This is a genomic window from Nocardiopsis ansamitocini, from assembly GCF_030268225.1.
In the GTDB taxonomy this organism is placed as follows: Bacteria; Actinomycetota; Actinomycetes; order Streptosporangiales; family Streptosporangiaceae; genus Nocardiopsis_D; species Nocardiopsis_D ansamitocini.
In genome coordinates this window covers 997541-1054960 of sequence record NZ_BSQG01000001.1, presented here as the reverse complement: position 1 = coordinate 1054960, position 57420 = coordinate 997541, and the positions used below count along the sequence as shown (strand labels likewise).

Below are 57420 nucleotides of genomic sequence, written 5' to 3'. Positions count from 1 at the left end.
CATTTCGCGCGATGATCGATGATTCTGGACGGCCTGACTCGCACCCCAGGTACGTTCACCGGAATCCGCAAGAGAGGAGCGATCCCCGTGCGCCGCGTCGTCTGCCCCGGATCCTTCGACCCCGTCACCCACGGCCACGTCGACATCATCGGGCGCGCAGCGCGCCAGAACGACGAGGTCGTGGTCGCGGTCCTGAACAACGTCAACAAGCGGGGCCTGTTCAGCGTGGACGAGAAACTCGCCATGCTCACGGACTCCACCAAGGAATTTCCCAACGTCAGCGTTGCCAAGTTCGACGGCCTGCTCGTGGACTTCTGCCGGCAGAACGATGTGGACACGATTGTGCGGAGCCTGCGCTCGGTCAGCGACTTCGACTACGAACTCCAGATCGCGCAGATGAACTACCAGCTCTCCGGTGTGGAGACGGTGTTCATGACAGCCAACCCGCAGTACTCGTTCCTCAGCTCCAGCCTGGTGCGCGAGGTCGCCCAGCACGGCGGTGACGTCAGCACCCTGGTCACTCCCTATGTGGAGCAGCGTTTGCGCGCCAAGTACGAGGAGGCGAAGGAGGGCTAGTCCGGTTCCTCGGTGCCCGGCGCATCGTTCCCGTGTTCGGCCGGAGCCTGGTCAGAGGGATCGCTTGCTCTCGTGGATTTGGGTCTGGCGGATGTTCGTGGCTAAAATCGCTTCTTGACTGTGCCCACGGGCCAGTACCGCGGCACCGGACACCGGTCGCCGCGATCTCATACCGTCGTTCCCGCTTCCGTGCGGGAGCGAGCCGTACCGAAAGTCGCGATCACTCTGTCTCGTCTAGATGTCCGTTCCCCGTTCGTGGTCGACACCCGGCCGCTTGGCCGTCAGGCCGGCTCGATGCGAACCGAGGTCCGCACCGCGTCCGCCCCCGCCTCCATGGCCGTGGGGATGGCCGGTGTGCCCGAGGGAACCGAAATCGAGCTGGACTTCCGGCTCGAAGCGGTCATGGAGGGCGTGCTGGTGACCGGTGAGGCGCGCACGGCCCTCGCCGCGGAGTGCTCCCGCTGCCTGGATCCGCTGACCGAAGAGGTCGAGGCGGACTTCCAGGAACTCTTCCAGTACCCCTCTGAGGACGAGCCCAGTGGCAGGCAGGGTGCCGATGAGGTGGATTCCGAGGGTGAGGATGAGGACTACTATCTTGAGGGCGACTTGATCGACCTTGAGCCGGTGGTCCGCGACGCGGTGGTGCTCGCACTGCCGTCCTCGCCGCTGTGCCAGGACGACTGCCCCGGTCTGTGTGTGGACTGCGGCGTCCGACTGGCTGACGCCGAACCCGGCCACGGTCACGGCGAGCGCGTCGACCCCCGGTGGGAGGCGCTGCGGAAGCTGGGCGAGGAGCCCGGCGACCGCTGAACCCACAACCAAGGGGCGTCGGGCGGACTCGCACCGGCGGACCCGGCAAGTCTGTGCTCCCGGACCGGGACGCGTCCGCACGCTCCGTCAAATGAGCGGGTGGGCCTCTGGACCGGGCACGGTGTTCCTCGCGGTGCGCGAGGATGACAGGAAAGTGAGCTCCCGCGCGCGCGGGGGGACCCAGGAGGATTGAAGTGGCCGTCCCGAAGCGGAAGATGTCGCGGAGCAACACCCGCACCCGCCGTTCCCAGTGGAAGGCGTCGCGCCCTGCGCTGGTCAACTGCCCGCGCTGCCGCGACCCCAAGCTCCAGCACATCGCTTGCCCGACGTGCGGTACCTACAACAACCGCCAGGTCATCAACCCGGCGTCGTAAGCACGTGTGATCGGCGGGTCCAGCTTTTGGGCCCGCCCTTCGCGCGTTCACCCGTGTGCCGCCAACGGGCGGTCCTGCGGGAACGTCCGAATTCGGCCTGGTGACCTCCCGAGGCCGTGGTGGCTGCCGGGGAGCTTATTGCGCTCCGCGACGATCACCACGCCTTCGAGCATCACCTCGGCAGGGTTCCGGTTCAGCCGTATCCGATCCGAGCGTGCTCGGCGTCCCGCGGGCCAGCCAACGCGAACCTGTCCGGGACACCGTGCGACGCCGACCAGGGATGTGAAAATCCGAATGGCAACGCAGATCTCCGCGTCCGAAGCGCGTGAGTTCCGGGAGTCGGTCGGGGTCGACCTCGACCTCAAGATTCTCACCCGGGCACTCACCCACCGCTCCTACGCCTACGAGAAGGGCGGCCTTCCCACCAACGAGCGCCTGGAGTTCCTGGGCGACTCGGTGCTTGGGCTGGTTGTCACCGACACCCTCTTTCGTACGCACCCGGACCTGCCCGAAGGGCAGTTGGCGAAGTTGCGTGCGGCCGTGGTCAACATGCGCGCGCTCGCCGACGTGGCGCGCGGGCTGGGGATCGGCCGCTATGTGCGACTCGGCAGGGGGGAGGAAGGGACAGGCGGACGCGACAAGTCCTCGATCCTGGCCGACACCCTGGAGGCGCTGATCGGTGCGGTCTACCTGGACCGCGGACTCGATTCCGCCTCGGAGTTCGTGCACCGGCTCTTCGATCCCATGATCGCCAAGGCGTCTGGGCTGGGGGCCGGACTGGACTGGAAGACGTCCCTCCAGGAGCTCACCGCCGCCGAACTCCTCGGGGTGCCCGAGTACCACGTCGAGGAGAGCGGCCCCGACCACCAGAAGAACTTCCGTGCGACCGTCCGCGTCGCCGGCCGTAGTTACGGCTCAGGGGCTGGGCGCAGCAAGAAGGAGGCCGAGCAGCAGGCGGCCGAGTCCGCTTGGAAGGCCATCCGCGCCGCGGCCGAGGTCGGCCGCACCGGCCAGGACTGACCAGCCGGCCCGGGGACCGGGCGTCCCCGGACGACACCGTAAAGGAACCCCGTGCCAGAGCTTCCCGAGGTCGAGGTGGTCCGCCGTGGACTGGATCGATGGGTCACCGGCCGGACATTCGGCGAGATCGAGGTCCTGCACGCGAGGGCGATCCGCCGTCACGTCGCGGGAAAGGACGACTTCACCGGGCGCCTGGGGGGTCAGGTCGTCACCGGCACGCGACGGCGTGGCAAATACCTCTGGCTCACCCTGGACTCCGGGGACGCCCTGCTCGCCCACTTGGGAATGAGCGGGCAGTTGCTGATCCAACCGGTCGGCGCCACCGACGAGCGCCATCTGCGGGTGCGCCTGCCATTGGTTCCCGACCAGAGCGACGCCGGTCCGCTGGAGCTGCGCTTCGTCGATCAGCGAACCTTCGGCCACCTGTTGGTGGACGGGTTGGCCTTCGACGACACAGGGGAGGGGCTGCCCCCGATCATCAGCCACATCGCCCGTGATCCGCTGGATCCCGCTTTCGACGACAACGCTTTCGTCGCCGCCGTGCGCCGCAGGCGCACCGAGGTGAAGCGGGCCCTGCTGGACCAGTCGCTCATCAGTGGGGTCGGCAATATCTACGCCGACGAGGCGTTGTGGATCGCCCGTCTGCACGGGACCGAGCCGACCGACACGCTGGCTCCGCCCCGAATCGCCGAGCTGCTGGCCGCAGCGCGTTCGGTCATGACCCAGGCGCTCGGACAGGGCGGCACGTCCTTCGACAGCCTCTACGTCAATGTCAACGGCCAGAGCGGCTACTTCGACCGAAGCCTCAACGCCTATGGTCAGGAGGACCGCCCGTGCGGTCGGTGCTCGACACCCATCAGGCGGGAGGAGTTCATGAACCGCTCCTCGTTCAGCTGTCCGACGTGCCAGATCCCGCCGAACGGACAGCACCAGACGTGATTTCGGACGGACCGCAGAGGGGTATCCGATGGGTGATATTCGTATGACCGCTTGGGTGCGCGGGCGGGTGCAGGGGGTCGGCTTCCGCTGGTGGGTGCGGGCCCGTGCCCTGGAACTAGGCCTGACCGGAGCCGCGACCAACCTGGTGGACGGCCGGGTGGAAGTCGTCGCCGAGGGGACACGCCAGGACTGTGAGCGGTTGTTGGCGATGCTTCAGGGGGGATCCGCCCCCGGCCGGGTGGATTTCGTCGCCCCGCGTTGGGGAGAACACAGGGGGTCTTTCACCGGATTCGTCGAGCGGTGAGTATGCTAAGAGCAGCGACGCGGTTCGCGGGCCGGGATACAGTCTCGTGTGCGATGGCGCTCGTGCCACAGTCGGGGTTAGACACGTACTCCGGCGTGGCGGGCTTCGGCACTCAAGCCGTTTCACTCGGGGGTACCCGAACGCGATTATCGCGGGCACACCCATGCCCGGAACGCCTGCTGGTCATTCTCAGGCTGGCTTCCGGCCTTTATCGTCCAATTCTTGACCGGCGGCTCCCATGGTGAGACTCTGGAAGGCACATCACGCGCCTATCCACGTCCGCGCTGAAGTGGCTGAATCTCAAGCTCTTCACGACGTGTCTCACCATGGCGTTCAATTTCCGTTCGGTCGCTCAATGTGGAGGACCCGTATCATGGCGAAGGCTCTGTTTGGCCACGTCGGAGGCCCTGACCCCCGTATGGTTCAGGAAATGCGACGGCTGCAGAAGCGAGTACGCGACCTTGAAAACGAGGTCGGCCGACTCCAGAACCAGAACGACCAGTTGACCGAGACGCTTACCGATGTCGCGGTCCTGTCGTCCGAGCGGGAACCTGCCCTGGCGTAGTAGCTCGGCGGTGTCACGCAGTCACCACCCGCAGTAAAGAATTCCAGGGACGCCCGTGTTCTTCTCGCGGCGTCCCTCAGGTCGATGCCGGGTGCATTTCCCCCCGACCACAATTCTTTTCTTCTATTTTATTGAGGGTTTACCCCGAGATTGTTTTTGGCAACCCTCCTGGGGCTTCGGATTTGCGTTCCATGCGAATTCGGCCCGGCTGATCACTCTCTATATTTTGACGAGCGCGTGGGGGAACGGCTTCGTATGAGGCCGTCCCGACCGCGCTCGTTGTCTTTGACCCCTCCGTGCCACGCCCTCTGATGCGTCCAGGCGTGCCCCGAGGGGGAACGTGCCACGTCAGGGCACAGACCGTGGGACCCTTTAAGGCGGCAGTTCCGGACCGCATCGCCAGCCGAGGGGAGACCGCGAAGCCGTGTATCTGAAAAATCTCACGCTGCGTGGGTTCAAGTCCTTCGCCTCGGCGACCACGCTTCGTTTCGAGCCGGGCATTACCTGCGTGGTCGGCCCCAACGGGTCGGGCAAGTCCAATGTCGTGGACGCCCTCGCCTGGGTCATGGGGGAACAGGGGGCAAAATCCCTGCGCGGGGGCAAGATGGAGGACGTCATCTTCGCCGGTACCTCCTCGCGTGCCGCGCTGGGACGGGCCGAGGTCAGTCTGACCATCGACAACACCGACGGCGCGCTCCCCATCGACTACTCCGAGGTCACCATCAAGCGGACCATGTTCCGCAACGGCGGTTCCGAGTACGCCATCAACGGTGACACCTGCCGGTTGCTGGATCTCCAGGACCTGCTCAGCGACTCCGGGATCGGTCGCGAGATGCACGTCATTGTCGGCCAGGGGCAGCTCGACACCGTTTTGCATGCCGGACCGGAAGAGCGCCGGGCGCTCATCGAGGAAGCCGCCGGTATCCTCAAACACCGCAAGCGCAAGGAGAAAGCGCTGCGCAAACTGTCGGCGATGCAGGGCAATCTCGACCGGGTCAACGACCTCGCCACTGAACTGCGCCGCCAGCTCAAGCCGCTGGGCCGTCAGGCCGAGCTTGCCAGGCGCGCAGCCGTCATCCAGGCCGACCTGCGCGACTCCCGGCTTCGGCTGCTGGCCGACGACATCGTCTCCCTGCGCGAGAACCTTGCAAAGGAGGAGGCGGACGAGTCGGCGGTGCGCGAGCGTCGGGCCCGGGCCGAGGACGCCCTCAACGAGGCCCAGGCCCGTGAAACCGTGTTGGACGAGGCCGCCGCAGAGGCCGCACCCCTGCTGGCCAGGGTTTCCGAGACCTACCACGGTCTCTCCGGGCTCAAGGAGCGGCTCAACTCCATTGCCAGTCTCGCCGCCGAGCGCCACCGCAATCTCGCCTCGGGAACGAACGACGAGCGCCGCGGCCGCGACCCCGAGGAACTGGAGGCGGAAGCCGAAGAAGTCCGCGCCCAGGAGGAGGAGCTGGAGGCCCGGTTGGACGCCGCCCGTTCCGAACTGGAAGGAACCGTCTTCGAGCGGGCCGAGGCCGAGGCCGCGCTGCGGGGCGAGGAACAGCGCATCACCGCTGCCGCTCGCGCAGCGGCAGACCGCCGGGAGGGCTTGGCCAAACTGCGGGGCAAGGTCGACTCCCTGCGCAGCCGGCTGGACGCCGGGCGGGCGGAGACCGAGCGTCTCGACCAGGCTGCCGAGGAGGCCCGCGAGCGTGCCGCTGCGGCGCAACTCGACTACGAGGAAGCCAGGGCGGAGGCCGAGGGGCTGGACCTGGGCGACACCGAACTCGACGCCGTGCACGGCGAAGCCAAGGACGAGCTCGCCGCTGCGGAGGCCGGCCTGAACGACCTGCGAGACGCCGAGCGCACGGCCGAACGGGAGCGTGCCGCGCTCGAAGCCCGCAAAGAGGCCCTCGAACTCGGCCTCGACCCCAAAGACGGTGCCGCTGCCCTGCTGGCCGATTCCGAACGGGTGCACGGGCTGATCGGTTCGCTGCCCACCCTCATCCAGGTCGAGTCGGGGGCCGAGACCGCCATCGCTGCCGCCTTGGGGGAGGCCTCCGACGCGGTGGCCGTGCACGCGCACGATGACGCCGCTGCGGCACTGGAGCTTCTCAAAGCGGGTGACGCCGGACGGGCAGGAATCGTTGTCGCGGGCTCGGGGGAAGGAGCCGCGGGTTCGCGTGCAGACTGGCCGTCCCTGCCACAGGGCGCCAGGTACGCTCTGGACGCACTCACACCGCCGGATTTCCTGCGCGCCGCGCTGACCCTCCTGCTGGCGCGCACGGCGTTGGTCCCGGATGCCGCCACCGCGCGCCACGTTGTCAAGACAGATCCCACGCTGCGCGCGATCACTCCCGAGGGCGACGTTTTCGGCGCGGCGTTCGTGTACGGCGGGTCCGGCGCCGCCCCCAGTCTGCTTGAGGTCCAGGCCGCCGTGGACGAAGCGGCCGAGCGTCTTTCGGTGGCGACCGAGACCTGCAAGCGTGCTGCCGCGGCGCTCGCCGACGCCAAGGCCGAGCGTGCTCAGGCAGCCGCTGCCGTCGAGGCGGTCGGTACCAGGCGCCGCGCCGCCGACAAGCGCCGCAACGAGGTCGCCCAGCAGGTTGGAAAACTCGGCGGTCAGGCCCGTGCCGCAGCCCTTGAGGTCGATCGTTACGTCGCTGCGGCAGGTAAGGCCGCTCAGGGCCGTGAGACCGATGCTTTTGCGCTGGCCGCGATGGAGGAGCGTCTTGAGCAGGCCGAGGCCGAGCCCGTCGATGACGACGACCCCGACACATCGCGTCGGGACGAGCTCGCCGTCAGCGCCGCGCACCTCCGCTCGGTGGAGATGGAGGCGCGTCTGACGGTGCGCACATCCGAGGAGCGTGTCCGCTCGATCACCGGTCGGGCAGAGGCCCTCCAGCGTGCGGCAGCCGCCGAACGCCAGGCCCGCGAACAGGCCGCGCGCCGTCGTGAGCAGCGCCGGGCGCAGGCACTGGTCGCGGAGGCCGTTGCCGAGGGCGCAGCCCAGGCACTGGCCCGCGTCGCATTGTCCTTGGCGGCCGCCGACGCCGAGCGCCGTGCGGCAGAGGACGAGCGCGCGGCTCGTGACGCCGAGTTCAAGACCGTCCGGGCCCGGGTGCGCGAGCTCTCGGTGGAACTGGAGAAGCTGCTCAACGTGGTGCACGGGAGCGAGGTCGCCAGGGCTGAGCGCAGGTTGCGTCTGGAGCAGTTGGAGACCCGTTCCCTGGAAGAGCACGGGACCGAGGTCGACGTGCTCATCGCCGAATACGGTCCGCGTGTGCCGGTTCCGCCACCGGCCGACGCCCCGGAGGCGGAGGCGGTCGCGGTTCCCTACGTGCGTGAGGTCCAGGAGAAGCGCGCGCGAGCCGCCGAGCGCCAGCTCAACCAGCTCGGCAAGATCAACCCACTGGCCCTTGAGGAGTTCGCCGCGCTCGAAGAGCGTCACACGTTCCTCACCACCCAGCTCGACGACCTCAAGAAGACCCGTCGCGACCTGCTCACCGTGGTCAAGGAGGTGGACGATCGGGTACAGGAGGTGTTCACCTCCGCCTACGGGGACGTCGAGCGCGAGTTCGCCGGGATCTTCGGCCGCCTGTTCCCAGGAGGCGACGGCAGGCTCATCCTCACCGACCCCGACGACATGCTCACCACCGGTATCGAGGTCGAGGCACGCCCGCCGGGCAAGAAGGTCAAACGACTCTCGCTGCTGTCGGGCGGTGAGCGCTCGTTGACCGCGGTCGCCTTCCTCGCTGCGATCTTCAAGGCCAGACCATCGCCCTTCTACGTGATGGACGAGGTGGAGGCCGCGTTGGACGACACCAACCTGCAGCGGCTGTTGGTCATCTTCGAGGAGCTTCGTGGTTCCTCCCAGCTCATCGTCATCACCCACCAGAAGCGCACGATGGAGGCGGCCGACGCGCTGTACGGCGTGACGATGCAGGGGGACGGGATCTCGCAGGTGATCAGCCAGAAGCTCACCCGCGTGGCGAGTTAGCGCGGTGCACGCCGACGAATCGGTCTTTGTCCTTTTTGTCGGATAAAGCGGTGATGGCCGGTGCGGCCGGTTAGAGTGGCCTGGTTGTCCTGCACCCCGACCACCTGGGTCGGGGCAGGACCAACGGCCGCGTGCGAGCGAAGTCCGGTCCAAACCGGCGCTGTCTACGCAACTGTGACGCCCTCTTCCGCAGGAGAACGGGGCAGAGCCAGGTCGCCTCGCGCGTATGCCGACGTCTGCTGTCCTCGTGGGAAGGGCGGTCCGTCACGGGCTCCGTTCTCCCTGCCTTCTGCTTTAAGGAGCCCAGTGCGCCTCGCACGCCGACTGGTGGCCCTGCCACTGCTCGCTACCCTTTCGCTCACCGCCTGCGGCGGCCTCGACCCGGACGACACCGTTCCCGACACCGGGGGCACCGCGCAGGGCAGTGAGGGCTTCCCGCTCACCGTCGCCGACTCGCGCGGAGAGGTCACCCTGGACGCCGCCCCCGAACGCATCGTTTCGCTGTCGCCCTCGGCGACCGAGATGCTCTTCGCCGTCGGGGCGGGGGACCAGGTCGTTGCAGCCGACGAGTATTCCAACTACCCCGAAGAGGCGCCCACCACCGACCTGTCCGGGTTCACCCCCAGCGTCGAGGCGATCACCGAGTACGACCCCGATCTCGTCGTCATGGCAAACGACGGCGAAGAGACCGTCTCGCAGTTGGAGGCCGTGCAGATCCCGGTCCTCCTTCTTCCCGCCGCTGTCGGCCTGGACGACACCTACTCCCAGCTGGAGCTGCTCGGAGAGGCAACCGGAAACGGCGACGAGGGCACCAAGGCCGCGGAGCAGCTGAAAACCCGAATCGACGGCATCGTCGCGGAGGTGGAGGAGAGCGGCGCCAGCGATCTCACCTACTACCACGAGATCGACGCCGCGATGTACTCGGTGACCTCCGAAACCTTCATCGGCCAGGTCTACTCGCTCTTCGGGCTGACCAACATCGCCGACGCCACAGAGGACACCGCCGGCGGCTACCCGCAGCTCTCCGCGGAGTACATCGTCGAGGAGAACCCCGACCTGGTCTTCCTGTCCTACCCCGACGGTGCGCAGGACTTCGCCGAGCGTCCGGCCTTCGACTCCGTCACCGCGGTCGAGGACGGCAACGTCATCGAACTGGACGCCGACGTCTCCTCGCGCTGGGGGCCGCGCGTCGCCGACTTCGCAGAGGACGTCGCCCAGGCCATCGACGCCACCAAGGGCCAGTAGCCCCAATGCGGACGGTGTTGCGGGGGTCGGTGCTGGTCGGACCGCTGTGGACCCTCGGTGGTCTGGCCGTACTGCTGGCCGCGATGACCATCGGAGTAGGGGCCGGCGCCGCAAGCATCGGCCCCCTCGACATCGTCCGCGAACTACTGAGCCACGTGCCCTGGCTGAACGTGCAGTCGCCACTCGGCGAGCGGCAGCAGGCGGTCCTGTTCCAACTGCGGTTGCCCCGTGTCGTCATGGGCGCGGTGGTCGGCGCGCTCCTGGCAGTCGCCGGAGCCGCCTACCAGGGAGTGTTTCGCAACCCGCTGGCCGACCCCTATCTGCTGGGCGCTGCCGGCGGCGCCGGCCTTGGGGCGACCGTGGTCATCATCTACGGTCAGGGTGTCGACCTCGGTCTGCCGCTGATCCCGATGGCGGCGTTCGTGGGTGCGCTCACCGGCGTCATGGGCGCCTACTTCCTCGGCAGTACCGCAGGGCGTGGCGGGTCGGCGTCGCTCGTCCTGGCCGGGGTGGCGGTCTCCTCCTTCCTGGCCGCTGTGCAGACGCTCATCCAGCAGTTGGAACTTCAAGACCTCCAGCGCGTCTACGCATGGATCATGGGGGGCCTCGGGCGCGGCGGGTGGAGCGACCTGTGGCTCATCGCGCCCTACGCCGCGGTCTCCCTGCTGGTGCTGTTGCCGTGCGGCTACTTCCTCGACCTGCTCGCTCTCGGCGACGACAAGGCCAACAGCCTGGGCCTCAACCCTTCCCACGTGCGATTGACCGTGATCGCCGCCGCCTCCCTGGCCACCGCAGCGGCCGTCTGCGTCAGCGGGCTCATCGGGTTCGTGGGGATCGTGGTCCCGCACATCGTGCGCCGTCTGGTCGGTCCCAACTACCGTCGGATCCTGCCGGTCTCCCTTGTCGTCGGGGGCGCGTTCATGGTGTCGGCCGACATCGTGGCCCGTACGGTAATTGCGCCCGCCGAGCTCCCCATCGGCGTTGTCACCGCCTTCGTCGGTGCGCCGTTCTTCGTCCTCATCCTGCGCAGCACGCGACACAGCGCTGTCTGAGCCCGGCGCGGGCCGGCCCTTTCGGTGCGATTCGTCGCAACCCCGGGGTTCCCCGCTGCGCCCATGGGGCAGTCTCTTCCCAGACATCGAGGCGCAACCATTTGGGTCGGGCACCGGCCCCGTGCCCGAGAGGCGTCGGCTGCAGTCTGGTCCGCACACCGCCGGCCGACGAGCCGAGGGGAAGGCTCGTGTGCGGTGCCGGCTCCCAGCACGGGTTCTGAGACACTGGAGGCGCTATGGAATACACCATCGTTGGCATTGTCATCTTCGTCATCGCCGTGTTGGTCGTCGGTGGCGCGTTTCTGATCCGCCCCCGGCACTCGGTGGAGACCGAGGAGCGGCCCAAGGTCGAGGAGCCCCAGACCCAGGAGGGCCGGCCGCCCGCAACCGTCGAAGAGGGTGCCGCCGAGGACGGGGGAGCGACCGCCGCAGTCGCCGAGCCCGCCGCGCCGACCGCGCCCGCCCAGCCGGTCGCACCGCAGATCGAGACGCCGCCGCCTTCGGCCGGCCGTCTGGTCCGACTGCGCGCCAGGCTGGCCCAGTCGCAGAATGCCTTCGGGCGGGGGCTGCTGACCCTGTTGTCCAGCGACAAGCTCGACGAGGACGTCTGGGAGGAGATCGAGGAGGTCCTTATCACCGCCGACGTCGGTGTCACCTCCGCTTCCCAGATCGTTGAGGGCCTGCGCACCAAGGTCAAGGTCCTGGGCACCCGCACCCCCGGGGACGTCCGGTCGCTGTTGCGCGAGGAACTCGTCGCCCATATCAACCCGGACCTCGACCGTGCCGTGCGCACGGAGCCCCACGGCGACCGCCCCGCCGTGATCATGGTGGTCGGCGTCAACGGGGTCGGCAAGACCACCACCACGGGCAAGCTCGCACGGGTGATCATCGGCGACGGCCACACCGCTGTGCTGGGTGCCGCTGACACTTTCCGCGCTGCCGCCGCCGAACAGCTGCAGACGTGGGGAGAGCGCGTGGGAGCCCCGGTCATCCGCAAGGAAGAGGGCGCGGACCCGGCCAGTGTCGCCTTCGACGCGGTGACCCGTGGGATCGCCGACGGCGTCGACACCGTCATCATCGACACCGCCGGGCGGCTGCACACCAAAACCGGCCTGATGGACGAGCTCGGCAAGGTCAAGCGCGTCGTCGAGAAGCGGTCCCAAGTCGACGAGGTCCTGTTGGTCCTGGACGCCACCACCGGCCAGAACGGACTGCGTCAGGCGCGGGTCTTCGCCGAGGTCGTCAACATCACCGGCATCGTCCTGACCAAGCTGGACGGCACCGCCAAGGGGGGCATCGTCATCCAGGTGCAGCGCGAGCTCGGAGTGCCGGTCAAGCTGGTCGGCCTGGGAGAGGGGCCCGACGACCTCGCCCCCTTCGACCCCGAGACGTTCGTCGACGCGATCCTCGAACTTTCCTGATCCCGGTCCCATCCGGACGGCCCCCACCCTTGCGCACCGCCGGGGTGGGGGCCGTCGCTGTTTTCCGCCCTTCGCGATGTCCACTCATCCGATGGACGGTTCATCATCGGATCTACAGAACCCAGGAGCCGAACATCGGTCAGGGTTTTGTGCCCGCCGCCGCCCTTCACCCCCGCGCGTGCTCTGTGTTCATCAGGTTTTAACCCCAAGCAGACTCCGGCCGAAGCAAACCAATAGATCGCATTGTGGTAACGAGGGCAGATGATCAAGCTCTGACCTGCGCGTTCATTCGCATGTAACGCCATGCCCGATGTCTTTACCTGGCGGCAACAGTGCAGGTCGCACCGATTAACACGCCTGGCTGACGCTTTCGGTCGTGGAAGCTGGTCGTCGAGCCCAACGGTGCGCCCGAGCGAACCACTCACTCCCGTACGTATCCCCCGCACGACCCTGGAGGCGATGTGGAAAACCTCGATACCGGAACGACTGCGTGGCTGCTGATAAGCGCCGCACTCGTGATGCTCATGACGCCTGGCCTCGCCTTCTTCTACGGCGGTATGTCCCGGGCCAAGAGCGTCCTGAACATGATGCTGATGAGCTTCGCCAGCATCGCGATCGTCAGTGTCCTGTGGGTGCTGGTCGGTTACTCCCTCACCTACGGCGAGGGCTACGGTCCGCTCACGCACTTCATCGGTGGCTTCGGTGACTTCGGCTCCGGTGGCTTCATCGGAGAGATCGACGCCGAGGGCGGTTACCCGCTCCTGGTCGACGTCGGCTTCCAGATGATGTTCGCGGTCATCACCGTTGCGCTGATCAGCGGGGCGATCGCTGACCGTGCCAAGTTCGGTGCATGGCTGGTCTTCGTTCCGATCTGGGCGCTCGTCGTGTACTTCCCCGTCGCCCGCTGGGTCTGGGGCGGTGGCTGGTTCGACCAGCTCGAAACCTGGTTCGGCGTCGGCATCGTCGACTTCGCGGGTGGTACCGCGGTGCACATCAACGCCGGCGCCGCGGCCCTGGCTCTGACCTTCGTGCTCGGCCGCCGCAAGGGCTTCGGCTCCGAGTCCATGCGTCCGCACAACCTGCCCTTCGTCCTGCTGGGCGCGGCCCTGCTGTGGTTCGGCTGGTTCGGCTTCAACGCGGGCTCCGCGTACGCCGCCGACGCCACCGCCGGCCTGGCCCTGGTCAACACCCAGGTCTGCACCGCCGCCGCTACCGGCGCGTGGATGCTGGTGGAGCGGATCCGCTACGGCAAGGTCACCGCGCTCGGCTTCGCCTCCGGTGCCATCGCCGGCCTCGTCGCGATCACGCCCGCCGCGGCCAACGTCACCCCGCTGTGGGCCGTTGTCCTCGGGCTGCTTTCCGGTGGTGTCTGCGCCTACGCCATCAGCTGGAAGTTCAAGTTCAAGTACGACGACGCGCTCGACGTGGTCGGCATCCACATGGTCGGCGGCATCATCGGCTCGCTCGCCCTGGGTCTGTTCGCCTCGGCGGTCACCGGTGGCCCCGACGGCATCTTCTTCGGCGGCAGCCCGATGTTCTTCGTCGTCCAGTTGATCGCGGTCGTGGCCACGATCGTCTATTCCTTCGGGGTCACCTGGCTGATCGCCAAGGTCATCGACCTCGCCGTCGGGTTCCGTATCCCCGAGCACGTCGAGACCAACGGTCTCGACAGCGAGCTCCACTCCGAGTCGGCCTACGCCTTCGAGGAGCTGGACGAGCAGGAGCTCTCCTCGCCGACGCCTCCGGGCGAGGAGAAGCCCTCAAAGCAGGTGCAGGTCTAGCGGCTTCAGCGTTGAAATCGCACCCCGCACCATAAGCGTTGGGGGCCAGTCGGGCCGGCGAGGATCATCCTCGCCGGCCCGTACTGCTGTCCGGAGTAATGGGAAAAAAGGGTAATTTCTCCCTCTCTGGTCTTTTGCACAACGAGCCGGGACAGAGGTGTTCGGTAGGCTGTTGCCTCAACACGGAGATCCGGGGCTTGCCGGCCCGATGGGACCTCTTCTTCCCGGGCCGGCCATCGGGCTGAGCGGTCGTTTCGCACCGTCTCAGAACCGGATCCGACTCCGCTGCGTCCAAGCTTTTCGACGACAGATCCCTTACTTCCCTTGGCGGGAGCCAGGAGGCACAATGGCGCCGGCATTTCGCAGGTCGCGGCGATCGACTAGAACCACGGCTACCGCGGCCGCAACTGCTGTACTCGTACTCGGCGCCGCCGGGTGCGCGATCGATCTCAGTGACTGGCGTCCGGGCGGACCGGAGCCGTCCCCTTCGCCGACCCCGGTCAGTGCGGGGCCGATCCTGGAGTCCGCGCTCGACGCGCTGGCCGAGCTCCCCGCGGTACAGCTCACCGGCCAGTTCGCCCCGGCGGGCGACGAAGAAGAGGCACCGGTGCAGACCGACCTCACCGTTACCGACACCGGAGCCGCGCTGGGCACCTTCCAGACGGCCGACGGAGACGCTCGCTACATGGAGGTCGACCGCAAGCTCTTCATTGATGCCGGCGACGGCTACTGGCTGGACCAGGGGGTGTTCAACCCCGACTCCGACTCCTACGCCGACCACTGGGTGCGGGTTGGTCACAGCGCACTCGGCCTCGACCCGGGAGGCGCGCTCACGCCGAGCGCACTCTCCGACATCCTGCGGGCCCGGGCCCCGGAAGGAGAATCCGAAGCGGTCGAGGAGAAACTCGCCGGAACCGTCGCCTACCGCGTCGACCTCAGCGGGGGAAAGGTCTGGGTCACCAAGGACGAACCCCACACGCTGATCCGAATGCAGGTCGAGGAGCTCGCCCCGGAGGACGGTGGACTCGCCACTCGCATCGAGGCCGACTTCGCAGCCCCCGACACAGCCGCCGTCGAGAAGGTCTACGACGACCTCGCGGCTATCGCTGAGGACGACCTCGGCTCGGCCCGTGACTCCCGTATCGAGGTCCAATGGGAGGACGAGGGGGAGATGAGCTGCCAGACCGGTGGTAAGTGCACGATCTCCGGGACCGTCAGGGACGTCGGCGGCGGTAGCGGGGAGGCGACCGTTCTCGTCCGGATGGACGGCACGTTCAGCAACTCGGAGCTCGGCGAGAAGAAGTGCAGCAAGACCGGCAGGCTCAAGGCCGGTGGCACCGTCGAGCTCGCATGCTCCACCGACTACGAGCTCGCTCCCAGCACCAACCCGCAGAGCTACGAGGTCAGCGGGAACCGCCTGTTGTCCACACGCGCGCTCTCCGGCGACGCGAAGGACGCCATCGTCGGGCTCGTCAAGGAACAGCGCGAGGCCACACTTGAAGGCGGTGCCCAGGCTTCACCCGAGGCCAGCCCCTCCGGCAACTGACGCCTCCGGACGCCCCGGGGCCGACCACGCACCCGTGGTCGGCCCCGGGGCAGGGCCCACCTGGGACTCCCGGCGGGTAACCTAGAAGACCGATCCAGCAGACACTACGGAACAGGGCCACCCGTGTTCGAGACGCTTTCCGACCGGCTCACAACGGTCTTCTCCTCGCTGCGCGGCAAAGGCCGTCTGTCCGAGGAGGACATCAACGCGACCGCGCGAGAGATCCGGCTCGCCCTGCTCGAAGCCGACGTCGCGCTGCCCGTCGTGCGTGAGTTCATCGCGCAGATCAAGGAGCGCGCGCGCGGTGAAGAGGTCGCCAAGGCGCTGAACCCGGCGCAGCAGGTCATCAAGATCGTCAACGAGGAGCTCGTCGAGATCCTCGGCGGTCAGACCCGCGAGATCAGGTTCGCGAAGAACCCACCGACCGTCATCATGCTCGCCGGTCTCCAAGGCGCCGGCAAGACCACCCTGGCCGGCAAGCTCGCCAAGTGGCTCGGTGCCCAGCGCAACACTCCTCTCCTCGTCGCGGCCGACCTCCAGCGCCCCAACGCCGTCACCCAGTTGCAGGTGATGGGCCAGCGTGCGAGCGTTCCGGTGTTCGCACCCCAGCCCGGCAACGGTGTGGGCGACCCGGTCGAGGTGGCGCGCGAGTCGATCGAACACGCCCGGCGCAACAACCACAACATCGTCATCATCGACACCGCGGGCCGCCTCGGCGTCGACTCCGAGCTGATGCGCCAGGCAGCCGATATCCGCGACGCGGTCACCCCCGACGAGATCCTCTTCGTCGTCGACGCCATGATCGGCCAGGACGCGGTCAACACCGCGCAGGCGTTCCTCGACGGGGTCGGCTACGACGCGGTCGCGCTCACCAAGCTCGACGGTGACGCCCGTGGTGGCGCCGCGCTGTCGATCCGTCACATCACCGGTCGGCCGATCATGTTCGCCTCGACCGGCGAGAAGCTTGAGGACTTCGACCTCTTCCACCCCGACCGGATGGCTTCGCGCATCCTCGACATGGGCGACGTGCTCACCCTGATCGAGCAGGCGCAGCGCACGTTCGAGCAGGAGGAAGTCGAGAAGATGGCCAGTACGCTGGCCTCCGACGACGACTTCACGCTGGACGACTTCCTCCAGCAGATGATGATGGTTCGCAGGCTCGGTCCGATCGGCAACCTCCTGGGCATGATGCCCGGTATGGGGCAGATGCGTGACCAGATCAACAACGTCGACGACAAGGATCTGGATCGCATCACCGCGGTCATCCGGTCGATGACCCCGGCGGAGCGTGCCAACCCCAAACTCATCAACGGTTCCCGTCGGCTGCGGATCGCCAACGGCTCCGGCACCCAGGTGGGCGATGTCAGCGGCCTGGTCACCCGGTTCTTCGAGGCGCAGAAGATGCTGCGTCAGATGAAGAGCGGTGGCGGCATCCCCGGGATGCCGGGAATGCCGGGCATGGGGGGCGGGCGCAACAAGAAGGCGCTCAAGGCCGCGGCCAAGAAGAACGGCAAGAAGAACAAACAGCGCAGCGGCAACCCCCTCAAGGCCAAGCAGCAGGAGGCCGAACGGGCTGCCGAGCGTGAGAAGCGGCGTACCGAGGGCCCGGCTCCCGACCAGTCGGGTCCGCAGCTGCCCCCCGGTTTCGGCGGTGGGGCACCCGGGCTTCCGCCGGGCCTCGGTGGCAAAAAGATGCCCGACCTCTCGGATTTCAAGCTGCCCAAGCAGTAGCCGGCGGGTGACCCGTGCCTCATGTCCGTGGCCGGGTGCCCGTTCGGGGCGGGGCGTGTGCGCTGCTCGCAGCCGCGCATTCCGCCACGCCAGGCTCGGACGCACACCGTGCGTCCGATCGTCTGGCACAATTGGGTGTTGACTAACGGCGCGCGGAGTCAGCCCTCTAACTAACTCCCGTGCCCACGTCCCCGCCCCAATGCTGTTCCGCAACCCCACGCGGTGCATGCGGTCCGGGCACATTCCGCCTTAACGGGAGAGACCACACCAGTGGCTGTCAAGATCAAGCTCAAGCGTATGGGAAAGATCCGTACGCCGCAGTACCGCATCGTCATCGCCGACTCGCGCACCAAGCGTGACGGAAAGGCGATCGAGGAGATCGGCAAGTACCACCCCAAGGAGGAGCCGAGCCTCATCGAGGTGAACTCCGAGCGGGCGCAGTACTGGCTGTCCGTGGGTGCTCAGCCCACCGGTCCGGTTCAGCACCTCCTCAAGCTCACCGGTGACTGGCAGAAGTTCAAGGGCCTGCCGGCTCCGGGGCCGCTGAAGGTCGCCGAGCCCAAGGACAAGGAGGCCCAGGAGGCCGCCTTCCAGGCAGCGCTCAAGGAGCTTGTCCTGCCGGGTACCGAGGGCAAGGGCAAGCCCAAGAAGGCCGCTGAGAAGCCGGCCGCCGAGGACAAGCCCGCCGAGGCTCCCGCGGAGAAGTCCGAGGGCGAGGCCTGACGTGTTGGAAGAGGCGCTTGAGCACCTCGTCAAGGGAATCGTCGAGAGCCCTGACGACGTCCAGGTGCGGGCCAAGCGGTTCCGCAAGGGCAAGGTGCTCGAAGTCCGGGTCCACCCCGATGATCTCGGGAAGGTGATCGGCCGCAACGGCCGTACCGCGAAGGCACTGCGCACCGTTGTCGGTTCGCTCGCCGGCGGTCGGTACGTTCGCGTCGATCTGCTGGATCTGCACGAAGTGCGCTGACGCGCGCGGCGTGGACCCAAGCCCGCTCGGGCTGTGTCCTCGTCGTGCGCGCGATCTGCGCGGGTAGGGATCCCCTGCCCGCGCGGTGTCGTTATCCGCCCCCGTTCGCCAGTTGGCTGCCCGTCCCAAGGAGAACCACTTGCGTCTCGTCGTCGGCCGGATCGGCCGCGCCCACGGTGTCCGTGGCGAGGTCTCGGTAGACGTGCGCACCGACAGTCCGGGGGAGCGATTCGGGGTTGGCGCCGTGCTGCTCACCGACCCCGAGAGCGCCGGGCCGCTCACGATCAGGGCCATGCGCGAGCACTCCGGTCGGCTGCTGGTCCGTTTTGAAGGCGTCAAAGGCCGCACCGAGGCCGAGTCCCTGCGCGGAATCGCGCTACTGGTCGACTCCGCCGATATCGCACCCGTCGACGACCCCGACGAGTTCCACGACCACGAGTTGCTCGGGTTGAAGGTTCAGACCGTCGACGGAGAATCCGTGGGCGTGGTCGCCGACATCCTGCACAACGCCCAGGACGTCCTGGTGGTCAAGGGGGGAGGCGGCACCGAGATCCTGATCCCGTTTGTCCGCGCACTGGTCCCCCAGATCGACACCGAGGCCGGACGCCTCGTGGTCGACCCACCGCCGGGCCTGCTGGACCTGGGCGAATAGTCCGCGAGAAAGCTTTCACGTCCCCATGCGCATTGACATCATCACGATCTTCCCCGACTACTTCACGCCGCTGGAACTCTCCCTGATCGGGAAGGCACGGCGTTCGGGTCTGCTCGATGTCCGGTTGCACGACCTGCGCTCCTGGACCTACGACCGGCACAACACCGTGGACGACAGTCCGTACGGCGGTGGTCCGGGCATGGTGATGAAGCCCGAGCCCTGGGGGGAGGCCCTGGACGCGGTGAGTGCCGCGGTTCCTGCCGCGTCGCCCCGGTTGATCCTGCCCACTCCCAGCGGGCTGCCTTTCACTCAGGCCGACGCGGGGCGCCTGGCCGGTGAACCCTGGCTGGTCTTCGCCTGCGGCCGCTACGAAGGCATCGACTCCCGTGTCGCCGCTGATGCCGCACTGCGTATGCCGGTCGAGGAGATCAGCATCGGCGACTACGTGCTCAACGGCGGGGAATCGGCCACCTTGGTCATGGTTGAGGCGATCTCCCGGCTGTTGCCCGGTGTCCTGGGCAACGCCGACTCCGTGGCCCAGGACTCTTTCGCGCCGGGGCTGATGGACAACCTGGTCGAGGGGCCGGTCTACACCAAGCCACCGGCCTGGCGGGGCCAGGAGGTCCCGCCGGTCCTGCTGTCGGGCAACCACGGTGCGGTGGACCGCTGGCGACGCGACGAGGCGCTGAGAAAGACCGCGCGCAACCGCCCTGAACTGCTGGACCGCCTCGATCCTGAGAGACTCGACCGTCGTGACCGTGAGGTCGTCGCCGAACGCCGGTTACAGGTCGGCCCCGAATCTATGGCAGACTAGACGAGTTGCCCCTGACCGTCGGCCTGTGCTGGCGGCTGTCGGCCCCCGGTGGCCGCACGCTTGACGAGGCAGCCTTTGTTTTGAACCCAGCAGATCCGCCCGCGCGAGCGCTATCCGTCGCCGCGGCGCGCTTTCGATGAGGAACCGCTGAGATGCACACCGCCATTCAGGAGCTTGAGAAGGCCCAGCTGCGCTCCGACGTGCCCGACTTCCGTCCGGGCGACACTCTGAACGTTCACGTTCGGGTCACCGAGGGCAACCGGTCCCGGGTCCAGCTCTTCAAGGGCGTTGTGATCCGGCGACAGGGCTCGGGCAGCCGCGAGACCTTCACCGTTCGCAAGATCAGCTACGCCGTCGGCGTGGAGCGCACCTTCCCGGTGCACACCCCCGTGATCGAGAAGATCGAGGTGGTCTCCCGCGGTCGCGTCCGTCGCGCCAAGCTGTACTACCTGCGCAACCTGCGCGGCAAGGCCGCTCGTATCCGCGAGCGCCGGGAGCCGGTCAAGCGCTAGTTTTTGTTTTCGCGTCTCGCGCGTTAGGCGTCTTACCGGTGTAAGGCATCGGGCTGGGCTAGGCTTCAGTGCCGATGAGCAACGACGATCTGCCTTCTCGCCCGACCGAGAACAGCGACACCGACCCCGAGACCACCCGAGAGCAATCAGGTGGTCCGGTCGAGGACTCTGGCTCTCCCATGTCCACGCATGGGGGAGCCAGCGCTGTTGTAGGAGACGAACAGGCCAGCACAGGGGAGACCCCGGACGCCACCATGAGTGCTAAGAAAACGGGCGAAGAGAAGCAGGGGTCGTTCTGGAAAGAACTCCCCATCCTGATCGTGATCGCCTTGGTACTGGCGTTCATCATCAAGACCTGGGTTGTCCAAGCGTTCTACATCCCGTCCAAGTCGATGGAGGACACCCTCCTCGTCGGTGACCGGGTCTTGGTCAACAAACTGGTCTACGAGTTCCGCGACATCAAGCGCGGCGACGTCATCGTCTTCAACGGCGGGGACTCCTGGGACGAACAGAACACCGTCGTTCTCGAGGAGCCGACCAACCCCGTCTCCAAGTTCTTCAACTGGGTCGGGCAGCAGGTCGGTGTGGCCCCCACGGGCAAGGACTACATCAAGCGCGTCATCGGTCTTCCCGGTGACACCGTCGAGTGCTGTGACGAGCAGGGCCGAGTGCTGGTCAACGGCACGCCCTTGGACGAGACCTACCTCTACCCGGGCAGCCTGGAGACCCACCAGGAGTTCGGCCCGGTCACGGTTCCCGACGGCCGGCTGTGGGTCATGGGCGACCATCGCGCGGTCTCCTACGACTCCCGCATGCACCAGGCCGACACCGGTGGCGGCAGCGTCCCCGAGGAGTCCGTCGTGGGCCGTGCCTTCGTCATCGTCTGGCCCCTGAACCGGATCGCGACACTTCCCATCCCCGATACGTTCACCGCACTCAACGAGAAGACCGCCGCCGCCGCGGCTGCGGCTGCCCCGTTGGCACTCGGGGCCCTCGCCGCGGTCCCCGTTCACCTGGTCGGTCGCGGCTACCTGTCCCGCCGTCGCGCCGACGGCACAGATCCGGATACTTGCCGAGAATAGCGGCGGGTAGTTGACACATACCGCATCATGGGTGCTGGGGGCGTTCCTGGCCCCGCACGGAAACACGCAGGGCCGGGCCGCAAACGGGGAGAGGCACGACGAAAGCGAGCTGTTCGATGAGTTCTGAGGACCTGGAGAAGTACGAAGCCGAGATGGAGCTCCAGCTCTATCGCGAATACCGTGACGTCGTCGGGTTGTTCAGTTACGTGGTGGAGACCGAACGCAGGTTCTATCTCACCAACCACGTGGACCTCCAGCCGCGATCCACCGAGAACGGCGAGATGTACTTCGAGGTCGCCATGCAGGACGCATGGGTCTGGGACATGTACCGCCCGGCCCGGTTCGTGAAGAACGTCCGTGTGGTGACCTTCAAGGACGTCAACGTCGAGGAGATCACCAAGGCCGACCTGGAGATCCCTCCCGACGGCAGCACCCCGGCCGAGGAGTGAGAGCGGCCCGGGCGGCGCGACCGATGGTGGAGACGGCCCCGACCGGGTAGTCCGGTACCCAAGGACCGATGACCTTGGAGGGAACATGGACGACCACCAGCCCGGAGCCGACGCCGCCCGGACCAACCAGGCCCGCACCGAGCCCCTGCCCGCCACCCCCGAATCAGACCCCGGCCAGCGAGCGGTACGCCGTAACGAAGAGCTCGGTGCGCACGGAGCCGCCGCGCAGTCCCCGGTACGCGGGGAAGTTCCCGGTGAGGGCGAACAGGTGCTGAACCGCATCCGCGCGGGAGTCCCCGCGGCAGACGCGCCTCTGGACGCCCCCGGGGTCCAAGCAGCCCGCAGCCATCCCGATGGTGACGACGGCTGGCAACTCAGCCAGGTGGCCAACTCTGTTCGGGGCCGCCCCGACGGCGAGGTCGACACGCGGGCTGATCAGCCCGCCAACGGTTCCGAAACCCCCTGACCGGTACCGATCGGATCAGTGACGGTCTCGACGCGTGGTCCCGCTTTCCCTGCGGTGGAATAGTTGTCCACAGATCGCCCGGTCGTCGTCCCGTGCCCCTGCCGCGCCACCGCATGGTGGAAGCCGGAGGTGGTGCACATGCTCACCCGAGCACAGGCGCAGGCCCGACACCGGCGCGAACTGGGGCGGCGTGGAGAGGAAGTCGCAGCGGCCTATCTGAGGCGTGCAGGGATGCGCGTCCTCGACCGCAACTGGCGTCGTGCCGACGGCGAGATCGATATCGTCGCCCGCTGGGGGACCACACTGGTGGTCGTCGAGGTCAAGACCCGGACCGGTACGCGGTTCGGCGGTCCTGTCGAAGCCGTGGACGATCGCAGACGGGCGCGATTGCGCAGCCTCGGCCATCGGTGGGCCCGAGGACACGACATGCGTGCCAGGATCCGTGTCGACGTCCTGGGGGTGCTGGCGCGCCCCGGCGGACGGTGGTTCGTCCGCCACCAGCGCGGGGTGGCCTAGATGGCTCTGGCGCGTACCCACGCCGTGGCCCTTCTCGGAGTGGAGGGCCACGGCGTCGAGGTCGAGGCACACCTGGGCAACGGTCCGGCGGGACTGACCATCGTCGGCCTGCCCGACGCGGCGTTGCGCGAGGCCCGTGACCGCATCCGCGCGGCCATACTCAACAGCGGCGAGCAATGGCCCGAAGAACACATCACCATCAGCCTGTCCCCGGCCAGCCTGCCCAAGCGCGGCAGCGGGTTCGACCTCAGCATCGCCGCCGCGGTCCTCGCCGCCAACGGGGCCATCCCGGTCGAGGGCATCCACGACGCCGTGTTACTGGCCGAACTCGCCCTCGACGGACGGACCCGCGCGATCAGGGGAGTGCTGCCCATGGTCCTTGCCGAGACCGGCCGCGGTCGACGTACGGTCGTCGTCGCACGCGGAAACGCGGAGGAGGCCGGACTGGTGGCCGACGCCGACGTGGTCGCAGTGGGCTCCCTGGCCGAACTCGTCGCCCGATTACGCGGCCGCCCCGATGTCTCGGAGTCCTTTCCCCACGAACAACCCCGGCCGGTGGAGCCCATGGCCCCCGGCCCCCGCCCCGACCTCGCCGACGTCCTGGGGCAGCCCGTCGCCCGCAAAGCGGTCGAGATCGCTGCCGCGGGAGGTCACAACACCTTCTTGTTGGGGCCGCCCGGCACGGGCAAGAGTCTGCTCGCAGAACGGTTGCCCACCATCCTTCCCCGGCTCAGTACGGCGGACTCCATCCAGGTCACCGCGATCCACTCCTGCGCGGGCACCCTGCCCCACGGCAGGCCGCTGATCACGGAGCCCCCCTTCTGCGATCCCCACCACACGGCCACCCGCGCGGCCATCGTCGGAGGCGGTGCCGGCCAACTGCGCCCCGGCGCAGTCAGCCTCTCCCACTGCGGGATCCTGTTCATCGACGAGGCGCCGGAGTTTCCCCGCGGTGTCCTCGATTCCCTGCGCCAGCCGTTGGAGAGCGGCGAGATCCTGATCGCCCGGGCCGCGGCCACCGCCCGCTTCCCCGCCCGTTTCCAGCTGGTGCTCGCGGCCAACCCCTGCCCCTGCGGCAAGCCGGGGGCCGCCTGTGTCTGCTCCTCGCTCACCCGCCGGCGCTACCTCGCCAGGCTCTCCGGACCGTTGCTGGACCGGGTCGACCTCACCGTCGAGCTGCCACCGGTGACACGGGCCGAGCTCCTGGCCGACCGTGTCCGCGCCGAATCCTCCGAGGTCGTGGCGGCCAGGGTCCTCCACGCTCGGCAACGCGCCGCCGCTCGGCTCTCCGGTACTCCCTGGTCCTGCAACGCCGGCATCCCGGGCGCCGAACTACGCCGAAGATTCCCGCTCCGGCCCGAAGCCCTGCGTGTCCTTGGGCGCGCAATGGATCGGGGCGAGGTCAGCGCCCGAGGAGCGGACCGAATCATTCGATTGGCCTGGACGATCGCGGATCTGGGCGACCGCCCTGCCCCAAACGCCGAGGACACCGGATACGCCTTCACGCTTTGGTCGGGGACGGCCCGGTGAGCGCCGGAACCTGCACCGACGACGCCGTGGCCAGGGCGGGGCTCACCGCCATCGCCATGCCGGGGGATCCCCTGATGCGCACACTCCTGGAGCATCATCCACCGGAACTGATCTGGTCGGCGCTGCGCGCCGGGAGCCCGCTCCTCTCGACAGCCGATGACCCCGCCAAGGCCGCGCGGTTGCGGCGGTGGCAGGCGAAGGCCAAGGAAGTGGACACCGATGTACTGCTGACCCTTGCGGCAGAGGCAGGTATCCGATTGGTGGTCCCGAGCGACCCTGAGTGGCCCAGCCAACTCGAATCACTCGGCCCGACCCGTCCCTGTGCGCTATGGGTTCGAGGCGCGCACGACTTGCGCAATGCCTGCCTGCGCTCCGTGGCGGTAGTCGGAGCAAGGGCCGCTACCGCATACGGCCTCCACGTTGCGGGAGAGCTCTCCCACACGCTCTCCGAGCGCGGGTGGAGCGTGGTGTCAGGAGGCGCCTACGGAATCGACGGCGCCGCCCACCGGGGGGCGTTGGCCGGTAGCTGCGCCACCGTCGTCGTACTGGCCTGTGGCCTGGATGTCGGATACCCGCGCGGGCACGATCGGCTTTTCACCGATATCGCCGAGCGAGGGGTCCTGGTCAGCGAGCATCCGCCAGGGGCGGTCCCCACCCGTAAAGCGTTCCTCGTACGCAATCGGATCATCGCCGCCCTCACCCCCGGCACCGTGGTTGTCGAGGCCGGTACACGCAGCGGCGCCATCAACACCGCCACACATGCCCGTGACCTCCTCCGTGTATTGATGGCAGTACCCGGGCCGGTCACCTCCGCTCTGTCGGCAGGCTGCCACCGGCTGCTGCGCGACTGGCAGGCAGTGTGCGTCACCGATGCCCACGACATCATCGAACAGGTCGGTCACATCGGTGCAGACCTGCGTCCGGACGACGCGCCGTTGTTGGAGCACGACGACCTCGACGCAACCGCTCGCACCCTCGTGGCCGCACTGTCCACAACCGAGGAGGCCGGCGCGGTCGCGGTTGCCTCCGCTACCGGTCTCGATCTCGACGCTGTGTTGCGCGGGCTCGGCCTCCTCGCGGCCGCCGGGCACGTCGAGAGAGTCGGTGCGGGCTGGCGTGTCAGATCCCGAAAACACCGGGGAAGCCAGGGCAGAGACGTTCGGTGATCTCCTCCCCGGCAGGGGGCCATCCGGGACTAGGACGGTGTCGGCCGGGTAGCCCATACTGCATCGGCTGGCTGCCGGCGCATGTGCTGCGCCGGCAGCCAGCCGCAAGGAGCTGAGAAAGGAGGCGCGGCGCTGTTTCCCTGCCCAGACCGGGGCGCGTGCGCCGCGATTGCCGATGAGCAAGAGCTACAGCCCGGCGGTGGTCGCCGATGGACCATTGATCTTCGTTTCCGGACAGGTTCCCGAGGCGGAGGATGGGAGCGTTCGCGAAGGCGATGCCATCGCCCAGGCCCGTCAGGTCCTGCGCAATCTCGAAGCTGCGCTCGAACCCCATGGTGCCGACCGTCGTCACATCGTCAAGCTCACGTACTACCTGCGTCACATCGCCGACCTCGCCGCCCTGCGCTCGGTACTCGCGGAGTTCTTGGTGCACCATCCCCGCCCGGCCGCCACACTCGTCGAGGTGAGCGGCCTTCTCGACTCTCGCTACCTGCTGGAGATCGACGCTGTCGCGGTTCTCCCGCCGCCTTCTCCCTGACCGTGGGCTCCACACCGGCCGGGGCGGTTGCCGTCGGCCGGTGGTTCTGGTGGGGAAAGTCGTGGTCGTCGACGAAGAGCAGCGTGTCCTGGTTCGGTGTCGGGCAAAACAGGGCAGTCTGGTTCTATGGTCGATTCCGAATCCGCGCCATCCGGGGAAGCCCTTGAGGTGCTCGCTGACTTCGAGCGACATCTCGCCATCGAACTCGGGCGATCAGAGCATACGGTCCGGGCCTACCTCGCCGATGTGCGCGGGCTTCTGGAACATCTGAGCACGGCCGGTGCTGTTCTCTCCGAACTCGATCTGCCGACGATACGCGGTTGGCTCGGGGACCAGCACAGCACCGGCGTAAGCCGGGCCACGCTTGCGCGCCGGATCGCCTCGACCCGTGTCTTCACGGCTTATCTCTGCCGTACCGGTCGGCTCGCCGATGATCCCGGACCGTTGCTGTCAAGACCTCGGCAGCAACGCGTTCTACCGGTCGTTCTTGACGAGAGACAAGCCGTTACCGCGATGACCATGGCGGACGGCGACGATTCGCCGGCTGCCCTACGTCGGGGTGCGGTGGTCGAGGTCCTGTACGGCACCGGCGTCCGGGTCGCTGAATTGTGCGGTTTGGACCTGGACGACCTGGACCGCGAGCGGCGTACTGTGCGGGTCCTGGGCAAAGGGGCCAAAGAGCGGGTGGTGCCGATCGGCCATCCCGCGGTTGTCGCACTGGAACGCTGGCTGGGCGCCGGACGTCCGCGGTGGGCCACGCCGGAGAGCGGTCCCGCGTTGTTCCTGGGGGCACGGGGAGCCCGGCTGGGCACACGTACCGCCCGCCGTGACGTGCACGACCAGATGGCGGTGGTCCGCGGTGCCGACATCGGTCCGCACGGACTGCGCCACAGCGCAGCCACCCACCTGCTCAACGGTGGCGCCGATCTGCGCAGCGTCCAGGAGATTCTCGGCCACTCCTCGTTGGCCAGCACCCAGATCTACACGCACGTCTCCATCGAGCGGCTGACCAGCACCTACAACCAGGCCCATCCGAGGGCCTGAAAACGTGTCCGACAGCGGCAGCAGCCGTATCCCGCCCCGGCCCAACAGCGCCAGCGGATCAAGATAGTCGCGCCCGTGCAGCAGACCCCAGTGCAGGCAGGGGCGCAACGGACAGTGGCGGGGCTCCGAAGAGAGCGTGCCGAGGGGAGCTCCAGCCCCCACCGGATCGCCGCGTCGCAGACCGGAGTCCACCGGAAGGTAAGTGGTACGCAGCCTCCCGTGCACGACCGTCACCACGGGAACTCCCGCTACCACTCCGGCGAACCCGACCAGCCCTTCGCCCGCGGCCAGTACCCGTGTCCCCGGAGCCGTCGCGAGGTCGACACCGCGATGGCCGGCGAGCCAGCGCTGTTCCGGCGGTTCGAAGCCGCGAAGGACGGTGATCTCGCCTGGGAGAGGCGAATGCCAGGGGCCCTCGTCGGCCAGGACGGGCGTGGGCGCCGCGAGTAGCAGCGCCCCCAGCAGGAGCAGCAGGCGAAGGGATCTCATAGCGACCATCCTGGGGGGCTTCGCCGGGCACGGTCCGGTCTGATCCGGTGGCTGTGGACAACCGTGAAGCCCCTGGTCGCCAGCGCGTTCCGAGGTCTGCGCAGCCCCTGGTCGCGGACAGGGGCGCCGCTGGCCCCGCGGGCGGTTAGAATCTTGTCGTGGTCCAGTACTGGACCACCTATCTCGCGCGTCCTCTTGCTTCCGCCAGTGGAGGACCGGGCTCACGGTCCGCGCCGAGTCCCCACCCGGGGGCAAAAGCGCGGCGGTCCGGTCGGGACGTCAGGAACAACCGAGGTGGGCGCCTCGCGTCCACCGCATCAAGGAAAGGCCGAGTCATGGCCACAGTCGTGACGATCCGTCAGCTGCTCGAAAGCGGCGTCCACTTCGGGCACCAGACCCGTCGTTGGAACCCCAAGATGAAGCGCTTCATCTTCACCGAGCGCAACGGCATCTACATCATCGACCTGCAGAAGTCGCTGGCCTACATCGACCGCGCCTTCGAGTTCGTCAAGGAGACGGTTGCCCACGGCGGCACCATCCTCTTCGTCGGAACGAAGAAGCAGGCTCAGGAAGCCATTGACGAGCAGGCCCGCCGCGTCGGTATGCCCTTCGTGAACCAGCGCTGGCTGGGCGGCATGCTCACCAACTTCTCCACCGTGCACAAGCGCCTCCAGCGCCTCAAGGAGCTGGAAGAGGTCGACTTCGACGACGTCGCCGCCTCCGGTCTCACCAAGAAGGAACTGCTGGGCCTGCGTCGCGAGAAGGAGAAGCTGGAGCGCACCCTCGGTGGTATCCGCGACATGGCCCGCGTGCCGAGCGCGGTCTGGATCGTGGACACCAAGAAGGAGCACATCGCGATCAGCGAGGCTCGCAAGCTCAACATCCCGGTCGTGGCGATCCTCGACACCAACTGCGACCCCGACGAGGTCGACTTCCCGATCCCGGGCAACGACGACGCGATCCGCAGCGTCAGCCTGCTGACCCGCGTGGTCGCCGACGCCGTCGCCGAGGGCCTGCTGGTTCGCTCCGGTGGCGCCAGTGGCGAGCAGAAGGCCGCCGAGGAGCCGCTCGCCGAGTGGGAGCGCGAGCTGCTGGAGGGCAAGAGCGAGGCTCCGGCCGAGGCCCCCGCTGCGGAGTCCGAGGAGACCCCCGCCGCGGAGCCCGTGGCTGAGGAGACCCCCGCCGAGGAGCCGGCCACTGAGGAGCCTGCGGCCGCGACCGAGGCCCCCGCCGAGGCCGAGTCCAAGGAAGCCTAGAGCTCTCCTCTTCCCCGCCGATCCACTCCTACGGATAGAGAACAGTTATGGCGAACTACACCGCCGCCGACGTCAAGAAGCTGCGCGACCTCACCGGCGCCGGCATGATGGCGTGCAAGAAGGCCCTCGAGGAAGCAGAAGGCGACTTCGACAAGGCCGTCGAGGCACTGCGCATCAAGGGTGCCAAGGACGTCGGCAAGCGTGCCGAGCGCACCGCCGGCAACGGCCTTGTCGTCCTCCAGGCCGACGGCGAGACCTCCGCCGTTCTGCTGGAGCTCAACTGCGAGACCGACTTCGTCGCCAAGAACGACAAGTTCCAGGCGCTCGCCGCCGACCTCGCTTCCTTCATCGCCCGGACCTCTCCTGTCGATGTCGACGCCCTGCTCGCCTCCGACTACGCCGACGGCAAGACCGTCGCCAAGGTCATCGAGGAGAACAGCGCGGTGATCGGGGAGAAGCTGGAGATCCGTCGCTTCGCCAAGATCGACGGCGAGTACGTGGCCAGCTACATGCACAAGTCCGACCCCGACCTGCCTCCCACCCTGGGTGTGCTGGTCGAGCTGGACAAGGCGGACGCCGACGTCGCCAAGGACCTCGCGCAGCAGATCGCCGCGCTCGCGCCGAAGTACGTGAGCAAGGACGACGTTCCTGCCGAGATCGTCGAGAACGAGCGCCGTATCGCCGAGGCCACCGCCCGTGAGGAGGGCAAGCCCGAGCAGGCACTGCCCAAGATCATCGACGGACGCGTCAACGGCTTCTTCAAGGACGTGACGCTGCTCGGCCAGCCGTTCGTCAAGGAGAACAAGAAGACCGTCCAGAAGATCGTGGACGAGGCGGGCGTCTCCGTGCGCAGCTTCGTCCGGTTCAAGGTCGGCCAGAGCTAGAACGTTTGACATGATGCTGGGGTGCCGGGGAACGATTCCCCGGCACCTCCGCTGAATCTGGACCGTGCGAGGTCCTTCCGAGATCCGGGCGGACCCGCGCAGGAGTACCACCCGGGGAACAGAAGGAGGCCGCGCGATGCCGGACAACGGCGAGCAGGGCGCAGCAGACGGACCTGCCATGTACGACACCGGCTGGGGGCGAGTCGTCCTCAAGCTGTCGGGCGAGGCGTTCGCCGGCGACGAGCAGCTCGGCATCTCTCCGGATGTGGTCCGCTACGTCGCGGACGCGATCGCGGAGGCGGTCGCCAAGGGCATCCAGGTGGCCGTGGTCATCGGCGGCGGCAACATGCTCCGCGGCGCGCAGATGTCCGAGGGCGGTATGGAGCGCGGCCGTGCCGACTACATGGGCATGCTCGGCACCGTCATCAACTGCCTCGCTCTCCAGGACTTCCTGGAGCGTCTCGGCGTCGACACCCGGGTTCAGACCGCGATCCACATGAGCCAGGTCGCCGAGGCATACATTCCGCGACGGGCCATCCGCCACCTGGAGAAGGGCCGCGTCGTGATTTTCGGTGGCGGCCTCGGAGCCCCGTTCTTCTCCACCGACACCGCGGCCGCTCAGCGCGCGCTGGAGATCGGTGCGCAGGCCGTGCTCAAGGGAACCCAGGTCGACGGGGTCTACGACGCCGACCCGCGCAAGGATGCGGGCGCCAAGAAGTTCGACCGTCTCGACTACAACGAAGTGCTCACCCGCGGACTCAAGGTCATGGACGCCACCGCGGTGAGCCTGTGCATGGACAACGGTCTGCCGATCGTGGTTTTCGACCTCATGGGGCAGGGCAATATTGTCCGCGCCGTGAAGGGGGAGAAGATCGGCACGATTGTGTGTCCCGCTGACGCCTGACACGCGTCGCCCAGTCTCCACCAACGCCGGTAAGCGACACACGGGAGCCCGAAATGATCGAAGAGACCCTCCTCGAAGCCGAGGAGAAGATGGAGAAGGCCGTCCTTGTCGCCAAGGAGGACTTCGCCTCGATCCGTACCGGGCGTCCCGGCCCGGCCACCTTCAACCGGATCGCCGCCGAGTACTACGGCACGATGACCCCGATCAACCAGCTGGCCTCCTTCCAGGTTCCGGAGCCGCGCATGGTGGTCATCTCGCCGTTCGACAAGGGTTCGGTGCAGGCCATCGAGAAGGCGATCCGCAACAGCGACCTCGGCGTCAACCCCGCCAACGACGGCAACATCATCCGGGTGGTGTTCCCCGACCTCTCGGAGGAGCGCCGCAAGGAGTACGTCAAGGTCGTGCGGACCAAGGCCGAGGACGGTAAGGTCTCCATCCGCAATGTGCGTCGGCATGCCAAAGACACCTTCGACAAGGCCGTCAAGGCCGGCGAGGTCGGCGAGGACGACGGCCGACGCGCCCAGGATGAGCTCGAAGAGCTCACCCAGAAGTACGTCGCGTCGATCGACGAGCTGCTGAAGCACAAGGAAGCAGAACTGCTCGAGGTCTGATTCTTGTCCAACTCTGAGGCGACCGAGGGCATCGTTCCCGGCGACACACCCCAACCGGGTGGCACCGGCGCCGCTCCCCCCGAGGACGGCGCCAAGCGGTTCGCTCTGCACAAGCCCGACGGCCAGCCCGTACGCACCGGGCGCAACCTTCCGCTGGCAATCGGCAGCGGGGTTGCGCTGGGCGCGATCGTGCTGTTGGCCATCCTGCCGTTCCCGCCGGCGTTCATCCTGATCACCTCGATCGCCGTGCTTCTGGGCGTCCGGGAACTGCGCCGGGCCTTCACCGCGCGGGGCATCGAGATGTCGCCGATCCCCGTCATCGCGGGCGGCCTGGTGATACAGGCGGCCGCGTTCTTCGGCGGTCCGGTCTGGCTGGTCGGATCGCTGGCGCTCACCGCCATCATCACCCTGTCCTGGCGGTTGCGCGGCGGAGCCAGCGGTTACGTCCGCGACTCGGCTGCCAATCTCTTCACCTTGCTCTACCTGCCGTTCCTGCTCAGCACCTGGCTGTTGCTGCTGGCTGCCCCGGAGGACGGCCAGCAGCGGCTCATGGCGTTCATCATCGTGACGATCAGCAGCGACATCGGTGGGTACTTCGCCGGAATCCTGTTCGGTCGGCACAAGATGGCACCGGTCATCAGCCCGAACAAGACGTGGGAGGGCTTCACCGGATCGGTGCTGGCCTGCATGACCGCGGGTGCCCTTACCGTCCACTTCATGCTGGACGGGCCGGTGTGGGTGGGAATCGTCCTGGGGGCGGCGGTGGTCCTCGCCGCGACCGTGGGCGACTTGATCGAGTCCCTGGTCAAGCGTGATTTCGGCATCAAGGACATGGGCCGGTTCATGCCGGGGCACGGAGGACTGCTGGACCGGGTGGACTCCCTGCTCATCGCAGGTCCGGTCGCCTGGGTCGTTCTCGCGCTGCTGCTCCCGGTCAGCGGTTGAGTAATCCTTGGAAGGGGCGGGTGGTGCATGCCCACCCGCCCCTTCTTGATTCTGGTATCCGAAGGGAGCACGGTAAAAACACCGGCACTGCGTCGAGTTGATACCGTCCGGACGTCCTGCTGCGTGATGTGCCGAGCCGTACCGAGCCTCCCGGCGAGGGACAGCGTCCGAGGAGTCAGCCGGAGGAATCGGGCCGTGCAGAGCTCTCGGTGACGGCTGCGGGTTCCTCCAGGCGTTGTCCGCAGATGCGGCAGCGCAGGGCGTGCTTGGGGTTGGGGGCCTGACAGGTCGAGCACGGCGCCGTTCCCACGCCCTCGTCGAGTGCGCGAACCAGCGATCCCAGATGTTCGTCGGTTGCGGCGGCGTGCGCTGCACACAAACCTTCGCAGAAGGCCACCACCTGCTCCGGGGGCAGCGTCACCGGGCGCCCCTCTCGGGTGGTGACCCGGTAGGTCTCCCGGCCGTGGCCCTCGTGAAAGGTCAGCAGCCCTTCCTGTTGGGCCAGGCGCAGCAGGGTGCTCAGATAGGCGTGGGTGCCGCGTTCGAGCAAGGGGAACACGCCGGTCACCTTTCGGTTCGTTTGCGCGGTGGTGGACAGGCTCCCAGGTTAGCCATGGCAGGGGGAGTCCCGGACGCTGAAGCCGGGGTGTCCGTCCGGGCCCTTAGCCCAGGATCCAGCTGCGGCCCTCGGCAGCGAGTTTGGCCACCAGGGTCTCGGCGTCGTGCTCCTTGGCGAACAGGTGCTCGGGCCGGGTGATGGGGACGACCCACAGCCAGTTGACCGGGTCGCCGTGGAAGGACAATCCCGAGAGGTCCGGTGGCGGGGCCCAGCTCGGTCCGGACAGTACGGCGGGATCGGACACCAGGAGTACCGCGGTGTGGTTGCCGCGCAGCGGGGAGTCCTCTCCGGCCTCCATCCACTTCACGCTGTGCCCGGGACCGAACCAGGTGACCGCGCGCCACGGGAAGGTGCCCAACCAGCGGAAGATCCGGGCGGCGACGTGTGGTGGCGTGGTCGTGGCCAGCGCCAGTTCGATCCGGGCATAGGCGGAGGTGTCGGCCATGTACCGGTCCAGGGTGGGCATGCGCTGCCCGCACATGCCCACTGTGCTCAGCACGGTGTAGGGCCGGTCCGGCGTCGGCGGACGTTCGGAGACGCGGATCAGCGGGTCGTGGCCGTCGGAGACGTCCCAGTAGTGTCCGGGAGGGCCGACGCCCTGGTTCAGGTGGTTGAACACCGAGCGCTGCACGCTGCGCCACGCCCCGGAGGCCGCGCGCCAGGACCAGTACGCCTCCGCGTGCACCACGCGCGGCCACAACTGCCCGGCCACGTCGTCCAGCGCCCAGGCGTAGGAACTGCGTCCTATCGCCTCGCGTGAGTAACCGGGCAGGCCGCGGTCGGCCTCGGCCCATCCCGGGATGACCGCCAACAGGCCGTCGTCGTCCAGCAACGCGACTCCGTCCCCCTCCTCGAACCACACGGCCCGGAGGCGCTCGGCGTTCAACGCCGAACGTCCCTGGGGGTGTTTGGTGTAGTTCGCCGGCATCAGCGGGGCCCTGCCGGCGTACAGCCCGGAGGGGTCGCTGCTGTCGGGGGCCAGGGTGTGGTTGGCCAGCCAGACCGGAACCCGAACCTCCCCGCGCGGGTCCAGTAGATAGGCCGCGGTGGTCTGGGTGTCGTACTCCACGATGACCCGGCGACTGAGGTAGGGGCTGATCTCGTCGAGGAGAATACGCGTTGGGGCCACCGTGACTCCTCGTCGTTCGTCGTCACCCGCACGGTACCTGCCAGGCGCCGCATAGTATGGACGCCGGTGCCAGTATGGGCGGCACCTCCGCTTACCCGGAAAAACGTCGTAGTGGGCCCTAAAGTACCGCGAACGGCCTCTCCGCCGCTGCCCAAACCGCCCTATAGCCCCTTCACCGCGATCTTGGATCCCTTCATGCCTGCTGAGCTCACTTTCGTTGGACCGCGACGGGCCAAGCCGCCCCGCCACCTTGCCGACCTCGGCCCCGAGGAGCGCGCGGCCGTCGTGACCGAGCTCGGCGAGAAGCCGTTCCGGGCCAAACAATTGGCCCAGCACTACTTCGGGCACCTGGAGTCCGACACCGCGCAGATGACCGACCTTCCCGTCGAGTCCCGTGAACGCTTGGGGGAGGCGCTGCTGCCGCGCCTGTTGACCGTCGTGCGTCACATCACCTGCGACAACGGCATGACCCGCAAGACGTTGTGGCGGGCCTTTGACAACGTGCTGTTCGAATCGGTCCTGATGCGCTATCCCGATCGCGTCACGCTGTGCGTGTCCTCACAGGCCGGGTGCGGCATGAACTGCCCCTTCTGCGCCACTGGCCAGAACGGCCTCACCCGCAACCTCTCCACCGGCGAGATCGTGGACCAGATCGTCTCGGTCGCACGCGACCTGGAGCGCGGTGAGATCGCCGGCGGTCCGGGTCGCATCAGCAACATCGTCTTCATGGGTATGGGCGAGCCCCTCGCCAACTACAAGCGCGTCCTTGAGTCGGTACGGCGCATCACCGACCCGGTTCCCGGCGGTCTGGGGATCTCCCAGCGCGGAGTCACCGTCTCCACGGTCGGCCTGGTGCCCGCGATCGACAAGCTCATCGCCGAACGTCTCCAGGTGCGCCTGGCGGTTTCGCTGCACGCCCCCGACGACGAGCTGCGCGACGAACTCGTTCCGGTCAACAACCGGTGGAACGTCCGCGAAGTGCTGGACGCCGCATGGCGCTACTCCGACACCACCGGTCGGCGCGTCTCCATCGAATACGCCCTCATCCGTGACATCAACGACCAGGCATGGCGTGCCGACCTCTTGGGCAAGTTGCTGGCGGGCCGGCTCGCGCACGTCAACCTGATCCCCCTCAACCCCACCCCGGGGTCCAAGTGGACGGCATCGCGGCCCGAGGACGAGCGAGAGTTCGTTCGCCGCATCCAGGCGCACGGCGTTTCGGTGACGGTACGCGATACGCGCGGCCAGGAGATCGACGGAGCCTGCGGTCAGCTCGCCGCCGCCGAGAACTGATCCCGGCCGCGCCCGGCGCGAAAGGGCCTTCCCGTGACCGAGACCCTGTTCGCATTTCTGGTCGCGTTGGCCGCGTCACTGCTGCCGTTTCTCAACATCGAGGTCTACCTCGTCGGTGCGGCCGCACTGTTGGAGGACGGTTGGCTGCTGCCCATGGCGGTGGCTGCCGCGGCGGGGCAGACACTCGGCAAGGTGCCCTACTACTATGCCGGTCGCGGTGTGCTCACCGTCGGCTGGCTGCGTCGCAAGACCGAGAAGCCGGGCCGGTGGTCGGAGCGGGTCGCGAGCCTGCGTCAGAAGGCGGAGGGGCGCCCGTTGTGGACCGCCGGTCTGGTGGCGCTGAGTTCCTTCGCCAGTGTCCCGCCGTTCATGGTCGTCTCGGTACTGGCCGGAACGGTACGGATGCCACTGGCGGCGTTCGTCGTGGTCACCATGGTGACCCGCACTGCACGTTTCGCCGTCCTCGTCTACGCCCCCGGTGTGGCCGCCGGGTTGATGTAGGGCCGGGGAACAGTACCGGCCCGAATGCCCGACCGGCTAGCGGGTTCCCCAGGCGTAGGTCTGCTTGCGCAGTTTCAGGTACAGGAAACTTTCGGTACTGGTGACCGTGGGAACAGCCCTGATCCGACTGAGTATCTCCAGCAGCTGGTCGTCGTCCTCCGCCACGACCTCCACCAGCAGGTCGAGGGAACCGGCTGTGATGACCACGTATTCGATGCCCACCAGCTCGGAGATCTGGTCGGCGACGATGTTGAGGTCGCCGCTGCATCGGATACCGATCATGGCCTGTCGACTGAAGCCCAGCATCATCGGATCGGTCACGCCGACCACCTGAACCACACCGCCCTCCAACAGGCGCTGGACCCGTTGGCGTACCGCTGCTTCGGACAGTCCCACGGCCTTGCCGATCGCCGCGTACGAACGGCGTCCGTCCTGCTGGAGCTGCTCGATGATCCGCTTGGCCGTGTCGTCGAGAACCATGCCGCTCCCCCCGTTACGGCGTGTGGGGGGCGCTGTCTCAGCCTGATCGGCCACCTGTTCCCTCGCTTCTAGTCACTATTCTGGACAAATTTTCATGAATTGGTTGTCTGATGCATCTTCGACAACGAATTCAAAACTACTCCAGCCTTGAGTAACCGTAGCCTGAGTGGCCTTCATCCGGGCAATCGATCCCGGATGGAGTCCAGGGCGAGAAGCGCCACGTGCAGCGACAGGCACGCCTCCACCGACTCCAGGTCGACGTCCAACACGTGCGAGATCCGCCGCAGCCGCTCGTAGAACGCGGGCCGGGACAGGTGTGCCCGCGAGGAGGCCAGTGCCTTGTTGCGTCCCGACTCCAGGTAGTGCCGCAGCATCTCGGTGAGATCCACATCGTGCCGTGCGTCGTAGGCAAGGAGTGGTCCCAGTTCGCGCTCCACGTACACCTGAAGGCGCTCGTCGTCGCGGAACAGGTGCAGCAGCCCCCGGACGTGCAGGTCGGGAAGCCGGTAGTAGAGTCGATCGTCGGTCTGGCGCAGTGCGACGTCACCGACCTGCCGGGCTTCCAGGAACGACCGTCGGACCTGCCGGATGTTCTCCGTGCGTGAACCCACCGCGATCACCGAGCCGGCCCCGACACGCTCCCGCAGGAGGGCGGCGAGCCGGTCCAGGCATTCGTCCAACCCCTCCTTCGGGGGGACCTCCAACAAGATGCCGACCCGGACGTCGTCCAGCGAACCCACCAGCGCGGGCAGGCGCAGATCCCGGCAGGCGCGGGCGGCGGCCTCAGCCGTGTCGGCGAGTCTGGCCTGGGTGGCCAACCCCGTTCCGGCTTCGCGCAGTCGAAGGACCAGCCCGACCAGATTGCGCCCGTTCAGGGGGACTCCGACAGCTCGCGCTCTGACCAGGGCTTCTTCCGGATCTGAATAGGCACGGTCCACGATTCCGGCGATGATCGTACGGTGCGTCTGGCGTTCCAGGCTCTCCTGGTGCCGCTCCAGCAGCCGGCCCAGGGCCAGTGTGGTCGCGGCCCGTTCCACCAGGACCGTCTGGCGTCGGGTGGGGGAGGCGCCGCAGATCAGGATGAGCCGTCCCCAGTCCTGCCCCCGCGCGCCCACTGTGGTGACCAACCAGCCGGTCGCCGGGTCGTGCACGGTGCGCGTGCTGGTGCGTACCGCCCGGGACCGGTTCTCCCAAGCGGTGAGCAGGATTCCGGGATCCTCGCCGTTGAGGTCGCAGCCCAGCATCTGGTGGGTCAGGTTCTCCAGTACCACCGGGCAGCCCGACAACTGGGCTGCTTCACGCAGTACCTGGTCGGGCCGGGCCCCTTCAACCGACAACTCGGTGAACACCTCGTGCAGCCGCTCCGATTCGCGCAGCTCTTCCAACTGTTCGCTGACCACCCGGCTGTGCACCGCCTCGGTGATCTCCACGAACCGGGCCTCCCGGTCCAGCGAGATGACCGGCATGCCGACCTCCCGCGCCGCGTCCAGCAGGGCGTCGGGGAGACGCGTGTGGTACTTGCGGCCGAGTTCCACGGCGATGCCGCTCACGCCGACGGACGCCAGGTCGGTGACGTAGCGGCGCAGTGCCTGGTCGTCGTCGGGCATCGCGATGCCCGTGGTCAGGACGAGCTCGCCACCGCGAAGAAGGTGGGCGAGATCGGTGACCTCGGCGATGTGTACCCAGCGCACGGCCACGTCGAGGAGATCGATGCCCACCACGACCTTCGGCCGGGCACGTTGCAGGGCTGGCAGGTCCAGGACGTCGGCGAGTGTAGGAAGCACGGGCCGAGTGTACAAAGCTCATCACACCAGCTCGGGGCTATTGCAAGCGGGCGCGACCAGCCTTGTGGCTTACAGCATGATCCCCAGTATTTACATGATGTAAATTCCGCTGCCGCGATGTCAACAGCCTGGCGCTGGTCAGGAGAAGACTCAGGGATGAGACTTAGGACCATGTCGGATCTGCTCGCGCGGCACCGCGCAGTCATGCCCTCGTGGTTGTCCCTCTACTACGAAACGCCCATCGAGATCGTCAGCGGCAAGGGAAACCGGGTCGTCGACGCCGAGGGCAAAACCTACCTCGACTTCTTCGCCGGGATCGTCACCAACACACTCGGCTACGACGTCGCAGAGGTTCGGGAGGCGGTGGAGGCACAGCTCGCCCGAGGTGTCGTGCACACCTCCACCCTGTACCTCCTGCGTGGCCAGGTGGAGTTGGCGGAGAAGATCGCCCGGCTCTCCGCGATCCCCGATGCCAAGGTCTTCTTCACCAATTCCGGTACCGAGGCCAACGAGACCGCGCTGCTACTGGCTACCTGTGCACGGGGCACCGACCAGGTCCTTGCGATGCGCAACAGCTACCACGGCCGCTCCTACGGCACGATCGCCGTGACCGGGAACCGCGGCTGGAAGAACTCCTCGCTGTCCCCTCTCAACGTTCACTATCTGCACGGCACGGATCGGGACCGCCCGGCTTTCGCCGCCCTCTCCGACGCCGCGTACGTGGAGGCGTGCGTCGCCGACCTCCGAGACGTGCTGGCCACTGCCACCGCACCGGATGTCGCCTGTCTGATCGCCGAGCCGGTCCAGGGAGTCGGCGGCTTCGCCACTGCTCCCGACGGTCTGCTGGCCGCCTACAAAGAGGTCTTGGACGAGCACGGAATCCTCTTCGTCGCCGATGAGGTGCAGACCGGGTGGGGGCGCACCGGGTCAAACTTCTGGGGAATCGAGAACCACGGGGTCGCGCCGGATGCGATGACCTTCGCCAAGGGCCTGGGCAACGGTTTCGCCATTGGCGGAGTGGTGGCCCGCGGGGACCTGATGGACGGCCTCACCGCCAACGGCGTGGCCACCTTCGGGGGCAACCCCGTCTCCACCGCTGCGGCCAACGCCACTTTGGACTATCTCCTGGACCACGACCTCCAGGCCAACGCCGCGCGTCAGGGCGCACTCGTCCTCGAACGCCTCGCTCCGCTCGCCGAACTGTCCTCGGTAGGCGCGGTGCGCGGTCGTGGCCTGATGTTCGCCGTGGACATGGTGGATCCGGGCAGCGGTGCGCCCAGCCCGACGCTGGCCGCCGCTGTTTTGGAGCGCACCCGTCGGCTCGGGCTGCTCGTGGGCAAGGGGGGGCTGCACGGCCACACACTGCGTATGGCACCTCCCCTCACTCTCAGCGCCGAGGAGGCAGCCGAAGGCGCGGCCATCCTGGTCGAGGCGATCACCGGCGTCGACTCCGCGGCCGGCTGACCCCGGCTGCCCGTATGGCGGTCCGCCCCTGTGCCGACCGCTCCGATCGGTCTGCCCGCAGGGCCGCCGGGACCGCACCCCCAGCAAGCAGTAAGGACCAACCCTGTTGAGTACCAAGCATGTGACCCACTGGATCGACAACAAGCCCTGGACCGGCGAGCCCCGGCGTCGAGGGGACATCTACAATCCCGCCACCGGAAGAGTCAGCGGCACCGTCGATCTTGCCGGTCCCGTCGAGGTGGAGGCGGCTGTCGCCGCTGCTCGCGCGGCCTTCCCCGCTTGGCGCGACACCTCTCTGGCCAAGCGCGCCGCCGTACTGTTCCGGTTCCGTGAACTGCTGCACGCCGCCGGCGACGAACTCGCCCGCCTTATCAGCGACGAGCACGGCAAGGTCGTCTCCGACGCGGCCGGTGAGGTTGCCCGGGGCCTGGAAGTGGTGGAGTTCGCCTGCGGCATTCCCCACTTGCTCAAGGGAGGGTACTCGGAGAACGTCTCCAGCAGGGTGGACGCCTACTCCATCCTGCAGCCGCTCGGGGTGGTGGCCGCGATCTCGCCCTTCAATTTCCCCGTCATGGTCCCGATGTGGATGTTTCCCGTCGCCATCGCCTGTGGCAACACCTTCGTCCTCAAACCCAGCGAGAAAGACCCCTCCGCCGCTGTGCGCATCGCCGAGTTGTGGGCGGAGGCAGGCCTGCCCGACGGGGTGTTCAACGTCGTGCACGGTGACAAGGAAGCGGTGGACGGGTTGCTGGCCCACGACGATGTCAAAGCGGTCAGTTTCGTGGGCTCCACCCCGATCGCGCAATACGTCTACAGCACCGCGGCCGCTACCGGAAAGCGGGTCCAGGCACTGGGCGGTGCGAAGAACCACATGGTGGTTCTCCCCGACGCCGACCTCGACCTGGCCGCCGACGCCGCCGTCTCGGCGGGCTTCGGTTCGGCGGGGGAGCGGTGCATGGCGATTTCGGCGATCGTCGCTGTCGGGGGCATTGCGGACGACCTGCTGGAGCGCATCCAGGAGAGGGTGGCGCGGCTGAGAGTCGGGCCGGGGGACGACGAGCGCAGTGACATGGGCCCTTTGATCACCGCCGCGCATCGGGACCGGGTCGCCTCCTATCTGGAGACGGGTGTGCGGCAGGGGGCCACCCTTGCCATCGACGGGCGGACGCACCCCTTCCTGGGCAAAGAGGCGGCCGGTTTCTGGTTGGGGCCTTCACTGCTGGACCACGTCACACCGAAGATGAGTTGCTACACCGACGAGATCTTCGGTCCGGTGCTGTCGTTGCTGCGGGTGGGCTCCTACGCAGAGGCCATCCGGCTCGTCAACGACAGCCCTTACGGAAACGGGACGGCGATCTTCACCAACGACGGCGGAGCGGCCCGCCGTTTCCAGAACGAGGTCGAGGTGGGCATGGTCGGCATCAACGTCCCGATCCCGGTGCCCATGGCCTACTACTCGTTCGGTGGATGGAAGAAGTCGCTGTTCGGCGACAGTCACGCCCACGGAGTGGAGGGCGTGCACTTCTATACCCGGACCAAGGCGGTAACGGCACGCTGGGTGGACCCGAGCCATCGCGGAGTGAACCTGGGCTTCCCCACCAGTAGCTGAATCCGGCGTGGAAGGGCCGCACCGCACGAATTAGCGCGGAGTTGGCCTACTTACGGTTCTCTCGTTACTACACGGAGTATCGTAGTGCTCGGTTGACCGGCTTGTGGCGGCCGCCGCGACCGGCACCCGTGACCCGCACGGGATCACGAACGGGGCGGCGCGCTCATTTCCCCTCCTCCCCCCTGGAAGCGGGCGCGTCTATAAGGGGTGCTCCGGGTCCTCACTCCCCCTGGACCCGGAGCACCCCTCTCGGTTGTAACGCCTGACGCGCATGGCACCGAACCGTCCGGTTGCTCGGGGCAATCGGACGGCGACCCTCAGTGCGCAGCGAAGGCGTGATCGAACATGGCCGCGTCGTGCCCGGTCATGTAGTGCGCACATTCCGCGCACCCGTAGACCTCGGTGCCGTCGGGAAGTGCGCCCACCGGATCGCGCGGACGTGGCCATTTCACGTAGCAGATCGCGCAGGCATCCCCCATGATCTGCGCGGTTGTCAGTGACCCTGGATCGAAGATGTAGTTGTCGTCGCCGGTTCCGGCGTCAGGTGTGCTGCGATCGCACATAATGCTCAGACCGCTCAACGTCCCTGCTCCCCCCGTGGTTTAGGACAGTCTGGCGGGCCAATAGTTATCGGCTCTTTATTGAAGCAGATGCGAAGCGCTTCCGGAATAGCTGAAGTCAATTTTTGTCACTCGCAGCTTAGCGTCAATAACTCTAAGTAGCGAGAAAGTGAAAAATCAACTATTGACTTCGTAAACTGGGCGACATGTCGGATATTTAGCTCGATGGCAATGGCATTGCTGTCCCTAACGGAATCGCGCAGGAACTCCGCACCCCGATCAGCGCCATCCGCATCTTGCCCGAGGGCGCCCAGGACGGCCCGACCACCTTCGACGAGGCGTTCACCGTGGCCCTGCCGAAAAGAAGCCGTGCTGCTCCGGCACGTCACCGATGGCCTCCAGCATGTGGCGCGGGCTGATGCATTACGTCCGCGACCTTCGACGGGCGGCACCGGCTTTGGGCCGGCCGCAGTCCGTCGGCTAGCCGAATCCCACGGCGGTGCGGCTTCGGCAACCGGTGTCCCACAGCAGAAAGCCGTCTTTGCCCTGCCCTCGCCAAAGCAGAAGGACAGGTGAGCGAAGGGTGAGGAGGGCCTCGGCCGGGCCAGTAGCCGTCCCCACGGGTTCCGACGCACTGCTGGGCAGGGAACGGGCCAGGTTCGCGCACACCGAGGCGTGGTCCCGGGGTCGACTCCGGCGGTGCCCGGAAAAGGCGTGAGGGTGTCGGCCACGACGACGGGCACGGACAGCGCCGGGCGTCGGATGCCTCGACCGTTTCGGTCCCCCCGGGGGCGAGGAGTCCGATTCCGAAGTGGCTCCGACCGAGGGCTACCCCATCGTGAGATCTGCTTCAGCTTCAGGAAGCGCATTGAGTGGGCCGAGATGTCTACTGGCTGAGTGTCGGTGCCCATTCGGAGCCTCGGGGTGACCGGGCGAGGTGCCGCTCGGCAAGTTCCCGGAACGCCGCCACCAACCGGTCGCGGTTGTCTGCGCGAGTAGCCAGAACCACCTGACTGGGCGCGATTCCCTTCAGTGGCACGGTGGTGAGTCCGGGACGCAGGCGGCTGAGGTATTCGCCGACGGGGACGATCGCGACAGCCTGTCCGGCGGCGACGTGTTCGATCTTGTCCTCGACGTCGTCGATGAGCGGTCCGTCGGGTGCGGGGCGTCCGTCGGGCCGGGGGTCGATGCGCCAGAAGGCATTCCAGCCCGGGTCGGGCGTCCGAGGGATGGGTTCGTCGGCTATGTCGTCGAGAGTCACAAAACTCCGGCCGGCCAGGCGATGGCCGAGGGGGACCACGATGGCCCGGTCCTCCTCGCTCAGGACGGTCACGGTCAGGCCCTCGGCGCGCAGCGGCAGCCGGGCCACAACCACGTCCACCCGGTTGTCGAGCAGTGCCTCACGCGGTTGGTTCCACGGCAGGTGCGCGGCGCGTACTTCCACGGAGGGGGTGCGGCGGCGCAGTTCGATGACGGCCGGGGTGACGATGAGGTTGGTGGTGTAGCCGACGGTGAAGCGCCTGGGCCTGGCCGCGCCCCGGGCGTGTGTCACAGCCCGGGTGGCGGAGGCCAGCAGCATCAGAGCGAGCGGGAGGAATGCCTCACCGGCCTCGGTCAGCTCTGTGCCTCGTGGGGAGCGGTCGAGCAGACGCGTCCCCATCTGCCGCTCGAGACGCAGGATCTGGCGGCTCAGCGACGGCTGAGTGGTGTGCAGGACATCTGCGGCGCGACCGAAGTGGCGGTGCTCGACGACAACGGTGAAACAGCGGACCAACTTCAGATCCAGGTCGGGGGGTGTCGGTGGCACGTCAGGCATATCTGAGCCTAACCCCCGAGAAAGGGGAGAAGTGCGCGGATCATGCACTTGACGTGAGGTGATGCGCCTTGAGTATCGCTTAGCGCGGAACATTCATTGGCCAGGGGACAGACGGTGGACGCAGGATGGGATTCGGCAGCCCGGCGATCCCCGGGGCCGCGTTCCTCCACATTCTGGTTCACCGTCCGATCGGAGTATCCCCATGCCCTTGCCCACCGCTCTGATCACCGGAGGCACCAGCGGAATCGGTAAGGCGTCGGCGGAGCTGCTGCACCAGCAGGGGTACCGGGTGATGGTCACCGGACAGAACCCGGACACCCTTGCGGCCGCCAGGAAGGAGCTGCCCGCAGGCGTCATCATCCTCCGGGCAGACTCGCGCTCCACCTCTGACACCGACCACCTCGCCTCCGAGGTCCGCACTCGCTTCGGCCAACTCGACGTCCTTTTCCTGAACGCCGGCATCAGCCGCGCCGCGCCGCTGGAGGCGGTCGATGAGGCTACCTACGATGACGTGTTCGCGACCAACGCGAGGGGGCAGTTCTTCACACTCCAGAAGACACTGCCGTTGCTCCGAGACGGCTCCTCGGTCGTCTTCACCGTGGGTATCGGCGCGATTCGCGGCATCGCGGGCGGCAGCATCACCGCCGCGAGCAGAGGGGCCCTGCTCGCGATGGTCCCTTCACTGGCAATCGAACTGGCGCCCCGGCGCATACGCGTCAACGCGGTGAGCCCGGGGGCCGTCGAAACTCCGATCTGGTCGAAGTCGGGCCTGCCCCCCGAAGCGCTCGCCGAGGCGACCGAAGCCATGGCCGCGCGGATCCCCTTCGGGCGTATGGGGTCGGCTCGCGAGATCGCCGAAGTCGTGGCATTCCTCGCCTCCGGCTCCTCCGGCTACGTAACCGGCCAGAACATCGTCGTCGGCGGAGGCAGCGGAATCGCGGCCTGAACACCTCTCCCCTTGATCGACACCACAGGAACAGGTCTTGCATGGACATCATCGACGCACAACTGCATCTGCCACATCCCTGGTCGGATTGGACACACGGAGAGGAGTCCTACCCCTCCCTGCTGACTGAGATCGTTCTCGCGCAGATGGACGCAGCAGGCGTCGACGCGGCCATTCTCGTCAGCCATCCGGAAATCGCCCCCGCAGAGTGGTGTGAGGCCGCCGTCGCCCGGCACCCCGGGCGCCTCGCCACCGTACTGACCCTCGACGAGACCTCACCCGACATCGCCGATCAGGTGGCCCGTGCAGGCAAGGAACCAGGCGTCCTGGGGCTTCGGGTCAACCTCGCCTTTCCCCCTGATGCCGTCGAACGCCTGCGGGCCGGGGCCTACGAGCAACTACTGATCGCCGCTGAACAGCACCGGATGCCGGTCTGTCTCCTGGCGTCAGGCGTACTCCCCGACATCGCGACAGTGGCACGCTCGCATCCCGAACTCCCTTTGATAATCGACCACATGGGGCTGAACCAGCCGCCACTGATCCCGGCCGACGACCCTCCGTGGCGCGACCTCGGCCACTTGCTGGCCCTCGCAGAACTACCGAACGTCTTCGTCAAACTCTCCGGCGCACCGACACTGTCCACCAAGGCGTACCCGTACCCCGACATCTGGCCTCACCTGCTGCGGGTTCTCGGCGCGTTCGGTGCCGACCGATGCATGTGGGCGACCGACCAGCACCGGGTTTTCGGACGGTTGCACGGCTTCGACCCCGTACCGATGTATCCGGGTTATCACTCCTACGCCCAAGGCCTGCACTACCTGCTCGACCAGCCCGAGCTGTCCAAATCGGACAAAACCGCGCTGCTCGGTGGTACCACGCGCCAGGTCATGAGCTGGCCACCAGCACCGCTTCCTGCTGCCGACGGACGGCGTGCGGACGTGGGACCCAGAGGGGCGGCGATGGGGCGGTAGACCGGCGAACTCGATGGTCATCGGACACGCGGCAGACAGAGTCGGCTTCGGTGACCGGTGGACAGCCCGATGTCGAAGGCCGCCCCCGGTAGAGCATCTCGTATGAGCGCGGGGCGGATCGTTCGGCGCAGCCGCTCCCGCTGAACGCCGACGGGCTGGACCAAGGACAAGCGCCTCGGGGCATGTCCGCCCGTACCGCTCATGGTGTCGGTCCGAACAGCGACCGCGGGCTCTCCCGAGAACGCCCGTGAAGCCCAACGCACACCGAGCCCTTTCCGACCCCGTCACCGAGCTGGTGAAGGCCGTCCTCGCCCCTCACCACGCGACAGCGTGGGCCGGAAAGGGCTCAGGGCCATGCGCCACCTGGCCGCAGCTGACGCGAACTCCGGCGGTTGCCGATGACCACCGCACGAGATCCATTCCCCACCACCCGACAATGATCAACCACCCAAGGCCCGAGGTCCCACCGTTCGCCGTTCACGAGCTCGCAAGGCAGACCGCGAAGCCTCATCCACCAGGGTTGCCCCGGAACGCGTGACGGGGTGGGGCGCCCCCTTCCGGCGCCCCACCCCGCAGGGACCGATCCCGGTCCCTTTCCCCGCACCCCGCATGGCAGTCGGCGCGTTACAGTCGCGCGAAGGCATCCTCGATGACCGAAAGACCTTCGTCCAGCAGTTCGTCGCTGATCACCAGGGGCGGCAGCATCCGCAGCACGTTGCCGTAGGTGCCGGCGCTGAGCAGGATGAGGCCGTTTGCGTGGCAGTGCTTCAGGACCTCGGCCAGTACGGTCGGGTTGGGTGTCCGGTCACCGTTGCCCGCCACCAGCTCGATCGCGATCATCGCACCGCGTCCGCGCACGTCGCCGATCACATCATGGCGTTCGGCCAGTGCACGCAGACGCGACAGCATGGTCGCGCCGATGGCGCGGGCCCGCTCGGTGAGCCTGTCGTTCTCGATCGTCTCCAGGGAGGCGAGTGCGGCCGCACATGCCGCAGGGTTTCCGCCGTAGGTACCGCCCAAGCCGCCTCCGTGCACGGCGTCCATCAGCTCGGAGCGTCCGGTCACCGCGGCCAGGGGAAGACCACCGGCGATGCCCTTCGCCGTGCAGATCAGGTCGGGGACGACGTCCTCGTGCTCGCACGCGAAGAGGTCACCGGTACGCGCGAACCCGGTCTGTACCTCGTCGGCGACGAACACGATCCCATTGGCCCGACAGAACTCGACGATCGCGGGCAGGAATCCCGCCCCCGGCTCGATGAAACCGCCCTCGCCCTGGATCGGTTCGATGAGCACAGCGGCCACGTTCTCCGCGCCGATCTGCTTGGTGATCTGGTCGATGGCCTGCGCCGCGGCCTCTGGGCCGCAATTCTCGGGCCCGGTCGGCCAGCGGAACGGGTAGGCCATCGGCATCCGGTAGACCTCGCCCGCGAACGGACCGAAGCCCTGCTTGTACGGCATGTTCTTCGCGGTCAGTGCCATCGTCAGGTTGGTTCGTCCGTGGTAGGCGTGGTCGAACACCACGACCGCCTGGCGTCCGGTGGCGTTGCGCGCGATCTTGACCGCGTTCTCCACCGCCTCGGCGCCGGAGTTCAGCAGGATCGAGCGCTTCTCGTGGGTGCCCGGACTGATCCGGTTGAGGGCCTCGCAGACCTCCACGTAGCCCTCATAGGGATTGACCATGAAACAGGTGTGCGTGAACCTGGCGAGTTGCTCGCTTGCTCGCGCCACCACTTCGGGGTTGGCATTGCCCACGTTCGTCACCGCGATGCCCGAGCCGAAGTCGATGAACGCGTTGCCGTCGATGTCCTGGACGATGCCGCGGTCGGCCCGCTCCACGTAGACCGGCAGGACACTTCCCACACCCTTGGCGACAGCTCTGCTGCGACGCTCCTGAAGCGCCTTCGACTTCGGGCCGGGGATCTCGGTGACGATCCGGCGTTTTTGCGGAAGCCCCGCGTTGCTGGTGGCCATGATGCTGTGTTCCTCCCTCGTGAACCGGGCCCGGCGCATGCGCTACGACCGTGCTGATCAGCCCTGACACTACGGTGTGGGACAGGTCTGGCTTATTGCCGGGATGGATAGGATTTCGTGGAGTTGTTAGCCGTTTTGGCAGATTGATTGCCCCGCCCGCCTGACACGAGGAGCCCACTGTGCCGCCCACTGTGCCGCCCACCCTGGGTGCGATCCTGCGGACCCCACGTCTGCGCCTTCGGCTGCTCAGCGGGGACGGCCATCTCGACAACACCGTGCGCTGGGTGGCGGTCAGCGAGCTCACCGATCCCACCCCCTATCTGGAGGGCGGCGAACTCGTTCTCACGACCGGGGTGCGTTGGCCGCAGGAAGACGACACCGCCCACGACTACGTGCGCCGTCTCCTCGACCGCGGGGTGGCCGGACTGGGCTTCGGCTGCGGCGTCGCCCACGAGGAGGTGCCGGAAGCACTGGTCGACGCGGCGGCTCGCCTCGGACTGCCGCTGATCGCTGTTCCACGGGAGACCCCCTTCATCGCTGTGGGGAAGGAGGTTTCCCGGCTTTTGGCCAAAGACGAGTACGAGGGATTGAGCAGAGCGTTCGATGCACAGCGTCAGCTCACCCAGGCGGCCTTGCGCGGAGCCGAGGCCGTGGTGGACCGGCTGGGTGCGGAGCTGGACGGCTGGGTGCTGTTGCTGGCTCCGGACGGAGCTCCCCGACACGCCAGGCCGCCCGACGCGGTTTCGCGCTGGGCGGGGTTGACCGCGGAAGTGCGCAGGCTCGGTGCTGCCCGCCAGCCCGCCAGCGCTTCATTGTCCCAGGACGGCCAAACCGTCTCGATACAGCCGTTGGGAGTAGCGGGACGTATTCACGGCTTCATCGCCGTGGGCGGGCCCCGAGCCCTGGGGGCCGAGGAGCGCATGCTCGTCAACGGGGCCATCTCCCTGCTTTCCCTGGAACTGGAGCGCAGTCTGCCCGGCGCGTTGGAGATGCACCAGGGCGTCCTGGAGGCGTTGCTCAACGGAGCTGTGGCGATAAACGATCCAGGGACTGCTGGACTGCGTTCGGCCCTCCCGCGAGAGCCTGTGACGGTTGCGCTGACCGATAGAAGTGCTGCCCCGTTGTCCGGAGACCCTCGTTTCCACGACTGTCTGACCGGTGTGGTCGACGAGTGTTTCGTGGTCGTCGGCGGAGCCGGGGCCGACCCCGCGGGGGTACTGGCCGAGCTCACGGGGGGGCCGGTCGGAGCGGGCGAACCCGCGGGCCTCGACGAGCTTCCGGCCGCGAGGGCCCAGGCCGCACGCGCCTTCGACCTCGCGCGCAGCGAGGAGCGCGCACTCGTGCGCCACGGGGACCTGCCAGGCGGTTTCCTCGGCCTGCTCGACACCCCGTCGGGAAGCCGGTTGGCGCACGGTCTGCTCCGTCCGTTGCTCGTGCACCGCTCAGCCATCGACCTCCTGGCCTCTTTGCGTGCCTATTTGGCTGCGTCGGGAAGATGGGACGCCGCGGCCGAGGCGCTGGGAGTCCACCGGCACACCTTGCGCTACCGGCTCACGCGAATCCGCGAACTTCTTCCCGGGGACCTCAACGACCCCGATTACCGGGCCGAGCTCTGGTTGGCTTTGCGCATGCTGGAAAGAGAGATTCCGCTGGCCCTGAAAAAACCACCGGGTGCCACGGCTCTCTCGAAAAAATCCGGCCTCGATAACGAGTGAGACGCTTTTCGATGCTCTGGCCAGGTGCTCCATGTGTCCTGTGGGGCAATTGCCGGTCAGGTTCAGGGGATGTTCGCAGTGAGGTTCGTAATTGCTGTGGTTACCAGTATCCCTGACGGTATTCATTTGAAACTTTTTCGCCAGTCTGATGCTCTCCGGTGCATTCGATACGAGTGCTCGCCCTCTCTTCGGCGGACGTGAATTATAGGTTACGGTCTGCTGATTACTCGATTTAATGTCTTCCGGATAGTGGAAGGATCAGGTTTTCTGTAAGCAAGTGCCCTACTTTGGGGCGAGCGGAGCGAGTGGAGTCGAGTTGGATGGCCGGTTCCGGAGGGGGATGCTCGGTGTTTTTGAGTATCCACAGCTCAAAGCGTCTCTTTTGATGGTTTTTCGGGTGCCGTGGATGGGTGTTCGAGGCCGGCCTCCGGGGAGATATACGTCTCGTTTGGTGATCATGGTCTGATATGTCGGATGGTGCCGGCGGTGGCGGAGGCCGTCATTTCTGTATCGTGAGCCGGATTTACTCCATTGCGTGATCTGATGGTTACGCTGCGGCGTTGAATTGCTTTTTTGGTCGAACCCCTGCGCGATTCCCGGAATCGGAATACTCTCGCTGCTGTCCCGAAGTGATGACGTTTGCAACGGCTCTCCGGCATTTTGGAGCGAGCCGTCGTTCGGAAACAGCGAAGGAACACGGTGCTCGCGATCAACGACGACATGAAGGGAATACTGGACATACCCGGTGCGCGCAGTGTGTCTCTAGTGGAATGTGCGACTGGTCGCGTCGTGGCCGAATTCGGCCACGAATCCGAGGTTTCGCGGTGGGGTGCCGGGGAAATCGAGGGTCTCGTGCGCGCCATCGTCGAGAACCCAGAAACTGCCTCGGGTGATTTCGCCACGCAGTTGGAGGACGTGGTGCTCACTGCCCGTCAGGGATACCTGATCGCAGCGATCACCCGAGTCCCCGGGGGTGACCGCGGTTTTCTGTTGCTGCGACTTGAGCGCGACACCGGCAACCTCGCCCTTGCCCAGCGTGCGCTGGGGCGGCTGGTGCGCGGGGTCACCGCCGTCGCCGAGGCGGAAGCCGCGCCGGTACTTCCGCGGCGCTGCAACGATGTCCAACGATTGGCGCACAGTCCGGTTCGTGACCGGACCCGACCTGACGCGCACACCCTGCACCGCGTGCTGGGGGCATTGAAGCGGTCGCTCTACGCGCCGCCGGTGTCCCAGCGCGGTACCCGTCTCGGCGTGAGAGCCGAGGCGACCTGAATATGCGGCTTCTCCGCCGTATCGAGAAGCTGCTGACCAAGCGGCCGGAGCCTCACGGTGACTCCCCGGAACCTGCTGAATCGACCTCAATTTTCGAAGGACTCGACATGGCGAACCTGGACAGCGGACTCAAGGAAATGATGGCCATCGACGGGGCGGTGGGTGCCTCGATCGTCGACTACGGAAGCGGTATGTCGCTGGGGTCGCTGACCACCAGTAAGGCGCTGGACCTCACACTGGCCGCGGCCGGAAACACCGAGGTGGTCCGGGCCAAGATGCGCACCATCGACCAACTCGGGCTGAATGATTCGATCGAGGACATCCTGATCACGCTGGGTTCCCAATACCACATCATCCGGCCACTGGCGAGTCGTAAGGGGCAGGGGCTCTTCATCTACATGGTGTTGGACCGTGGTCGGTCGAACCTTGCGATGGCTCGCCACCGGCTGCGCGGTATCGAGGAGACCCTGGAGGTCTGATCATGCCTCCTCCGTCGTGGGGCGGTTGGCGCCGTTGCGTGCCAATCGCCCGTGCAATTGCATGAGAGACATCTCGGAGGTGAGTGCCTAGCAGGTTTATGCCGCTCTCGCAGGTAGTGGCCGATCCCGGTCGGATCCTTGCCGTCTTCTCCATACCTCTCACCTGCCGTATCCCGGATCGCGACAATGAAATTGGTTGCTTTCCGTGATCAATCGATCACTGAATTTTGCGATCGGTTTCGGTTGAGTGAGAGGTGCGACATGGTAGCGGCGGACAGAACGTCCATCCCGGACCACGGCGGGGAGGCCCGCCCATGAGATCCGGGGAGCGCCGGGCGCTATTGGTCGCCGTTGAGGGCACTAATCAGGCCACCGGCGGCCCCGACCACGCACGGTCGCGCAGCCGGACGCTGCGGTCCGCCTTGGTCGGTGCGGACTTCGGCGACGTTCGCACCCTCCTGGACCCCTCGCGGTCCAGACTCGTCGACGAGTTGCGGATCTTTTTCGCCACAGCGGGTCCCGACGACACGCTTCTTCTGGCGTTGAGCGGGCGCATCGTCAAGAACGGCGAGGGCTCACTGCACTTCTTCGCCGCTGGCAGCGGTCGCCGGCCGGAGACAGCGGGAGTCGCCCTCGACGTCCTGGCCGAGGCGATCGAGCGCGGATCCGCGCGTTCCGTCCTGCTGCTCCTGGACTGCCAGTACAGCGGATGGTTCGACGACGGCCCCGATGGGCGTGCCGAGACCGTTCCCGAACTCGACCTGCGCAGATGTCTCCCGATCGCCTCGTGCGTGGTGTTCGCCGGCAGTGCCGGAAACGGATCATCGGCAGGAGAAACCGATGCCTCTTTCGCCCAGGTCGTCGCCGCAGCCCTGGGCGGAACCGCCCGTGACCGCGACGGGGACGGCTGGATCGACAGTGACGATCTCAAGGAGCGATTGTTAGCCGAACATGCCGCGGGCGGGCGGAGCCCGGTATTCATCACCGAGGTCCCCCCGGTCGGACTCATCCGGTCTGTTCCCGGTTCTCTTCCCGTCCAACAACGGCCCGCGGCTCCCCTGAGCGCTGCCCGCGGCCCGGAGGCCGACTTCCTCGCAGAGGTCGCGGTGGTCACGGCAGGGCTGCTCGGTGAGTGCCGCGACCGTGGCGAACTGCGCGAGCGCCTTCGGGTTGAGCTGCGTTCCGTGGGCTGCGGCACCGTGCTGGCCGAGGAGACCGTCTCAGTCGCCGACCACCTACTCGACGACGGCGGGTGCACCGATCCAGCCGGACCCCGCGTGTTCCCCGGACACGGGCCCGACCCCCAGACCGAGGTGACCGCTTTCGGTGCGGAGTTGGCTGCGCGGGCGCTTCGATTGCGCCGCGACCACGAACTGGACGCCGCTCCGGCCTCGGGATGGGGGCGTTCCACCTCGGGGCGCGGTGACCGGGAGGACCCCAACGCCCCCTTCACCAACGCCCGCTGGCTCTCCCTCCTCACCTATCTGCGGGACGGGCTCGACCGGACCGCCGTGCTGAAACACCTGGTGGATCTCGCCGTCCCGGACGGACACGCGTTTCGCCCGGCAGGTCGCGAGACGCTCATCAGCGGTACGGGTTCGGCTCCCGAAGCAACCCCCGAAGAGCTCCTGGTCGCGCATACTGCTGGTGTCAACAGGGAGACCCTGCGCTATGGCTACCCCCTGGTCGTGGTCCGCACCGAGAATCCGGACCACCGCACCGCCGCGCCCCTGTTCGTGGTGGACGCCGAGGTCGTCGACGACAACGGCGTCAAACGCTTGCGCGCGGTATCGCCCCCCGAGATCAACCCGGCACTGCTGGAGGCCGACACCGCCTACACCGAGAGCGAGTTGACCGGTCTGCGCAAGTGGTGGCACGAGCAGCGCGACGCCAGAGGCGTACCCGACCTCGCGGCCACCACCCGCCGGGTGCTCGCCCACCTGGACATCGAACGCGCGGACGACATCCTTCCGTCGCGGCTCGCCGCCGCCCTGGCTCCTGACGACACGCGTTCCGGGGCGCACAATCTCGCGATCCTCTTCAGGGTCGGCTCCCACCTCACCGGCGATGCCGGCCTGTTGGCCGATCTCGACGGTTCCTGCGGAGAGGGCGTCGACCCAGGACGTCTTCGCGGTACCGCGCTGTCCGCCCTCGCCGGGGAGCAGCGCCCCGAGCTCGACGACCCGGTTCTGCTCCTGGCCGCAGGTGGGCTCAGCGAAGCCCAGACCGGCGTACTGGTCTCCGCGATGAACCGCCGCCTCACCGTCGTGGCAGCTCCGCCGGGAACCGGCGCCGGCCAACTCGCCCTTGCAGCGGTGCACACGGCCGTGGCAGCCGGACAGGCCGTGCTTTTCGCAGCTCCAACGGCCCAGGCCGCTGACGACTTCGTCGTGCGAGCGGGAAGGACAGTAGAGCATCTGGTGGTGCGCACGGGGGAACCCGGCCACCTCAGCCGTGAATCCGCCGTCCTCAACACGTTGCTCTCCCGTTCCGCCGGCGGTGGAGTTCCGACCGTGCAGGAGATGGGGCTGCGCGACGACTGGACCGGCATCCGTGACGCCCGGCGCGCCATCGACGCTCTGGCCAGGATCGAGCGCGACCTCGCACTCCTCGCCACGGCACGGGGCAGGGTCGTCGACGCCGGCTGGGATCCCGAGACGTTGTTTCGAGGCGGACGCCCCCAGGACTGGCTGCGTCGAAGCGAGCGTGCCGCGGGTTGGGGGCTGCTCAGGCCGCTTCGGCGCTCGGTCATCCGGCGCGGGCTCGGTGTGTCCACCGACTCCCGCAGTCTGGCGCGGCTGTGTGAGATCGCCCGTATCGAGCGGGTGTGGCGCGCGACCCTGGACCGCTACCACCGGACCACGTCGTTGGACGACCTCTACAGTGACCTGGAAGCGGTCGCGGGGTGTCACCGGCTCTCCAGCGCCGACTACCTTTCGGCGGTGGTGGGCCGCCGGCTGACCCAAGGACGGCAAGCGGTCCTGAACCGCCTGGAATGCTTGAACTGGCAGTCCGGAAACACGGCCTGGTCGGGCTTCAAACGATTGCTCACCGCGGTCCCGGCATGGGCGGTGCAGACCGGCCGGGCCCGCGGCCTGCCACCGCAGCCGGGACTGTTCGACCTGGTGGTCATCGACGAGGCGGACCTGTCCGATGTCGCCGCTGTCGTGCCGCTGCTCTATCGGGCCAAGCGCGCACTGGTCATCGGTGATCCCGCCCGCCCGGCGCCTCTTCCGACGCTGACCGAGCACGAGGAGCGTACCCGGCGCGAGCGCGCCGGGCTCGGTGAACGATGGCTGGTCGAACGCGCTCTCGGCGGGCCGGGAAGCTCCGCCTACCGTGCGTTGGCCCGGGCGACTGCCGGGGCGGGGGGCAGGGTGCACTGGTTGGACGAGCATGAGGGCTCCCATCCGCTGATCGCGGCCGCGGCCGACCGCGGCTGTTATGGCGGACGGCTCACGGTTCTCACCGATTCCCGCACACTCGTCGCAGCCGGAGGGCAAGCGGTGGAATGGCGCGATGTTCCCGGGGAGTGCGAGAGGACGATCGGCGAGTCCTACGTCAACAGGGAGGAGGCCCGTCGGGCGGTAGGCGTGCTCCAGGAACTGGACACCCTGCTGCCGGTGGACGCGACCCTGGGGGTTGCCGCCGGGTCGCGCGCGCAGTGCACCCTGCTGCGCCAACTGGTGGGGTGCTCGCGGTTCACCCGCGAGATCCATGTCGCGGCCGCATCCGCCTTCGGCTCCCGCGTCTACGACGCCGTGGTGGTTTCCCCGGTCCTGTCCGGGAGTTGTCCCGACGGCGGTCCGTTGACGCCGGCATCGGCCGTCGTCGAGCAGTGGACTGCGTTACTGGGCACGGCCGCATCTCGGATCGTGGTGGTGGGCGACCGTGCGTCTTGGCTGTGGCGGGGCGGAGTGCTGGCCGATCTGGCCGGGATCGTCGCGGACGTGCAGCACGAGCGTCCCCCGGAAACACTCGCCGACCTGATCCAGATCTTGCAGGGGATGGCGGACGAGGTCGTGGTCGGGTCCTTTGTGCACGGCCATCGTGTCGACCTCCGGGTGCGCACTCCCGACGGCACCGTCCTGGTGCTGTTGGACGGCTCCCGGGACGGTCGGGAACTGCGTGGCCTGGCCAAGCGTCAGCGGCGGTTGCGCGAGCTCTCGGGGCTGCCGGTGCGCCGCGCTCCGGTCTGGCGCTGCCTGCACGAGCCCGAAGCCCTGGCGAAGGAGATCGTCCTTGCCGAGAACTGCACTCCGGGCCGGTCCCGTTCCTGAAGGAACGGGACCGGCCCGGGGGTTAGACCGCGTCCAGGTCGGTCTCCAGGAGCTGGGCGAGCTCGTCGAGCTTGGCGTCGGCGTCGTCTCCCTCGGCGCTCAGCACGACCTTGGCACCGCTGCCGACGCCCAGGGCCATGACGGACAGCAGGCTGCGGGCGTCAACAGGGTCGCCGCCCTCCTTGGCGATGGTGACGGGCAGTCCGGTGGCCGTGGCCGCCTGCACGAAGAGGGTGGCGGGGCGGGCGTGCAGACCGACGGACGCTCCGATCGTGGCGGTTCGCTGCGGCATTGTTCTCCTTGGTGTGAGTGGGGGGATCAGGCATCGGCGGGTGCCGGGCCGTTGGTCGTCGGGGCGGGTGCGGTCAGAGTTCCCGCACCACCAGATCGGGATCGGGGTCGGTGCTGACCTGCACGGCACCGGGGTCCACCTCGGATGCGGTGGGCACGGTCGTACCGGGCAGGGCAACCGCTGCCGTGCCCCAGGCAACCGCGTTGCGCAGCCGGTCCTCAGGGGCTGCGTCGACGGCTGAGAGGTAGCCGGCAAGGGAGCAGTCGCCCGCGCCCACGGTGCTGCGGGGCACGACCGAGGGCCCCTTGGCCAGCCAGCACTGGTCCTTGAGCACCAGCAGCGCGCCGTGTCCGCCCAGGGTCACGAGTGCTGCTTCGTTGCCCCAGTTCAGGACCTCGCGTGCGCCGGTGACGACGTCACCGAGCGTGGGCAGGGGGCGGCCGAGGAGGTCGGACAGTTCCTCGTGGTTGGGCTTGAGCAGGGACAGCGTCCCGTGCTTGGCAGCGCTTTCCAGCGGGGCCTCGGAGGTGTCCAGGGCGATGGGCACACCGTGTGCTGCTGCCCGTTCGGCCAGACGCACGTAGAAGTCGGAGTGCGCACCGGAGGGAAGACTGCCTGCGGCCACCAGCCAGCGCGGGCCGCGGGCGAGTTCGGCGTCCACCGCGGCCAGCAGCGCAGCAGTCTCTTCCTCGCTGAGCGTGGGACCGGTGACGTTGAGCTTCGTCGTGGTGCCGTCTGCCTCGGTAACGGTGATGTTGCTGCGGGTCGATCCGGAGATGGGGACGGCGACGGCCGGCACCTGACGTTCGGTCAGCAGTGCGGTGAGCTGGGCTCCCTCGGTGCCGCCGACGGGGAGGATCGCGGTGGTCTCCACGCCGGCTCCGCACAGCGCACGTGAGACGTTGACCCCTTTCCCGCCCGGGTCGGCCCGGGCGACACGTGCCCGCAGCACCTCGCCGCGCTCCAGGGCGGAGATCTCCAGGGTTCGGTCGACGCTGGGGTTGGGGGTGACGGTCAAGATCATGCGAACTCGATTCGTGGTCCGGCCGCCTCGATCTCCTCCGCCACCCCGGTGTCCAGGCCCGAGTCGCAGATGACGAGGTCGATGTCTTCGATGGGGGAAAAATATGCGGATTCCGTCCGACCGAACTTGGTCCGATCGGCCAGCAGAACGGTGCGTCGCGCGGCCGTGATCAGTGCCCGTTTGATCTGGGCCTCGTCCGCTTCCGCGGTGCTCAGCCCTCGGGTTGCACAGATCGCGTCCGCCCCGATGAACGCCGTGTCGACGAACAGGCCGTCGAGCGCACCGAAGGCCCACGGTCCTACGGCAGCCATTGTGCGCCCGTGCACCCGGCCGCCGAGAAGGTGGAGTGTGATGGCAGGGTTGCGGGCCAGTTTGGCTGCGATTGGGACGGAGTGGGTGACCACGGTCAACTCGCGGTCGGCGGGGAGCAGGTCGGCGATACGCCCGGTGGTCGTCCCCGAGTCGAGGATGACCGTGCCGTTGTCGGGGACCTGGGCCAGGGCAGCCCTGGCGATGCGCCCCTTTTCTGCGGAGCGCGTCTCCTCGCGTCCGCCGACTCCCGGATTTGCGGGTAATTGACCGGTCGGTACTGCGCCGCCGTGCAGCCGGTGCAGCAGGCCGCGCCGGTCAAGGGAGGTCAGGTCGCGCCGGATGGTCTCGGGAGTGACCGACAGCCGCGACGCCAGGTCTTTGACCTCGACCCGTCCTTCCTCGCGGGCGCGCGTCAGAATTCGCTGGTGACGCTCGGCCGCGTGCATGGCGCGTACCCACCTTCGTGTGAGTTCGGGTTCGTTTCGTGTTTGTTTCTATTTGAATATGTCTGGTTCTGTGGGTTTGTCAAGGAAAAAGACGTGCGTAGCGGAAAAAACTTCACTATTTTTATGCTTCCCGAGGTCACGGAAGGCCGGTTTCGTGTCGGCTTCAGGGGTGTTCTTCGCTGGTCGGACGCCTCGGTAGAGTGCCAGACGTCACCGGCGACACCCGGCGGCACGGGGGGAGAGGAACGCGGTGCCCGAAGGCCACACACTGCATCGGCTGGCGACC

The 57420-nt window shown here is 67.5% G+C and carries 54 protein-coding genes and 1 pseudogene (1 of these 55 running past the window's edge); 44 read left to right on the top strand and 11 right to left on the bottom strand.

Features of this window, described 5'->3' with window-relative positions; genetic code table 11:
* Nucleotides 1–87: 87 nt before the first annotated feature.
* The 27 genes from coaD (at nucleotide 88) to QSJ59_RS04645 (ending at nucleotide 27082) form a co-directional block, all read left to right on the top strand.
* Nucleotides 88–576, top strand: a complete 489-nt coding sequence (gene coaD / locus QSJ59_RS04775) for a pantetheine-phosphate adenylyltransferase (RefSeq protein ID WP_285757451.1) — start codon at nucleotides 88–90, stop codon at nucleotides 574–576.
* A gap of 255 nt (nucleotides 577–831) precedes the next feature.
* Complete coding sequence (locus tag QSJ59_RS04770; protein WP_285757450.1) at nucleotides 832–1386, top strand: YceD family protein; 555 nt, start codon at nucleotides 832–834, stop codon at nucleotides 1384–1386.
* Nucleotides 1387–1580: 194 nt separating this feature from the next.
* Entirely contained in the window at nucleotides 1581–1760 is a 180-nt protein-coding gene (rpmF, locus tag QSJ59_RS04765; protein ID WP_285757449.1) for a 50S ribosomal protein L32, read from the top strand.
* A 294-nt stretch (nucleotides 1761–2054) separates the two neighbouring features.
* Nucleotides 2055–2780 carry a ribonuclease III gene (rnc, locus tag QSJ59_RS04760; RefSeq protein WP_285757448.1) on the top strand — a complete coding sequence of 242 codons (726 nt, stop codon included), beginning with the start codon at nucleotides 2055–2057 and terminating at the stop codon, nucleotides 2778–2780.
* Between the two features lie 51 nt (nucleotides 2781–2831).
* Nucleotides 2832–3719: a bifunctional DNA-formamidopyrimidine glycosylase/DNA-(apurinic or apyrimidinic site) lyase gene (mutM, locus tag QSJ59_RS04755; protein ID WP_285757447.1), complete on the top strand. Its 888-nt coding sequence runs from the start codon at nucleotides 2832–2834 to the stop codon at nucleotides 3717–3719.
* 28 nt (nucleotides 3720–3747) lie between these two features.
* Complete coding sequence (locus QSJ59_RS04750; protein WP_285757446.1) at nucleotides 3748–4023, top strand: acylphosphatase; 276 nt, start codon at nucleotides 3748–3750, stop codon at nucleotides 4021–4023.
* Nucleotides 4024–4396: 373 nt separating this feature from the next.
* Complete coding sequence (locus QSJ59_RS04745; RefSeq protein WP_285757445.1) at nucleotides 4397–4588, top strand: hypothetical protein; 192 nt, start codon at nucleotides 4397–4399, stop codon at nucleotides 4586–4588.
* Nucleotides 4589–5012: 424 nt separating this feature from the next.
* Nucleotides 5013–8570 carry a chromosome segregation protein SMC gene (gene smc, locus QSJ59_RS04740; protein WP_285757444.1) on the top strand — a complete coding sequence of 1186 codons (3558 nt, stop codon included), beginning with the start codon at nucleotides 5013–5015 and terminating at the stop codon, nucleotides 8568–8570.
* A 306-nt stretch (nucleotides 8571–8876) separates the two neighbouring features.
* The gene (locus QSJ59_RS04735; RefSeq protein WP_285757443.1) at nucleotides 8877–9815 is read left to right on the top strand and encodes an ABC transporter substrate-binding protein; all 939 of its coding nucleotides are present in this window, start codon (nucleotides 8877–8879) and stop codon (nucleotides 9813–9815) included.
* A gap of 5 nt (nucleotides 9816–9820) precedes the next feature.
* On the top strand, nucleotides 9821–10867 hold the full coding sequence (locus QSJ59_RS04730) for a FecCD family ABC transporter permease (RefSeq protein WP_432707420.1): 1047 nt from the start codon (nucleotides 9821–9823) through the stop codon (nucleotides 10865–10867).
* A 236-nt stretch (nucleotides 10868–11103) separates the two neighbouring features.
* Nucleotides 11104–12288, top strand: a complete 1185-nt coding sequence (gene ftsY, locus QSJ59_RS04725; RefSeq protein ID WP_285757442.1) for a signal recognition particle-docking protein FtsY — start codon at nucleotides 11104–11106, stop codon at nucleotides 12286–12288.
* Between the two features lie 461 nt (nucleotides 12289–12749).
* Nucleotides 12750–14069 carry an ammonium transporter gene (locus QSJ59_RS04720; RefSeq protein WP_285757441.1) on the top strand — a complete coding sequence of 440 codons (1320 nt, stop codon included), beginning with the start codon at nucleotides 12750–12752 and terminating at the stop codon, nucleotides 14067–14069.
* Nucleotides 14070–14415: 346 nt separating this feature from the next.
* Nucleotides 14416–15615, top strand: a complete 1200-nt coding sequence (locus QSJ59_RS04715; protein ID WP_285757440.1) for a LolA-like protein — start codon at nucleotides 14416–14418, stop codon at nucleotides 15613–15615.
* Nucleotides 15616–15738: 123 nt separating this feature from the next.
* Nucleotides 15739–17346 carry a signal recognition particle protein gene (ffh, locus tag QSJ59_RS04710; protein WP_285757439.1) on the top strand — a complete coding sequence of 536 codons (1608 nt, stop codon included), beginning with the start codon at nucleotides 15739–15741 and terminating at the stop codon, nucleotides 17344–17346.
* A 270-nt stretch (nucleotides 17347–17616) separates the two neighbouring features.
* Entirely contained in the window at nucleotides 17617–18069 is a 453-nt protein-coding gene (gene rpsP, locus QSJ59_RS04705) for a 30S ribosomal protein S16 (protein WP_285757438.1), read from the top strand.
* A 1-nt stretch (nucleotide 18070) separates the two neighbouring features.
* Nucleotides 18071–18313 (top strand): RNA-binding protein, encoded by a 243-nt coding sequence (locus tag QSJ59_RS04700; RefSeq protein WP_285757437.1) that lies wholly within the window; start codon nucleotides 18071–18073, stop codon nucleotides 18311–18313.
* A gap of 139 nt (nucleotides 18314–18452) precedes the next feature.
* A complete protein-coding gene (gene rimM / locus QSJ59_RS04695; protein WP_285757436.1) occupies nucleotides 18453–18965 on the top strand; it encodes a ribosome maturation factor RimM in 513 nt (170 codons plus the stop codon).
* Between the two features lie 25 nt (nucleotides 18966–18990).
* Nucleotides 18991–19779, top strand: coding sequence for a tRNA (guanosine(37)-N1)-methyltransferase TrmD (gene trmD, locus QSJ59_RS04690; RefSeq protein WP_285757435.1), 789 nt, complete (start codon nucleotides 18991–18993; stop codon nucleotides 19777–19779).
* A 152-nt stretch (nucleotides 19780–19931) separates the two neighbouring features.
* On the top strand, nucleotides 19932–20291 hold the full coding sequence (gene rplS / locus QSJ59_RS04685; protein WP_285757434.1) for a 50S ribosomal protein L19: 360 nt from the start codon (nucleotides 19932–19934) through the stop codon (nucleotides 20289–20291).
* A 74-nt stretch (nucleotides 20292–20365) separates the two neighbouring features.
* Nucleotides 20366–21373: a signal peptidase I gene (lepB, locus tag QSJ59_RS04680; RefSeq protein ID WP_432707419.1), complete on the top strand. Its 1008-nt coding sequence runs from the start codon at nucleotides 20366–20368 to the stop codon at nucleotides 21371–21373.
* Nucleotides 21374–21489: 116 nt separating this feature from the next.
* Complete coding sequence (locus QSJ59_RS04675; protein ID WP_285757432.1) at nucleotides 21490–21822, top strand: DUF2469 domain-containing protein; 333 nt, start codon at nucleotides 21490–21492, stop codon at nucleotides 21820–21822.
* 85 nt (nucleotides 21823–21907) lie between these two features.
* Nucleotides 21908–22288 (top strand): hypothetical protein, encoded by a 381-nt coding sequence (locus QSJ59_RS04670; protein WP_285757431.1) that lies wholly within the window; start codon nucleotides 21908–21910, stop codon nucleotides 22286–22288.
* Between the two features lie 138 nt (nucleotides 22289–22426).
* Entirely contained in the window at nucleotides 22427–22804 is a 378-nt protein-coding gene (locus tag QSJ59_RS04665) for a YraN family protein (RefSeq protein WP_285757430.1), read from the top strand.
* A complete protein-coding gene (locus tag QSJ59_RS04660) occupies nucleotides 22805–24334 on the top strand; it encodes a YifB family Mg chelatase-like AAA ATPase (protein WP_285757429.1) in 1530 nt (509 codons plus the stop codon). It abuts the gene before it with no gap.
* Nucleotides 24331–25500 carry a DNA-processing protein DprA gene (gene dprA, locus QSJ59_RS04655; protein WP_432707418.1) on the top strand — a complete coding sequence of 390 codons (1170 nt, stop codon included), beginning with the start codon at nucleotides 24331–24333 and terminating at the stop codon, nucleotides 25498–25500. The genes QSJ59_RS04660 and dprA overlap by 4 nt, the downstream gene beginning before the upstream one ends.
* 175 nt (nucleotides 25501–25675) lie before the next feature.
* Nucleotides 25676–26038: a RidA family protein gene (locus tag QSJ59_RS04650; protein WP_285757428.1), complete on the top strand. Its 363-nt coding sequence runs from the start codon at nucleotides 25676–25678 to the stop codon at nucleotides 26036–26038.
* Nucleotides 26039–26164: 126 nt separating this feature from the next.
* Nucleotides 26165–27082: a tyrosine recombinase XerC gene (locus QSJ59_RS04645; RefSeq protein WP_285757427.1), complete on the top strand. Its 918-nt coding sequence runs from the start codon at nucleotides 26165–26167 to the stop codon at nucleotides 27080–27082.
* Between the two features lie 114 nt (nucleotides 27083–27196).
* On the opposite strand, the pseudogene QSJ59_RS04640 reads toward QSJ59_RS04645, so the two are convergent.
* Nucleotides 27197–27373, bottom strand: a pseudogene (locus QSJ59_RS04640) (M23 family metallopeptidase); the annotation flags it as partial.
* On the opposite strand from QSJ59_RS04640, the gene QSJ59_RS04635 reads away from it, so the two are divergent.
* The 6 genes from QSJ59_RS04635 (at nucleotide 27302) to QSJ59_RS04610 (ending at nucleotide 32171) form a co-directional block, all read left to right on the top strand.
* On the top strand, nucleotides 27302–27532 hold the full coding sequence (locus tag QSJ59_RS04635) for a hypothetical protein (RefSeq protein ID WP_285757426.1): 231 nt from the start codon (nucleotides 27302–27304) through the stop codon (nucleotides 27530–27532). The pseudogene QSJ59_RS04640 and the gene QSJ59_RS04635 overlap by 72 nt on opposite strands.
* A 374-nt stretch (nucleotides 27533–27906) precedes the next feature.
* Nucleotides 27907–28827, top strand: a complete 921-nt coding sequence (gene rpsB, locus QSJ59_RS04630; RefSeq protein WP_285757425.1) for a 30S ribosomal protein S2 — start codon at nucleotides 27907–27909, stop codon at nucleotides 28825–28827.
* Between the two features lie 47 nt (nucleotides 28828–28874).
* Complete coding sequence (gene tsf, locus QSJ59_RS04625) at nucleotides 28875–29711, top strand: translation elongation factor Ts (protein ID WP_285757424.1); 837 nt, start codon at nucleotides 28875–28877, stop codon at nucleotides 29709–29711.
* Between the two features lie 136 nt (nucleotides 29712–29847).
* The gene (gene pyrH / locus QSJ59_RS04620; RefSeq protein WP_432707417.1) at nucleotides 29848–30615 is read left to right on the top strand and encodes a UMP kinase; all 768 of its coding nucleotides are present in this window, start codon (nucleotides 29848–29850) and stop codon (nucleotides 30613–30615) included.
* 53 nt (nucleotides 30616–30668) lie between these two features.
* Nucleotides 30669–31226: a ribosome recycling factor gene (gene frr / locus QSJ59_RS04615; protein ID WP_285757423.1), complete on the top strand. Its 558-nt coding sequence runs from the start codon at nucleotides 30669–30671 to the stop codon at nucleotides 31224–31226.
* A gap of 3 nt (nucleotides 31227–31229) precedes the next feature.
* Entirely contained in the window at nucleotides 31230–32171 is a 942-nt protein-coding gene (locus QSJ59_RS04610) for a phosphatidate cytidylyltransferase (protein ID WP_432707416.1), read from the top strand.
* A gap of 175 nt (nucleotides 32172–32346) precedes the next feature.
* Here the strand turns inward: QSJ59_RS04610 and QSJ59_RS04605 are convergent, their stop codons facing one another.
* Both QSJ59_RS04605 and QSJ59_RS04600 read right to left on the bottom strand, forming a co-directional pair.
* Nucleotides 32347–32730, bottom strand: coding sequence for a hypothetical protein (locus QSJ59_RS04605; protein ID WP_285757422.1), 384 nt, complete (start codon nucleotides 32728–32730; stop codon nucleotides 32347–32349).
* A gap of 103 nt (nucleotides 32731–32833) precedes the next feature.
* The gene (locus QSJ59_RS04600; RefSeq protein ID WP_285757421.1) at nucleotides 32834–33919 is read right to left on the bottom strand and encodes a suppressor of fused domain protein; all 1086 of its coding nucleotides are present in this window, start codon (nucleotides 33917–33919) and stop codon (nucleotides 32834–32836) included.
* 195 nt (nucleotides 33920–34114) lie between these two features.
* Between QSJ59_RS04600 and rlmN the strand changes: the two genes are divergently transcribed.
* A complete protein-coding gene (gene rlmN, locus QSJ59_RS04595) occupies nucleotides 34115–35212 on the top strand; it encodes a dual-specificity RNA methyltransferase RlmN (RefSeq protein ID WP_285757420.1) in 1098 nt (365 codons plus the stop codon).
* Between the two features lie 33 nt (nucleotides 35213–35245).
* Complete coding sequence (locus QSJ59_RS04590; protein WP_285757419.1) at nucleotides 35246–35713, top strand: VTT domain-containing protein; 468 nt, start codon at nucleotides 35246–35248, stop codon at nucleotides 35711–35713.
* Between the two features lie 36 nt (nucleotides 35714–35749).
* Here the strand turns inward: QSJ59_RS04590 and QSJ59_RS04585 are convergent, their stop codons facing one another.
* Both QSJ59_RS04585 and QSJ59_RS04580 read right to left on the bottom strand, forming a co-directional pair.
* Complete coding sequence (locus tag QSJ59_RS04585; protein WP_285757418.1) at nucleotides 35750–36193, bottom strand: Lrp/AsnC family transcriptional regulator; 444 nt, start codon at nucleotides 36191–36193, stop codon at nucleotides 35750–35752.
* A 173-nt stretch (nucleotides 36194–36366) separates the two neighbouring features.
* Complete coding sequence (locus tag QSJ59_RS04580; RefSeq protein WP_285757417.1) at nucleotides 36367–37977, bottom strand: PucR family transcriptional regulator; 1611 nt, start codon at nucleotides 37975–37977, stop codon at nucleotides 36367–36369.
* A 171-nt stretch (nucleotides 37978–38148) separates the two neighbouring features.
* On the opposite strand from QSJ59_RS04580, the gene QSJ59_RS04575 reads away from it, so the two are divergent.
* Nucleotides 38149–39441, top strand: a complete 1293-nt coding sequence (locus QSJ59_RS04575) for an aspartate aminotransferase family protein (RefSeq protein ID WP_285757416.1) — start codon at nucleotides 38149–38151, stop codon at nucleotides 39439–39441.
* Between the two features lie 106 nt (nucleotides 39442–39547).
* Entirely contained in the window at nucleotides 39548–41050 is a 1503-nt protein-coding gene (locus QSJ59_RS04570) for a CoA-acylating methylmalonate-semialdehyde dehydrogenase (RefSeq protein ID WP_285757415.1), read from the top strand.
* A 317-nt stretch (nucleotides 41051–41367) separates the two neighbouring features.
* Here QSJ59_RS04570 and QSJ59_RS04565 read toward each other — a convergent pair whose 3' ends face one another.
* Both QSJ59_RS04565 and QSJ59_RS04560 read right to left on the bottom strand, forming a co-directional pair.
* A complete protein-coding gene (locus QSJ59_RS04565) occupies nucleotides 41368–41613 on the bottom strand; it encodes a hypothetical protein (RefSeq protein ID WP_285757414.1) in 246 nt (81 codons plus the stop codon).
* A gap of 883 nt (nucleotides 41614–42496) precedes the next feature.
* Complete coding sequence (locus QSJ59_RS04560; RefSeq protein WP_285757413.1) at nucleotides 42497–43417, bottom strand: LysR family transcriptional regulator; 921 nt, start codon at nucleotides 43415–43417, stop codon at nucleotides 42497–42499.
* A gap of 211 nt (nucleotides 43418–43628) precedes the next feature.
* On the opposite strand from QSJ59_RS04560, the gene QSJ59_RS04555 reads away from it, so the two are divergent.
* Nucleotides 43629–44372, top strand: coding sequence for an SDR family oxidoreductase (locus QSJ59_RS04555; RefSeq protein WP_285757412.1), 744 nt, complete (start codon nucleotides 43629–43631; stop codon nucleotides 44370–44372).
* A 41-nt stretch (nucleotides 44373–44413) separates the two neighbouring features.
* Nucleotides 44414–45343: an amidohydrolase family protein gene (locus QSJ59_RS04550; protein WP_285757411.1), complete on the top strand. Its 930-nt coding sequence runs from the start codon at nucleotides 44414–44416 to the stop codon at nucleotides 45341–45343.
* 624 nt (nucleotides 45344–45967) lie between these two features.
* Here QSJ59_RS04550 and gabT read toward each other — a convergent pair.
* Nucleotides 45968–47314 (bottom strand): 4-aminobutyrate--2-oxoglutarate transaminase, encoded by a 1347-nt coding sequence (gene gabT, locus QSJ59_RS04545; RefSeq protein ID WP_285757410.1) that lies wholly within the window; start codon nucleotides 47312–47314, stop codon nucleotides 45968–45970.
* 191 nt (nucleotides 47315–47505) lie between these two features.
* Between gabT and QSJ59_RS04540 the strand changes: the two genes are divergently transcribed.
* The 4 genes from QSJ59_RS04540 (at nucleotide 47506) to QSJ59_RS04525 (ending at nucleotide 55060) form a co-directional block, all read left to right on the top strand.
* Nucleotides 47506–49029, top strand: a complete 1524-nt coding sequence (locus tag QSJ59_RS04540) for a PucR family transcriptional regulator (RefSeq protein WP_285757898.1) — start codon at nucleotides 47506–47508, stop codon at nucleotides 49027–49029.
* An 852-nt stretch (nucleotides 49030–49881) separates the two neighbouring features.
* Nucleotides 49882–50301 carry a hypothetical protein gene (locus tag QSJ59_RS04535; RefSeq protein WP_285757409.1) on the top strand — a complete coding sequence of 140 codons (420 nt, stop codon included), beginning with the start codon at nucleotides 49882–49884 and terminating at the stop codon, nucleotides 50299–50301.
* Between the two features lie 107 nt (nucleotides 50302–50408).
* Entirely contained in the window at nucleotides 50409–50780 is a 372-nt protein-coding gene (locus QSJ59_RS04530) for a hypothetical protein (RefSeq protein WP_285757408.1), read from the top strand.
* Between the two features lie 314 nt (nucleotides 50781–51094).
* Nucleotides 51095–55060 carry a DEAD/DEAH box helicase family protein gene (locus tag QSJ59_RS04525; RefSeq protein ID WP_285757407.1) on the top strand — a complete coding sequence of 1322 codons (3966 nt, stop codon included), beginning with the start codon at nucleotides 51095–51097 and terminating at the stop codon, nucleotides 55058–55060.
* A 22-nt stretch (nucleotides 55061–55082) separates the two neighbouring features.
* Here QSJ59_RS04525 and QSJ59_RS04520 read toward each other — a convergent pair whose 3' ends face one another.
* From QSJ59_RS04520 to QSJ59_RS04510, 3 genes are all read right to left on the bottom strand, one after another.
* Nucleotides 55083–55352 carry an HPr family phosphocarrier protein gene (locus QSJ59_RS04520; protein WP_285757406.1) on the bottom strand — a complete coding sequence of 90 codons (270 nt, stop codon included), beginning with the start codon at nucleotides 55350–55352 and terminating at the stop codon, nucleotides 55083–55085.
* A 73-nt stretch (nucleotides 55353–55425) separates the two neighbouring features.
* Complete coding sequence (gene pfkB, locus QSJ59_RS04515; RefSeq protein WP_285757405.1) at nucleotides 55426–56376, bottom strand: 1-phosphofructokinase; 951 nt, start codon at nucleotides 56374–56376, stop codon at nucleotides 55426–55428.
* The gene (locus QSJ59_RS04510; protein WP_285757404.1) at nucleotides 56373–57134 is read right to left on the bottom strand and encodes a DeoR/GlpR family DNA-binding transcription regulator; all 762 of its coding nucleotides are present in this window, start codon (nucleotides 57132–57134) and stop codon (nucleotides 56373–56375) included. The genes pfkB and QSJ59_RS04510 overlap by 4 nt, the downstream gene beginning before the upstream one ends.
* 250 nt (nucleotides 57135–57384) lie before the next feature.
* Here QSJ59_RS04510 and QSJ59_RS04505 point away from each other — a divergent pair, with 250 nt between their 5' ends.
* On the top strand, nucleotides 57385–57420 hold the beginning of the coding sequence (locus tag QSJ59_RS04505) for an Fpg/Nei family DNA glycosylase (protein WP_285757403.1). Its footprint extends 846 nt past the window's final position; only the first 36 of its 882 coding nucleotides appear in the window; its start codon is at nucleotides 57385–57387; its stop codon lies beyond the right edge, outside the window.

What these genes read in the sequence shown, in the direction of transcription:
- rnc (WP_285757448.1), top strand. Translation starts at nt 2,055, where the DNA reads ATGGCAACGCAGATCTCCGCGTCCGAAGCGCGTGAGTTCCGGGAGTCG.
- QSJ59_RS04750 (WP_285757446.1), top strand. Translation starts at nt 3,748, where the DNA reads ATGGGTGATATTCGTATGACCGCTTGGGTGCGCGGGCGGGTGCAGGGG.
- QSJ59_RS04745 (WP_285757445.1), top strand. Translation starts at nt 4,397, where the DNA reads ATGGCGAAGGCTCTGTTTGGCCACGTCGGAGGCCCTGACCCCCGTATG.
- QSJ59_RS04730 (WP_432707420.1), top strand. Translation starts at nt 9,821, where the DNA reads ATGCGGACGGTGTTGCGGGGGTCGGTGCTGGTCGGACCGCTGTGGACC.
- ftsY (WP_285757442.1), top strand. Translation starts at nt 11,104, where the DNA reads ATGGAATACACCATCGTTGGCATTGTCATCTTCGTCATCGCCGTGTTG.
- QSJ59_RS04715 (WP_285757440.1), top strand. Translation starts at nt 14,416, where the DNA reads ATGGCGCCGGCATTTCGCAGGTCGCGGCGATCGACTAGAACCACGGCT.
- trmD (WP_285757435.1), top strand. Translation starts at nt 18,991, where the DNA reads ATGCGCATTGACATCATCACGATCTTCCCCGACTACTTCACGCCGCTG.
- rplS (WP_285757434.1), top strand. Translation starts at nt 19,932, where the DNA reads ATGCACACCGCCATTCAGGAGCTTGAGAAGGCCCAGCTGCGCTCCGAC.
- lepB (WP_432707419.1), top strand. Translation starts at nt 20,366, where the DNA reads ATGAGCAACGACGATCTGCCTTCTCGCCCGACCGAGAACAGCGACACC.
- QSJ59_RS04675 (WP_285757432.1), top strand. Translation starts at nt 21,490, where the DNA reads ATGAGTTCTGAGGACCTGGAGAAGTACGAAGCCGAGATGGAGCTCCAG.
- QSJ59_RS04670 (WP_285757431.1), top strand. Translation starts at nt 21,908, where the DNA reads ATGGACGACCACCAGCCCGGAGCCGACGCCGCCCGGACCAACCAGGCC.
- QSJ59_RS04665 (WP_285757430.1), top strand. Translation starts at nt 22,427, where the DNA reads ATGCTCACCCGAGCACAGGCGCAGGCCCGACACCGGCGCGAACTGGGG.
- QSJ59_RS04660 (WP_285757429.1), top strand. Translation starts at nt 22,805, where the DNA reads ATGGCTCTGGCGCGTACCCACGCCGTGGCCCTTCTCGGAGTGGAGGGC.
- QSJ59_RS04650 (WP_285757428.1), top strand. Translation starts at nt 25,676, where the DNA reads ATGAGCAAGAGCTACAGCCCGGCGGTGGTCGCCGATGGACCATTGATC.
- QSJ59_RS04645 (WP_285757427.1), top strand. Translation starts at nt 26,165, where the DNA reads ATGGTCGATTCCGAATCCGCGCCATCCGGGGAAGCCCTTGAGGTGCTC.
- rpsB (WP_285757425.1), top strand. Translation starts at nt 27,907, where the DNA reads ATGGCCACAGTCGTGACGATCCGTCAGCTGCTCGAAAGCGGCGTCCAC.
- tsf (WP_285757424.1), top strand. Translation starts at nt 28,875, where the DNA reads ATGGCGAACTACACCGCCGCCGACGTCAAGAAGCTGCGCGACCTCACC.
- pyrH (WP_432707417.1), top strand. Translation starts at nt 29,848, where the DNA reads ATGCCGGACAACGGCGAGCAGGGCGCAGCAGACGGACCTGCCATGTAC.
- frr (WP_285757423.1), top strand. Translation starts at nt 30,669, where the DNA reads ATGATCGAAGAGACCCTCCTCGAAGCCGAGGAGAAGATGGAGAAGGCC.
- rlmN (WP_285757420.1), top strand. Translation starts at nt 34,115, where the DNA reads ATGCCTGCTGAGCTCACTTTCGTTGGACCGCGACGGGCCAAGCCGCCC.
- QSJ59_RS04585 (WP_285757418.1), bottom strand. Translation starts at nt 36,193, where the DNA reads ATGGTTCTCGACGACACGGCCAAGCGGATCATCGAGCAGCTCCAGCAG.
- QSJ59_RS04575 (WP_285757416.1), top strand. Translation starts at nt 38,149, where the DNA reads ATGTCGGATCTGCTCGCGCGGCACCGCGCAGTCATGCCCTCGTGGTTG.
- QSJ59_RS04565 (WP_285757414.1), bottom strand. Translation starts at nt 41,613, where the DNA reads ATGTGCGATCGCAGCACACCTGACGCCGGAACCGGCGACGACAACTAC.
- QSJ59_RS04555 (WP_285757412.1), top strand. Translation starts at nt 43,629, where the DNA reads ATGCCCTTGCCCACCGCTCTGATCACCGGAGGCACCAGCGGAATCGGT.
- QSJ59_RS04550 (WP_285757411.1), top strand. Translation starts at nt 44,414, where the DNA reads ATGGACATCATCGACGCACAACTGCATCTGCCACATCCCTGGTCGGAT.
- gabT (WP_285757410.1), bottom strand. Translation starts at nt 47,314, where the DNA reads ATGGCCACCAGCAACGCGGGGCTTCCGCAAAAACGCCGGATCGTCACC.
- QSJ59_RS04530 (WP_285757408.1), top strand. Translation starts at nt 50,409, where the DNA reads ATGGCGAACCTGGACAGCGGACTCAAGGAAATGATGGCCATCGACGGG.
- QSJ59_RS04525 (WP_285757407.1), top strand. Translation starts at nt 51,095, where the DNA reads ATGAGATCCGGGGAGCGCCGGGCGCTATTGGTCGCCGTTGAGGGCACT.
- QSJ59_RS04520 (WP_285757406.1), bottom strand. Translation starts at nt 55,352, where the DNA reads ATGCCGCAGCGAACCGCCACGATCGGAGCGTCCGTCGGTCTGCACGCC.
- pfkB (WP_285757405.1), bottom strand. Translation starts at nt 56,376, where the DNA reads ATGATCTTGACCGTCACCCCCAACCCCAGCGTCGACCGAACCCTGGAG.
- QSJ59_RS04510 (WP_285757404.1), bottom strand. Translation starts at nt 57,134, where the DNA reads ATGCACGCGGCCGAGCGTCACCAGCGAATTCTGACGCGCGCCCGCGAG.